Consider the following 57,671-nt stretch of genomic DNA (forward strand, 5'->3'; position numbering starts at 1 on the left):
CATCGACCGTCTGGAGAAGATGGGCGTCACCATTCCGGTGGTGCCGGGCATCATGCCTATCGTCAACTTCTCCAGCCTGGTGCGGTTCTCGGATATGTGCGGTGCGGAAATCCCCCGCTGGATCCGCAAGCAACTCGAAGCCTACGGCGACGACACCGACAGCATCCGCAAGTTCGGCGAAGAAGTGGTCACCGAAATGTGCGAAAAGCTGCTGAAAGCCGGGGCGCCCGGGCTGCACTTCTACACCCTGAACCAGGCTGAACCCAGTATCTCCATCTGGAAGAATCTGGGCATCAGCGACCGGGAGAAGATCGCTTTCTGATCTGCTCCCCGAAGCCCTCTGCACCTCTGCAGAGGGCTTTCGTTTTATCCTCCTGCCGCTATAACCAACTGATTTTCTGCAAATCCTCGTTTTCTGGTCTAACCTGTATCTGATGTATTCCCATCAACGCTCCCCGCAAGGCATGCGCTAAAAGCGGTTACCTGTGCGGATTGCCTTACCGGGCAAACGGAGCACAAAAAACAGAAAGGAGAACACATGAGCACGAAATGGCTGAAAACACTGGGCGCTGGCCTGGCATTGTCGGTTGCAGCGTCAACCGTTAGTGCAGAAACCCTCCGAGTGGTTACCGACCCCAGTTTTGTCCCCTTTGAAATGATGGACCAGGAAACCGGCGAGATGATCGGTTTCGACATGGATATCATCTCTGAGGTGGCCGAGCGCGCGGGCTTTGAGTACAACCTGCAGACCATGGATTTCAACGGCATTATCCCGGCCCTGCAAACCGGCAACGTGGATATCGCCATTGCCGGTATTACCATCACCGAAGAGCGCCAGCAGATTGTCGATTTCTCTGATCCCTACTACGACTCAGGGCTGCGGATTCTGGTGCGGGCAAATAACAGCGACGTCGACGAGCTTTCTGATCTTGAGGGCAAGAAAGTTGGCACCAAGATCGGCAGCACCAGTTACGACTTCCTGATGCAGAATCTGGAGAGCAATGGCGGTGTCACGCCGTACCCGGGCAGCTCCGATATGTATATGGCGCTGATGTCCCGTGCCATTGATGCAGTGTTCTACGATGCCCCCAACGTAGGCTACTTTGCCAGCACCCGTGGCGAAGGTCGGGTGAAAACCGTCGGCCAGCTTTATGAAGGCCAGCAGTACGGTATCGCCCTGAAAAAGGGTAGCAAGTGGGTTGGCCCGGTCAACGAAGCACTTGCCTCTATTAAGGGAGACGGCACCTACAAGACCATTTATGAAAAATGGTTTGGCCCCATGCCTGAAGACAAGTAACCCGCCATCCGTTCTGGTCAGGGCGTACAACGCCCTGACCGGTTCCTCCCAACTCAACGGAGACTCACACTGTGGAATTCCAGTTTCAGTTTGACTGGCAGGCAGCAATCAATGCCATTCCATTTCTGGCCAAAGGCATCCCCTACACTCTGATGATTTCCTTTGGTGGCCTGGCCATTGGCTTTGTGCTGGGCATCCTGTTCGGTTTGCTGAGCATCAACAAAAGCTGGTTCCTGCGCTGGCCAGCCATTGCCTACATCGAGATTTTTCGTGGCACGCCGATTCTGGTTCAGGTCCTGTTTATTTTCTACGGCCTGCCAGACCTGATCGGTGGGCCCATCGACCCACTCACCGCTGGCATTGCAGCCATCGCACTCAATTCCGGCGCTTATATTTCCGAAGTGGTGCGTGGTGGCGTGCAGTCCATCGACAAAGGCCAGACCGAAGCCGGCCTGTCGCTCGGTCTCTCAAGAACCCAGACCTTCTGGTCCATCATCTGGCCCCAGGCGTTCCGGCGCATGATTCCGCCACTGGGCAACCAGGGCATTGTCAGCATCAAAGACACGTCCCTGTTTTCTGTCATCGGCGTAGGTGAACTAGTCCGCCAGGGGCAGGTGTACATTGCCAACACGTTTACCGCGTTCGAGGTGTATTTCGTGGTGGCACTCATGTACCTGGCCATCACCTTAACTCTGTCCCTGCTCCTGCGTTTGCTTGAGCGCCGTGGCGTAGCGTCTGCCTGAAGGAACCCGAGAAATGACTCAGATTGTGAAAATGAAGGGCATGAACAAGCACTTCGGCAAACTGCATGTCCTCAAGGATATTGACCTGACCGTCGAGCAGGGAGAAGTGGTGGTGATTATCGGTGCCAGCGGCTCCGGCAAGTCCACTTTGATCCGCTGTGTGAACGGCCTTGAAGAGTATGAATCCGGCGTCCTGGAAGTAGATAACCAGAAACTCGCGCCCAAAGGTGGCAACCAGCAGGCATTGTCGGAAATACGCAAGGAAGTGGGCATGGTGTTCCAGCAGTTCAATCTGTTCCCTCACCTGACGGTACGAAAGAACATCATGCTGGCTCCCATAAAAGTCAAAAAGGCGTCCCAGGTAGTGGCCAACGCCACCGCAGAGCGCTTGCTGGACAGAGTGGGCATCGGCAACCAGGCCGACAAATACCCCAGCCAGTTGTCGGGTGGCCAGCAGCAACGGGTAGCCATCGCCCGGGCCCTGGCCATGGAACCTCGATTAATGCTGTTTGACGAACCTACCTCCGCGCTGGACCCGGAAATGATCGGAGAAGTGCTGGACGTTATGCGGGAACTGGCCAAGGAGGGGATGACCATGATGGTGGTTACCCACGAGATGGGATTTGCCCGGGAAGTGGCAGACCGGGTGATCTACATTCATGAGGGCCAGATTGTTGAGGAAGGCAGGCCCGACGATGTCTTCGACAATCCCCAGAACGAACGTACCCAGGCGTTTCTGTCACGGGTGCTGGCGCACTGACCGCCTCGCACCCGGTTCTTTTGGTCTCGGTAGTTGTCTAAGGCTTACCGAGGCCTGCAATCACGCTCTGGCCAGGCGGAACAGCAATTCCGGCGACAGCCGCTTGACCCAGAGCGCCGCCATTTCCTTGCCCTTGCCTACCGGGATTTCACGCTTTTTCGCTTGAAGCCCTTTGAAGATCACCTCAGCACATTCATTTACGTCCATGCCACCGGCAATGTCGGCATCTTCCTCACCATAGGCAGAGCCATCACCGGCCAAGGCATTACGGGAAATATCCGTGCGAATGAAGCCCGGCGTGATGGTGGAAACCTGAACACCCTCGCCTTCCACTTCCGCACGAAGGGCATCAAAAAAGCCCATAACCGCATGCTTGGCGGCGCAATATCCGGTTCTCATGGGAGCACCGACTTTGCCGGCCACACTCGAGGTGACCGCCAAGTGACCGGAACCGCGCTCCAGCATGTGGGGCAGTACGGCCTTGGTGAGTGCAATCTGGCCCATTACATCCACATCCATTAGTTTCTGATAGACCGACATATCGGTGTCTTTGCACAAAGAGCGTTGAGACACGCCGGCGTTGTTGACCAGAAGATCAATGGTCCCGAAAGTATCCAGAACCGTCTGTACCGCCGTGGGCAACGAGGCCCAGTCGGTGACATCCAACGGGAGCACAAGGACGTCATCAGCGACCAAACCAGCCTCTCGGCAACGGCTCGCAACTCGCTCCAGTTCACTTGCTCGCCGCGCAGATAACACCAGACGCGCACCATCTTTTGCATATCGCAGGGCGAGCGCTTCGCCAATGCCGGAGGAGGCTCCGGTAATCCAGACAGTTTGTGCAGACATAACCAGTGAGTCCTTGAGTTGTCGATTGTTGTTCTTGCCTAATCTGAACCTGAGACTACACCAGCCCTTGTTCCCTCGCCATAGCCATCGCAGCGTTAGGCCCCGTCCAGAGTGAAGGCAGGATTATCAGGGAAACCGGTATCGCGGTGAGCACAATAAACTGTTGAAGCACCCCGATCTGACCAGCACCCATATACAGAAGAATGGCGGCCATCAGCGCCATCGCGCCTCCCCAGAATACCCGAATCCAGGGGCTGGGCTCATCGTGACCCGCACCGACCATGGCGATGGCGTAACTCATGGAGTCGCCGGTAGTAGCAACAAAAATGGTGGTAAGCAAAAGAATTGCTGCGGCCATCCAGGTGCCGCCGGGCAACGCCTGAGCGACGGTCAGAGTGGCAACATCAAAGCGGAAACTGTTCAGCGCATCGGTGAGGTCAAAGGTGCCAGCCAACTGGTGATAGATACCGGAACCGCCCAACAGGGTGAACCAGATGGTTGTAGCGATCGGCGCCAGCAAGGCCACGGCAAGAATCATTTCCCGCACGGTCCGCCCACGGGAAATCCTTGCGACAAAAACGGCCATCAACGGTGTGTAGCCGATAAACCAGGCGAAGAAAAACACGGTCCACCATTTCATCCACCAGTCTGGCGCCGTTTGCGCAGTCATGGTGGCCATGGCGAAAAATGAAGTGACATATTCACCCATAGACTGGGTATAGGTGTTTGCCAGGAACAACGTCGGGCCAAAGATAAAAATGACCGCCGCAATGGCCAGCGCAAGCAACACGTTAAAACGGCTGAGCAACTGGATGCCTTTGTGTAGCCCGGTCATCGCGGACGTCATGTAAACGCCCGCCAGTACAATCAGCACGGTCAGCTGCGTGCCATAGCCGTCGGTCACGCCAAACAACTCGTGTAGACCAAAGCTCATTTGCGTGGCAAGAAAGCCTATCGGCCCAACGGTGCCCGCCACCACCGCAATCACACAAAACGCATCAACGATGCCGCCAAGGCGTCCCTGGATAACCTTCTCGCCAAACACCGGATACAACAATGTGCGGGGCTGCAGTGGCTTGCCCTGATCATAGTGGGCTCTGGTCAGAACCAGAGCTGTCAGCGAACCGAGCACCGCCCAGGCCAAAAAGCCCCAGTGAGTAAACGCCTGCGCCATGGCCGGTGCGACTGCCGCCGCAGTCCCCGCCTCGGTACTAAACGCCGGGGGCGTCACCACAAAATGATACACCGGCTCACCGGCGGCAAAGAACACGCCGCCACCGGCCAGCAAGGTACACATGATCATAGATAACCAGCGAAAGCGACCAATCTGGGGGCGGTCAAGGCCACCGACGCGCGCAGCCCCGGCGCGACTGAGCGCCGTTCCGATGGCAACGAAGAATGTCAGCAGCAGAAGTAACTGAAAAAAGGAACCCAGATACTTTGCTGTCCAGGTGAAACCGGCACCAATAACACTGGCCACAGATGCGCTGTTGACGATTGAGGCCCCGACAAAGAACAGGATAAAACCGATGGTAAGGATCAGAACCACCGGATCACTGTCGGCCAGGGCGCTGGATTTGTCCCGTATCTCGGGACCGGATGATGTCGCTTTCATGAGTGATGCCTCTCGAAGAAAAAGCCGCGCAGGCTACAGGAAAGTTCGTGATCTTGCACGAATCAGCTACAAAGTACGCGGCTATGGAGAAAAGGCATCACCAAGAAGGTCACAACAACTGCCGGGTAACCTCATACTCCCGCTCAATCTTTGCGTGGGAGTCCTCGGCCAGGAACTTGGCGACCTTTTTTCCCAGGAAAGGCACATCGCAGTGAACAGACAGATTCACGTAGTTGATGCAGCGATTACCATTGCCCAGCAAACGCATAATGCCCTTGATTCGAGCTGGCACCCCATCAATCCTTACCCGAAACTCGCAGTGCCACTCGCCATCGTCTTTCTTGAACCAGTGCTCTTCCTGGCGCACCCGGTTCCACTCCCGATGAAAGCTCGCCAGCATGCCCGGTACCGGGGCTGAGGCCATCATTTCCCGCTCAATGACCAGCTTGGCTGCAGCATCGTCCCGTTGCAGCTCAGCTACACGAAGGTTCCGGGAACCGAGCTTCTCGTTCTTTTCAATAATGTGATGCTCACTGAAGAACCGTTCGATGATGTGATCCAGCCCTACCTCATAGGGATGCTCCAGAGTCAGCTCCATAGTCGCCTCCTGTTGTGTTGAATTCATTGTTGCTTTAGCCGGCCATCCTCACATTGGCCGCCCGAGCGAGCGTTTCTGGCATGGAAGCCATCCGACTGGTTCACACGCCACCACTGTTCTGGGTCACACCCAGGCGCTGTTAACCGAGCGTTCCGGGAAGTATCATGGGCGGTCTCAAACAAAATGCCCCAGCCGGGACGACAGGAGAACACGATGCGCAATGCTGATCTGGTCGCACGGGACCTCAAATCCGTGTGGCACCCCTGCACCCAGATGAAAGACCACGAAAGCCTGCCGCTGATTCCCATCAAGCGCGGCGAAGGCGTGTGGTTGGAAGACTTCGAGAGCAACCGGTATATCGATGCGGTCAGTTCGTGGTGGGTGAACCTGTTCGGCCATGCCAACCCGCGCATCAACTCCGCTATCCAGGAACAGATTGGCCAGCTGGAACACGTGATTCTGGCGGGCTTTACCCATGAACCGGTGGTCAACCTGTCTGAACGCCTGATCGAAGTCACACCGGAAGGGCTCAGCAAGTGTTTCTACGCGGATAACGGTTCATCCGCCATCGAAGCCGCCCTGAAGATGAGCTACCACTACTGGAAAAACCTGGGCCAGCCCGGCAAGAAAAACTTCGTCAATCTCAGCAACAGCTACCACGGCGAAACCCTGGGCGCACTGGCACTCGGTGATGTGGCGCTCTATAAAGACACCTATCAGCCGCTGCTGATGGAGGTACTTACTGCCCCCTCCCCGGATGCCTACAACAAGGAACCGGGTGAAACCGACGAAGACTACGCCCTGCGCCAGTTCGAGGCCATGGAAAAACTGCTGGCCGAACGCCACGATGAAATCTGCGCTGTGGTGGTCGAGCCCCTGATCCAGTGCGCCGGCGGCATGCGCATGCATCACCCGATTTACCACACCAAACTGCGGGAAGCCTGCGACCGCTACAACGTACACCTGATTGCCGACGAGATCGCCGTGGGCTTTGGCCGCACCGGCACCCTGTTCGCCTGTGAACAATCCGGCATTACCCCGGATTTCATGTGCCTGTCCAAGGGCCTTACCGCTGGCTACCTGCCGTTGTCCGCCGTACTGACCACGGAAACGGTGTACAACGCCTTCTACGACGACTACGAAACCCTGCGCGCCTTCCTGCACAGCCACAGCTACACCGGCAACCCCATCGGCTGCGCCGTCGCCCTGGCCACCCTGGACATCTTCCGGGACGAAAACGTCATCGAGAACAACCGCCAACTGTCCCGCTGCATGGCCGAATCCGTCGCACACCTGGCCGACCACCCCAACGTCGGTGACATCCGCCAGCACGGCATGACACTGGCCATCGAAATGGTCAAAGACAAAGCCAGCAAAACCCCGTTCCCCTGGCAGGAACGCCGGGGCCTGAAAGTCTACCAGCATGCCCTCACCCGCCAGGCACTGCTGCGGCCGCTGGGCAACGTGGTGTACTTCATGCCCCCGTATGTCATCACCGAAGACCAGATCCGCCACCTGGCACAGGTAGCGACCGAAGGCATCGGCATCGCGGTAAAAGGCTGAGGGCGGCCCATGCGCATACCCAGGATATTCACAGACAGCCCGCTCCAGGCGGGCAGCCTCTGCGAGCTTGACGAAAACGCCGCCAACCACGTGGGCCGGGTACTGCGCATGCAGCCAGGCCAGGAGTTACGCCTGTTCAACGGCGACGGCCAGGACTACACCGCCACCATCACCCAGGCCGGCAAGAAAAACGTCCAGGTGGAAATAACTGGTGCTGAAACCAACAACACCGAATCTCCCCTGAACATCATCCTGGGCCAGACATTGTCCAAGGGCGACCGGATGGATTACGCGGTGCAGAAAGCGGTCGAAATGGGCGCCACCACCATCGTGCCCCTGACCACCGAACGCTCCGATGTAAAACTCAAAGGCGACCGGGAAGAAAAACGCCTGCGCCACTGGCAACAAGTCGCCATCAGCGCTGCCGAACAATGCGGCCGGGCACGGGTACCGAACCTATTGCCAGTAATGACCGTTGCCGAATGGCTACAATACAGCCAGACAGCCGACCTGCGACTGGTACTCCACCACCGCACCGAGCAGTCGTTGAACACCCTCACCAAGCCGGGCAGCGTTGCCCTGATGATCGGCCCGGAGGGTGGTTTGACCGCCGATGAAATTAACCTGGCAGAACAAAACGGCTTTCTGCCCGTGGCCCTTGGCCCCCGGGTTTTGCGCACCGAAACCGCACCGGTTGCGGCGATTGCGCTGTGCCAGTGGCTGTGGGGAGACATCGGCAGCTGAGGTTTGTGGCCCTGATTGGCAAACCTGCGGGCGTCGCAGTCATTGACAGATCTGGCGGCGGCTAACATTATCCTTGTCTGACAAAAAGCCTGAAGCCATTGCCGATGTTGGCGCAGCTGGTTGCGGAGAGGCTTTCCAAAACCCTGCGGAGCCATGGATGGCGGAGCGGAGCGTACAAGGACGTATTCACAGCGTGTTTTGGAAAGCCTCTCCGCAACCAGCTGCCGGGCACCAAGGACCAGGTAAAAATAAATAGATTCGCGAGCCCAGGATGACAGACCTACTTACCAATCCAGAGTTTTGGCAATACCTCAGCATCCCCGTGATAGCGGCCCTGATCGGCTGGAGCACCAACTGGCTCGCCATCAAAATGACCTTCTACCCCCTGGAATTCATTGGCAAACCACCACTCCTCGGCTGGCAAGGCATCATCCCCTCCAAAGCACGGAAAATGGCCGCCATCAGCGTCGATGCCACCATCTCCAAAATCGGCACGGTCCAGGAAATCTTCGACCAGATCGACCCCAAAGTCCTGGCCGCCCACATCATCTACACCGTCGACCCACGCATCGAAGAATACGTAGACGAACTCATGCTCCGGGAATACCCCACCTTCTGGGAAAACCTGCCAGCATCCGCCCGCAAAATGGTCTACGACAGGGTTCGAAAGTCCACACCACAACTGGTCGACAACCTGGTTGACGACATCTCAGACAACATCGAAGACCTGCTGGACATCAAAGGCATGGTCATCGAACGCCTGGCCCGGGACAAAAAACTGCTTAACCGCATTTTCCTTGAATGCGGCGACGTAGAGTTCCGTTTCATCATCAACTCGGGTCTCTACTTCGGTTTCCTGTTCGGCCTGATCCAGATGGCCGTCTGGTACTTTTACCCCGCCATCTGGGTACTGCCCCTGTTCGGCCTTCTGGTCGGTTGGGCCACCAACTGGATTGCCCTGAACGTGATCTTCCGACCGCTTCATGAACACAAAGTCGGCCCACTTCGGCTCCAGGGCCTGTTTCTCAAGCGCCAGCCGGAAGTTGCCGAGTCTTTCTGTCACATCGTGACCCATGAAATCCTCACCGTGGGCAACATAATCAACTCCATCCTTGAAGGCCCCAAGGGCGGGCGGGCCCGCAACATGGTCAAGAAACACATCAAACCCCTGGTGGATGAAACCGCCGGCATGGGCAAGGCGCTGACCCAGATGGCCTTCGGCCCCACCGGCTTTGCCACCCTGAAAAACCAGGTGGGCGAGAAAGCCATCCAGATCTCCCAGAGCTCCTTCAACAACCCGGTGTTCGAGCAGGACCGTGCCCGCGCAGTGGAATCGATCATGGTTGAGCGGATGATTGCGCTGTCATCGGAAGAGTTCCAGGACCTGCTACGCCCCTGTTTCCAGGAAGACGAAATCAAACTGATTCTGGTTGGGGCTTTCCTGGGCTTCGTCGCCGGTGTGTGCCAACTGGTATTCGTGTTTGGAGAAGCCTTCTTCTGAAGCCACACAAGGCTGTGCAGGGTTGCATAACGCCACTATACTGATCCGGTGAACGGTCACTTTTAAATACACGTTAAACCGGAGGCAATGGATGCCGGGCTTTTTTTCCTGGATATCAGGCTTGTTTGCGACGCCGCCGCCTGCCGCGGCGGCCACCGAGACACGCCTGTTTAACCCGGCGCAAAGTCACAGCTCCGAACAACAAGCGTCAGACGCCGTGGTTGTCAAACAACTGGAAGACCACCTGTTCTGTTGGCTGCTTGACGCTTCTCCAGCCATGCTTCGGTCCGAACCCGCCGGGGCAGAACAAATACTGGCCGAGCTGGAGCGCCGCCTGCGCTCCAGTGAAATGGAAGAGCTACCCCGCAGGCCCGGCAGCCTGCCCATGCTGATGCGGGCGCTGTCTAACGAAACGACCGACCGCAAGCAGATTACCGACATCATCCTGAGTGACCCGTCGCTCACAGACCAACTCCTTCAGGTAGCCAACAGCCCCTACTTCCGGCCCGGTGACAACACCATAGAGTCAGTGGATCAAGCGGTGTTTGTCTTAGGGCTGGATGGCATCCGTAACGTCATTTCAGCAGCCGTTATGCGCCCGATGATGGCCGCAAGAAACAGTCGGGAAGCCCTGTTTGCCCAGCGGGCCTGGCGCTGGGGGCTTACCTGCGCCAGATCCGCAGAATTGATTGCCCGCATTCACCGCGACGACACCAGTGCCCATTTCATGGTGGGACTGCTACCGGCACTTGCCTATATCACCATTCGTCGGGAACTGGGACGCATCTGCCGGACACAGAATACGGGCAGCGAGCCAGAGCAAGCAGTTCTGAGGATAGCCCTGATCCGCCATCAATGGACCGCCTGCCAGCTGCTGGCCAATGTCTGGAACCTGCCGCCGAAATATCATGCCTGGCTGCTCTCGGCAGAGCGCCCGGCGCCCAGGCAGGCACACTCAGCGCTCACCGATGGTTTGTTGTTGGGCACCCGTGAAGTGCTGCGCCATGCCCGCCAACGCAACCTGCCGGAAGACAAGCTGGCTCAGATCGTGCACCTGACACCGGAGCAGGTTACCCCTGTGCGCAAGGCCGTTGTCAGAATGCTGCAGGAAGGCAAAAGCTCAAAAGCCGACGCCTGACACCGTCGAAGCATCCTTGGCGCTGTCTTGGGAATCTTCCCCGCCAGCCAGCAACTCCGCAAAACTGACATCTTCCCGGTGGCCCACCAGATCTCTCAGCTGCACCGGCATGGCACTGCTTGGAAGGCGGTCAACAACCCGGTCCTCATCCCGGCGGATGGTCTGAAGGACGCTTCCAACCGTGATAAGGTGCAATGCCTTGCCGGGTACCAATTGATCACCATTACGCCCCGCCAGACTCAACAGGCCGGCGCGAATCAGCTTGTCACTGATGCTCCGTGTGACCTCCCCAGGTACACGCAGATCATATTCCAGCGCCTCTTGCTGCGGTGCTGGCTGCCCCAGGCTGAACGGCTTGGCCACCATCCACATCAACGCCAGGCCCACCCGCTCCTGCAACTCCGGAGCCAGCTGCACGTTCTGACGCTTGGCCACAGACCCCGGATTCTGCATGTAAAAGGCCAGGCTGGCGCCGAGCAGCAGGATCATCCAGTTCAGGTAGGTCCATATCAGCAGGATTATGCCCACCGCGAAGCCCGAATATATTGCCGCGTACTTGGTCGAATTGGCTACGAAGGACGCAAACAGCATACCCGCCGCCTGCCAGGAAACACCCGCCACCAGACCAGCAATAAACGCATAACGCAGCTTCACGCGGGTATTGGGGATGAACACATAGACAAACGTGAAGGCCCCCACCACCAGGAAAAACGGGGTAAAGCGGCTTACCATCACAATCAAAGAACCGAACGGCTCAATCTCCATGAACCGCTGCACCACGTTGGATGAAAAAATGGTGGCGGTCACACCAATGGCCGACACCATCAGCAGTGGGCCAACCATGATCACGCTCAGATAGTTGCTGAAGCGCTGGGCCATGGATCGCATCTCGGGCACGCGCCAGATCATGTTGAACGAACGTTCGATTTTCTGGACCAGCGAAATGACGGTGTACACCAGCAGTGCCAGACCAACAGAGCCCAACACGCCAACTCTCATGTTATCGACAAAACCCAGGATGCGCTCTGCAACCTCCATGCCCTGGGGGCCCATCGGCTCAAAAAACTGGTATAGCAAGGGCTCCATGCGCTGGTGCACACCCATCGCTTTAAGCACCGAAAAGCTCAGAGCCAGCAAGGGCACAATGCTTAGCAAGGTGGTGTAGACCAGGCTCATGGCGTGAAGGGTCAGCTGCCCGCTGATGACATCCCTAGCCACGGCATACACAGAACGCCCGGTTTTATAGAGCCAGGTCCAGGGCCACTTCTGGGGTGGATTGGGGTTGGCGAGAATCCACTTCTCCGCCGCCTGAAGCCGCTCTTTGGTTTGAATTGATGCCACGCAAGATCCTGCTTGTCAGTGTTTTCTACAGCTTATCAGCCGAAAGCCAGTAAACAAGGGGATTATAGTGGCGCCGCATCCTTGCCAGGCCGGCACGCTGGTGCCAACCGCTCGCAGCAATCCAGTCCCTGGTTAGTTGGCAACGTAGTGCCGGCGCGTCCATCCCCGCATTTCGTCCAGCCGCTGCAGGCGGACAGCTGCCTGGCTGAGGGTTGGGCGAATCGGCGCATCGCCTTCCAGCATGGCCGCAAAGCGGCGCGTCATCAGGTCCCAGAAGCGTTTCATTTCGGGAATATTGGGCATAATTTCGCCACCACGGGCCGACCGGAAGGTGTGATCGATAAATGGGTCCTGACTCAGCGTCTTCACCACCTCAAGGTGGGCGACCGCTCCCAGTGGTTTGTCATCATTGACTGCGTGAAGCCCCTCCTCCGTCAGCAGATAATCCTCAATAAATTGCCGGGCAAGATCCTGATTCGTGGAAACCGCACTGATTCCTGCAGCCAACACCCCCACGAACGGCCGGCCCACTGTGCCCTCCACTGTGGGCACATCGGCGATACCGACATCGATCCCGGAGGCCCTTAGCTCGCTCCAGGCCCAGGGACCATTGATGATCATGGCCACCTTTCCGGCCTTGAAGCCTTCCATCATGGTTCCATAGTCGGTATCCCGTGCCAGCACCCCCTGTTCCAACAGCCCGCGAATGCCGGCCACGGCGCGAATCGCACCGTCTGTGGCGACCCCCACATCAGACAGGTTGTATACGTAGTCATCAACACCAAAACTGTAGCCGCCGGAACCGGCAAAGATCGGCCAGGAAAAATAGACATTGCGATAATCCCAGCCGATGCCCTGGATATCCTTGCCGGCCAATTGTCGGTGTATCTCTGCCACCTGCTCCAGAGTGGTCGGCGGTTCCGACACCAGGTCCCGGTTGTAGAGCAGGCTCACCACCTCCATGGCGATAGGGTACCCGTAGACCCGTTCACCAACCGACACCGACTGCCAGGCAAATGGGGCAATCTCGTCACGGACAGCGCGGGAAGGTTCAATAGCCGCAAGGTGGCCTTCATTAATCCAGCTACCAAAACGGTCATGGGGCCAGATGATGATATCGGGCGCCTTGGCAGTGTAACCATAGTGATCATACTGGGTGGTGAGGTCATCTGGCGTTTCAACGGTCACGGGCACGCCGGTTGCGACCTCAAAGCGCTTGCCGACTTCGGCAAGCCCCTGATACCCCTTGTCGGAATTTATCCAGATCAGCAGTTCACCGCGTTCAAACGCCTGCACGGCATGGGATTGGAAAAACAGGCAGACCAACACTGCCAGAGTGGTTCGGATCATCGCGCATAGCCCTTTTGTTGTTATTCGGGTTTTGCGCCATAAAAGCAGATTGCGTCAACGATCGCGTCATACACCTGCCATATTCCAAGGGGTGAACGAGGGGGCGTAAGTTCTCCGCCCCCGGCAGGAACCTACCGTGCAAGATTGCCGGCAGTGATCTCCACAATCCGCTGACGGGCCTCGCGGCTCGCCCAGGCGGAGTGGGGAGTAAGAATCAGGTTCGGAATATCCTCCGCCAGCAATGGATTCCCGTTGCGTGGCGGCTCCTCAGTCAGCACATCAAACCCGGCCCCGGCGATCTGACCGTTGCGCAGGGCATTCGCCAACGCCGCTTCATCTACCAGACCTCCCCGGCTGGTGTTGATCAGCAGCGCTGTGGGCTTCATCAACCCCAGTTCCCGCTTACCAATCATATTCCGGGTGTCATCGGTCAGCAGGCAGTGCAGAGACAGTACGTCGGCCTGCGCCAACAGGTCGTCCAACGGAACCCGGGGATAGCCATCGACCTCTCCGGGCTGCTGCCCCGGCCGACAACCCAGCACAATGTTCATACCAAAAGCCTTTGCCCGTTCCGCCACGCCCTGGCCCAGGTCGCCATAGCCGACAATGCCCAGGGTTTTGCCCTCCAGCTCCATAATCGGGTAGTTCATCAGACAGAACATATCACTCTTACCCCAGGTGCCGTCACGGGCATCCCGGCTGTAATCCAACAAGCGGGTAGCCAGCGCCAGAATCAGCGCCATGGTGTGCTGGGCTACCGTGGAACGGCCATAGTTGGTCACGTTCATCACCGTGATCCCATGCTCCTTTGCGGCCGCCCGGTCAATGTTGTTCAGCCCCGTGGCCACCACCGCAATCGTCTTCAGCTCCGGGCAGGCGTCGAAGTGCTCCCTGCCCAGCACCACCTTGTTTACCAGCACCGTATCAAAACCCTGAATCCGCTCCACAACCTGCTCGGGCGCGGTTCGGTCATAACAGGTCAGGCCACCGGTCACCTGCTCTAGCGGCGACAGATCCACATCACTGCCAAGGGTTAGGGTATCCAGAAAGACCGCCTTCATACTTTTCTCCCAACTCATGATCGGCACAGATTAAGGTAGACTGGGTAAAACGAGCAAATTCAGGGAGGCAAACCATGGAACACGAATTCTGGCACGAACGTTGGGAAAAGAGCCAAATCGGCTTCCACGAAGGCACGGTAAACCAGTACCTGCACGATCACTGGCCGGAACTGGCCGGCCAGGGCACCGAAGCCGTGTTCGTGCCCCTGTGCGGCAAAGCCCATGACATGTGGTGGCTCCACGACCGTGGCCACCCCATCATCGGCGTGGAACTCAGCGACATCGCCTGCAAGGATTTCTTCGAAGAGGCCGGCGAAAAAGCCAAGGTCCATCCGGGCGAGCCTTTCACCACCTTCAAACACGACGACCTACAAATCTGGTGCGGCGACTTCTTTCAACTGGTGCCGGATGATCTCAAACACATCCGACTGGTCTACGACCGCGCAGCGCTCATCGCCCTGCCCCCGGAAATGCGCAAAGGCTATGTGGACCACCTGACCGCCATCATCCCGGACGGCACCAGAATCCTGCTGATCACCCTCGATTACGACAGCAACGAAATGCAAGGCCCTCCCTTCAACGTCAGCGACGAGGAAGTGTTCCAGCTGTATAGCGAGGACTACGAAGTTAACCACGTACTGAAGCGCGACATGGCCCACGACAACCCCTTCGCCAAAAGAAGAGGCCTGAGAAACGGCGCCGCAGAAAGCGTGTTTACACTAACGAAGAAGTAAAGGCCCACCGCAGTCCAAAGGCTGGGGCCCCCTCCGAAGCCCTGATCGACGTACACCGGGGCGGATTTTTTAGATCAAACTGAATGTCTGAGCAAAGCGAGTTTCAGTTTGATCTAAAAAATCCGCCCCGGTGTACGTCAGCCCTAAAATCCGATACGCCCCGTAACATAATTTAATGAACCTAAGGTGAACCCCACCTGTCCAACCCCCGAACTCTGAACTAAGCTCAGAATAAGCAGGCCGGAAAGCTCCGGATAACGTATACCTGTTTAACAGAACCATCCCATCAACCTATTAACCAGAGCACACCGCCCAGACCGGCGGCGTTTCAGCAACGGGGATATTGCGTGAGTTAAAGCGGTTTTATAACAAGCAAGAGCAAGCGAGGGGCCATCTATGAGCATTCTGCAGCACTTCAAAGACCGGTATGCATCCACTCAGGAGGAAGAATACTCCCTTGAGGAATACCTGGAGATCTGCAAAAAGGACCCAACAGCCTACAGCACCGCCGCCGAGCGAATGCTGATAGCCATCGGCGAGCCAGAACTGATCGACACCTCCCGTGACCCTCGCCTGTCACGCATATTTTCGAACAAAGTCATCAAGCGATACCCGGAATTCTCCGAGTTCTACGGCATGGAAGAAGCCGTGGAAAACATCGTGTCGTTCTTCCGCCACGCCGCCCAGGGCCTGGAAGAGAAGAAGCAGATCCTTTACCTGCTCGGCCCGGTGGGCGGCGGCAAATCCTCCCTGGCGGAAAAACTCAAGGCACTGATGCAGAAGGTGCCGTTCTATGCCATCAAGGGCTCGCCGGTCAACGAAAGCCCCCTGGGCCTGTTCGACCCGGACGAAGACGGCCCGATTCTGGAAGAAGAGTACGGCATTCCCGGCCGCTACCTGAAAAACATCATGTCGCCCTGGGCGGTAAAGCGACTGCACGAGTATGGTGGCGACATCAGCCAGTTCCGGGTGGTTAAACGCTACCCTTCGGTGCTCGACCAGATCGGGGTGTCCAAGACCGAACCCGGTGATGACAACAACCAGGATATTTCGGCGCTGGTGGGCAAGGTCAACATCCGTATGCTGGAAGACTTCTCCCAGGACGACCCGGACGCCTACAGCTTCAGCGGCGGCCTGTGCAAAGCCAACCAGGGCCTGATGGAATTTGTGGAGATGTTCAAGGCCCCCATCAAGGTGCTGCATCCGCTGCTGACCGCCACCCAGGAAGGCAACTACAACACCACCGAAGGTATGGGTTCCGTGCCCTTCGACGGCGTTATCCTGGCCCACTCCAACGAATCCGAGTGGCAGACCTTCCGCAACAACAAGCACAACGAAGCCTTCCTTGACCGGGTGTACATCGTCAAGGTGCCCTATTGTGTGCGGGTAACCGAAGAAATCGAGATCTACCGGAAGCTGCTGAAAAACAGCTCCCTGTCTGGCGCCCCCTGTGCCCCAGACACCCTCGACATGCTGGCCCAGTTCTCGGTGCTGTCGCGCATCAAGGAGCCGGAAAACTCCAGCATCTTCTCCAAGATGAAGGTGTACGACGGCCAGAGCATCAAAGACACCGACCCGAAAGCCAAGTCCATCCAGGAGTACCGGGACGCCGCCGGTGTGATGGAAGGCATGGATGGCTTGTCTACCCGCTTCGCGTTCAAGATTTTGTCAAAGGTATTCAACTTCGACACCACCGAAGTAGCGGCCAACCCGGTACACCTGCTGTACGTGCTGGAAAAACAGATCGAGCAGGAACAGTACCCGTCTGAGATCCAGGAAAAATACCTGCGGTTCATCAAGGAATACCTGGCACCCCACTATGTCCAGTTCATCGGCAAGGAAATCCAGACCGCCTATCTGGAAAGCTACAGCGAATACGGCCAGAACTTGTTCGACCGTTACGTGACCTACGCCGACCTGTGGATACAGGACCAGGAGTTCCGGGACCCGGAAACCGGGGAAATTCTGGACCGGGGCTCCATCAACGACGAGCTGGAAAAGATCGAGAAGCCTGCGGGCATCAGCAACCCGAAAGACTTCCGCAACGAAGTGGTCAACTTTGTGCTGCGGGCCCGGGCCAACAACCAGGGCCAGAATCCCAGCTGGCTCAGCTACGAGAAACTGCGCAGCGTGATCGAGAAGAAGATGTTCTCGAACACCGAAGACCTGCTGCCGGTGATTTCCTTCAACCCGAAAGCCAGCCAGGAAGACCAGAAGAAACACAAACAGTTTGTGGAACGCATGGTCGAACGTGGGTACACCGAGAAACAGGTCCGCTTGCTTGCCGAGTGGTATCTGCGTGTGCGTAAGTCCCATTAACGGCCAGCGGGAGCAGACCCATGGGTATGACCCACATAGTCGACCGGCGACTGAACGGTAAAAACAAAAGCGCAGTGAACCGGGAACGGTTCCTGCGCCGCTATCGCCATCACATCAAAAAAGCGGTGTCTGAAGCGGTCCAGAAACGTTCCATTACGGATATTGAACGGGGCGAGAAGGTCAGCATTCCGGCCCGGGATATACAGGAGCCCATCTTCCACCATGGTCCCGGTGGTCGGCGGGAAGTGGTACACCCGGGCAACCAGGAATGGGTAGCCGGCGACACCATTCCCAAACCCCCGGGCGGTGGCGGCAAAGGTCAGGGGCAAGGCCAAGCCAGCCCCGACGGTGAAGGCATGGATGAATTTGCCTTCCAGATCACCCAGGAGGAATTCCTGGAATTCCTGTTTGATGACCTGGAGTTACCCAACCTGGCCCGCAAGAAACTCAAGGATACCGAAGCCTTCAGTTACGTTCGCGCCGGGTTCACCAGCCAGGGTGTGCCCGCCAAACTGGATGTGGTGCGTTCCCTTCGGGGCGCCCATGCACGCCGGCTCGGCCTTGGCGGCGCCCGCAAGAAGAAAATCAAGGATCTGGAAAAGCAGCTGGAAGCCCTGAGAAGCGCGCCTGAAGATCTGGACCCGGCGTTCAGCCATGAGGACCAGATCAAGGTGCTGGAAGACGAAATTGCGCGCCTGAAAGCCAACGTCAAACGCATTCCGTTTATCGACGAGATCGACCTGCGTTACCGCCAGCACCAGAAGCAGCCCAAGCCCGCTACAAGCGCCGTGATGTTCTGTCTGATGGACGTGTCCGGTTCCATGACCCAGATGCACAAAGACATCGCCAAGCGCTTTTTCATCCTGCTGTATCTGTTCCTGAAGAAGAACTACAAGAAGATCGATGTGGTGTTTATCCGCCACCACACCAGTGCCAAGGAAGTGGACGAAGAAGAATTCTTCTACAGCCGGGAAACCGGCGGCACCATTGTTTCCAGCGCCCTGAAGCTGATGCACCGGATCATCGAAGCCCGATACTCGCCGGCGGAGTGGAACATCTACGCCGCCCAGGCATCGGATGGGGACAACTGGAACGATGATTCCCCGGTTTGCAGCAAGCTGCTGGCCAACAGCATTCTGCCGCTGGTGCAGTACTACTCTTACATCGAAATCACCCCCCAGGACCACCAGATGCTCTGGTACGAATACGAGAAGATCCTGGAACAGTTTCCCCAGAGTTTTGCCATGCAGCAAATTGCAGACCCTGGCGATATTTACCCGGTCTTCCGACAGTTGTTCGAGAGGAAAGCGGCATGAGCAGCCTGATTGATCGCCCGAACGCACCGGAGAGCGAACAACCCAAGGCAGGAACACCTATTTCCACCGGCTCGGAGTGGACCTTTGAGCTGATCCAGAAGTACGACGAAGAAATTGCCCAATGCGCCACCGAGTTCGGTCTGGACACCTACCCGAACCAGATTGAAGTGATTACCGCCGAGCAGATGATGGATGCCTACAGCTCTGTGGGCATGCCAGTGGGTTATCACCACTGGTCGTTCGGCAAGCAGTTCCTGCAAACCTCCAAGGGTTATCAGCGGGGCCAGATGGGCCTGGCCTACGAGATTGTGATCAACTCCAACCCCTGCATCGCCTACCTGATGGAGGAGAACACCCTGCCCATGCAGGCACTGGTGATTGCCCACGCCAGTTACGGCCACAACTCCTTCTTCAAGGGCAACTACCTGTTCCGCACCTGGACCGATGCCAGTGCCATCATCGATTACCTGGTGTTCGCCCGCAACTATGTCGCCGAATGCGAGGAACGCCATGGCGTGGATGCGGTGGAGGAGATCCTGGATTCCTGTCATGCCCTGATGAACTACGGGGTAGACCGATACAAACGCCCGGCACCCATTTCCGCGGCGGAAGAAGCCCAGCGTCAAAAAGAGCGGGAAGAATACCAGCAAAGGCGCATCAACGATCTGTGGCGAACCATCCCGAAACCGGACGAAGACGACGACCCGGTCAAGCGTAAACCCCGCTACCCGGAAGAGCCCCAGGAAAACCTGCTGTACTTCATTGAGAAGAACGCGCCACTGTTGGAAACCTGGCAGCGGGAACTGGTGCGGATTGTGCGCAAACTGGCACAGTACTTTTACCCTCAGCGCCAGACCCAGGTGATGAACGAAGGCTGGGCCACATTCTGGCACTACACCCTGTTGCACCGGATGTACGACAAGGGCCTGGTGAATGACGGCTTCATGCTGGAGTTCCTGCAAAGCCATTCCGCGGTGGTATACCAGCCCCCGTTCAACAGCCCCTGGTATTCCGGCACCAACCCTTACACGCTGGGTTTCTCCATTTTCACCGACCTGCGGCGGATCTGCGAGAACCCCACCGATGAAGACCGTGAATGGTTCCCCGACATCGCCGGCAAGGACTGGCTGGAAACCGTGCATTTCGCCATGCGCAACTTCAAGGACGAGAGTTTTATCCAGCAGTTCCTGTCGCCCAAGGTGATGCGCGATCTCAAACTCTTCGCGATCGAGAACGATGACCAGGAAGACCACTACACCGTGACCGCCATCCACGACGACCCGGGGTACCGGGTGCTGCGGGAGAAACTGGCGCGCCAGTACAACCTCAGTTACCGGGAGCCGAACATACAGGTGTGGAATGTGAATGTGCGGGGCGACCGTTCACTCACCCTGCGGCATATTCCCGTGGACCGGGTACCGCTTGGCAAGGAAACAGACGAAGTGCTGAAACACGCCCATCGGCTGTGGGGCTTTGATGTGCACCTGGAAAGCGTGGATGACGGCAAGGTGGTTGAGGAACATCACTGCCCACCCAGAGGCACTGAAGAAGAGTGACCACAATGGGCCACCCCTGAGATCACAAATCAGAAAGTCAATTCAATGCCCGCATAAAAAGTTCTTCCGGCGCCGGGTTCAAAGTAACCTCTGTCCTCGATGGGCCGGTTTGCGTTGGCATTAATGCGCACATTGCTGAAGTAATCCTCATCCAGCACATTGCGGACACCGGCGTAGAGATTGAGCGTCTGATTACCCAGGCGCACGGAGTCACCCGCGCGGGCACCGAGCAACCAGTAATCGCTTACCTTGGTCTGGTTGCTGTTCTCGGCATAAAAGCTACCAACGTACTGCCATTCCAGCGCTGCGAACCGGCCAGCCATACCCTGCCACTCCAGTTCAGACACCCAGAGCGTGCCGGGCAAGCCGGGGATCTCATTGCCATCAGCCTCATTGCCCTGTTCGTCAGTGAAGTCGCGCAACTCGTAGTCTGCCAGGGTCAGTGCTGTGGTCGCCCGCCAGGCATAGGAGATATCCCAGCCCAGGCCCAGTTCAACACCGTTGCGCCGTGTTTCGCCGGCATTTTCGTAGAAAGTACGGCCATCCAGTTCGTAGGGCAGGATTTCATCCTTAACCCGGATGGAGAATAGAGCCAGGTCATAGCTGAGCGCGTTGCCCCATAAACCACGAACACCAATCTCCCGGTTCAGCGCCTTTTGCGGTTCCACATCCGGGTTAAAGCCACCGGCACCAGAGGGGTTGGCAAACTCGGTAAAGGTGGGCGACTCGAACGCCGTGCCAACGGTGGCGTATACCTGATGCCGGGGCGCCAGGCGATAGCTCAGGCCAACCACGCCGCTGACTTCCCGGAACGTTCGGCTGCCGGAATCATCACCGTCCTCAAGCCGGTCATCATCGACCGACAGGCGCAGATGATCCCAGCGGGTCCCGAGTGAAAAATTCAACCGATCCGTCAGCGCCAGATCCCCTTGGGCGAATACAGCCACGTTTGTCGCGTTCTGGGTTTCTGCCTGGGTTTGCCCGGTAATCTCGCCCATGGGTGACACCTGGTAGCGCCGGCGGTCATCCGACTGCCGATGGACATCCGCGCCGGTTACCCAGGTCAAAGGTCGCCCGGCCAGCTCGGAACCTTGCTGGTACTGGGAACTGATTCCGTAAAAATGGCGGTCGTAGGCCACTCGACTCGCGCCGGGAAAAGGCAACTGCTGGGCGAAATCCCGATGACTGTAAAAGGTGTTCACGGTCACCTCACCGGGCAATACTGCGGCATCCTGATACTGCAGCCCCAGGGTTTGCTGATTCACCGTCTGGCCGCTGTCCAGCCGCTTGGCCATAAAGGTGGCCTGGTTTGGGTCTTCCTCTACCTGGGCCAGGGTCAAGCCGCCCGGGTCCTGGGCTTTCGGGTTATGCAAGGCGTTGAAGGTGGCGGTCAGCTCCCTCTCGGAATCCAGCTCATGGGAAAGTCGGGCGTTGAACAGGCCCTTTTCCGCCTCACTCTGCTCCCGGTGGCCGTTTACATTCATCCAGGACAGCGTTGCGATGGCACTGGTGTCGCCCCGTACGCCATTTCCCTGAATGGCGGCCTTACGGTAATCATCACTGCCGCCATCAAGGCGCAGCCGGGCACCGGGGGGCAAATCATCGCCACGGGCGGTGGTGATATCCAGCACGCCACCGGCCGCATTGCCATACTGCACCGAGGACGGGCCCCGAATAACCTCAATACGCTGGGCGGAATCCAGGTCAATGGCATCGATCTGCGACTGGCCATCCGGCAAGGTGTAGGGAATGCCATCCACCTGAATGCGGATACCGCGAATACCGAAGGGCGCGCGAGCCCCGAAACCCCGGGTCGACAGTCGCAGATTCTGGGCGAAGTTGTAACGGTTCTGGAAGAACAAGCCAGGCACGGTATTGAGGGATTCGTCCAGTTGCAGGCGCTGCTGGCCCTGGCGGATGGCGGGGGCATCGACTACCGATACGGCAGCCGGGGTCTGGTACAAATCCCGAACCAGACGCGGCGCTGAGACCTCCAATATCAGTTCTTCCTGCACTTCTTCATCAGAAGACTGCGCCTGAACCGGCGTGGCGACGGCCAGAGTGCTGCCTATCACCGCCACTGCGTATCGATTATTCTTCATCACGGTGCCTCCTCATTGCCTTCAACCCATGAGTTACGGGCAATGACAGGATTCGTATTGGAACCCAGTGCCCTCAACACTATTCCAATACAAAAAATACATGTATATAACTGTCACTTACTGCCGGGTTGTCAGAACTTTAGTACTACAACTTGAGACCTACGTTTTATCCAATGATGACCTGGGGATGACCTTGCGGCCATACACCGCCAACAAGAATCCGATCGGGAACATAAGCACGCCGTATACGGCAGCAGGAATGGACATGGCGCTGGATTCCAGCAGCGTCAGGGTAACCATCAGGCCAATGGTCGCGTTCTTGACGCCCAGCTCAACCGCCACGGCCAGTGACTCGCGCTGCGTCAGGCCCGCCGCGCGCCCGGCAATCAGGCCCAGAACAATGCCCACCAGATTGAGCATGATGGTTGAAGGACCGGCCTGCTTCAGCAAATCGCCAATCTGGTCACGAACACCGAACAGCAGGGCCACAATCAGAACCGCCAGCACCACGCCCCCGAAAATGCTGACCACACTCTCAGCTTTGCGCGCCACCTCAGGCTTGCGAGTGCGCACAATCATGCCAAGAGCCACCGGGAACAACACGATACCCACGAGCATGCCAATGGTCTTGCCGACCGGCAGTGAGATGTCCGCTGCCGTGCCCATGAAGTGCTGCAGGGCCATATTGGTAAAAAGCGGCAGGGTTATGATGGTGATCAGGCTGGCTACCACGGTCAGAACAATAGACAGGGCAATGTTGCCCCTGGCCAGCAAAACGAACAAGTTGGATGTGGTGCCGCCAGGGCAGGCCGCAATAATGACCAGCCCCACCGCAATGGCAGGCGACACCCCAAACAGATAGGCCAGTGCAAACGCAGCCAGTGGCATCAGAAAAATCTGGGCGATGGTGCCGACCACCATGCCGCGCGGGTAAACCGCCACCTGGCGAAAGTCCCGAACGGTCAGGGTCATCCCGATACCGATCATGATGATAAAGAGCGCCACCGGCAAACCTGCCGAGATCAGCGGGCTGGATTCCACGAAACCTCCGTCATTCTTTGTTATTCATTGTTTGCAGAGAGAAATTAGCACACTACCCGACAGATCGGCAGCGCCGGATGGCTACATTGTGTAACTGCAAAACCCCGTAAAAGCCAGAACTAAATGGGCGTTTTGATCGTGTGTTACGGCGGTAATCAGTATACTTGCATGTAACAATCAAAAAATGACTATGTGACGGAGATACACAAGGAATGAAACGTCTCGGAACACTGGACGCCTCATGGCTCGCGGTAGAATCTGAAGATACCCCCATGCACGTCGGTAATTTACAGATTTTCTCGCTACCGGAAGGCGCTACGGAGACTTTTCTGCGGGACATGGTGACCCGCATGAAGGAAGCAGGTGATGTCGCAGCCCCATGGGGATACAAGCTGGCCTGGTCCGGCTTTCTTGGGCGACTGGTGGCACCAGCCTGGAAAATCGACAAGGACATCGATCTCGATTACCACGTCAGACACTCAGCGCTGCCCCGTCCCGGCGGCGAGCGGGAGCTTGGCATTCTGGTGTCGCGCCTGCACTCCAACCCCCTGGACTTTTCCCGCCCGCTGTGGGAATGCCATGTCATCGAGGGGCTCGAAAACAACCGTTTTGCCCTGTACACCAAAATGCATCACTCGATGATTGATGGCATCAGCGGTGTACGCCTGATGCAACGGGTTCTTACCACAGATCCGGAACGCACCAACATGCCACCGCCCTGGACGGTACGGCCGGAGCGGCGCCGGGGCAGTAAAACCGATAAAGAAGCCAGCGTACCGGCGGCGGTGTCACAGGCGATGGATGCCCTGAAACTTCAGGCTGATATGGCCCCCAGACTCTGGCAGGCTGGCAACCGCCTGGTTCACTCGGTGCGGCACCCGGAAGACGGCCTGACGGCTCCCTTCACGGGCCCCGTCTCTTTGCTGAATCACCGGGTAACCGGCCAGCGCCGGTTCGCCACCCAGCACTATCAGCTGGATCGCCTGAAAGCGCTGGCGCACCAGTCCGGTGGTTCTCTGAACGATATCGTGCTGTATCTGTGCGGAACGGCATTGCGTCGGTTTTTGCTGGAGCAAGGCCAATTACCCGACACCCCCCTGACGGCCGGCATTCCGGTTAACATCCGCCCGGCAGATGACCAGGGTACAGGTACCCAGATCAGCTTCATGATTGCCTCTCTCGCTACCGATGAAGCCGACCCGCTGAACCGGCTTCAGCAGATCAAAACATCTACCCGACGGGCCAAGGAACATCTGCAAAAACTGCCGAAGAGCGCACTGACCCAATACACCATGCTGCTGATGTCACCCTATATCCTGCAGCTTATGTCTGGCCTGGGCGGGCGCATGCGGCCGGTGTTTAACGTGACGATTTCCAACGTCCCGGGGCCCGATAGAACGCTCTACTATGAAGGCGCGAAACTGGAAGCCATGTACCCGGTGTCTTTGATTGCCCACGGCGGGGCCCTGAACATTACCTGCCTGAGCTATGCCGGCTCACTGAACTTCGGTTACACCGGCTGCCGCGACACTCTACCCAGCATGCAGAAGCTGGCGGTGTACACCGGGGAAGCACTGGATGAGCTGGAAAGCCTGATTTTACCTCCCAAGCCACGCAAAACCAGGGCCAAAAAACCTGCGGCCAAGTAATCGAATCAGGCGCTGTCGCTGTTCCAGTTGGCAGCGCCGACAAACACCATCTGCAGGAAGCGGGTGGTGCGCTTACGCACCTGGCCGATCTGGTAATCGTCGTCTTCTGATATGCTAAGCAGGTCGGTCAGGCTGAAGGCCACGGTTCTCACTACCAGATCGCAGGTTACCTCCAGATCGGCGTCACTCAGATGCTCCATTAACCTGAGCCGGCGAAGGTCGTTGGCCAGCTCGCTGGCGAAGAAACGCATTTCACTGCGAATCCCCTCCTGTACCGCCCGACTTTCCCCCGCCAGGCCCTGAGCCATAAACAGGAAGAAACTTCGGTTGGCCTGGGCATGAGCCACGAAGATACCCACAGACTCTTCAATCAGCTTGTCCGCCTGCAACACATTGGCTCGCGCTTCCCGCATCATTCGGCGTAGCACCAGGCCCAGCTCATCCACCAGCTGCAAACCCAGATCGTCCATGCTCCGGAAATGCCTGTAAAAGGATGTAGGCACCACACCCGCCTGCCGGGTGACCTCCCGAATGCCCAGGCTGGCGAAATGCCGGCCTTTACCCACCAATGCCAGAGCCGCACTCATCAGCTTCTCGCGGGTTTCCCCTGGCTTGCGCCTTTGTTTGTCTGCCATTCCTCTTCCCGTACCGCTTAACCAGGTTCACAAGTGTACACATTAGACCGGAGAAAGAACCACCAGACTTGTCATTTCGAGCCAACCATCACGCCAGGTAATTGTTGAAAGTCAAACTTGTGTGTACAGTCGTACACATTAGTGAACACTTGTACACATGCAGTGGAACAAGTACCAACAAGTATGGAGAACCAATCATGCTGGCACGACTTTCAAACACCAAAGCACTTCACTGGCTTGGCCGGCAGTTACTGAACCGGGACAACCCGGCCGGCTATTTCGACCCGCTGGCCGAAGCCATCAACCCGATGTGGGTACAAGAGTACACACCGGCACGGGTAGAGAACATTATTAACGAAACAGCTGACACCAAAACCTTCGTTCTGAAGCCGGCAAAACGATGGGCCGGGTTCCAGGCAGGTCAGCATGTGAACATCTGTACCGATATAGAGGGTGTTCGCCGCACCCGCACCTTCAGTCTGTCCAGCTCTCCTTTATTGTGGCAGTCCGAGGGGCAGATCACTCTGACCATCAAACGCCTGCCCGGTGGGCTGGTCACCAACTGGATGCACGACGCCCTGCAACCGGGAGATGTGATTGGGCTTACAGAGGCGTTTGGGGAGTTCCTGATTCCGGAGCCGGCGCAACCCGTGCTGTTCATTGCCGGCGGTAGCGGCATCACCCCTATCCTGAGCCAGCTTCAGACCATGGCAGCAGAGGACTACCGGGCCCCCGTTACCCTGCTTTATTACGTGCGCACCCATAATGACGTGATCGCCCGGGAAGCACTGCAGGCCCTGGCAGCGCGCTGGCCTGCGCTGTCACTGACTATCATCGCAACCAATGAGAGCGACGAGCCTCGTTATCTGCGGGACAGCGACCTGGAGACCGTCGCGGGCATCAAGGCCAGAGAAGTATTCCTGTGCGGGCCCAAAGGCCTGATGGACCTGGCCACCGACCTTCTGGCCAAACGCGGCCTGAAGGAGAAGCAGATGCACAGTACCTTCTTTGCGCCCCCGGCACAGGCATCTCTGGATAGCGATCAACTGGGCGGTGAGGTGACCTTTTCCAACAGCAACCTGAAAGTGGGCTCAGAAGGCGATGCCAACCTGCTGGAAATCGCCGAAGCCGCAGGCCTGAAACCTCAGTACGGCTGTCGCATGGGCATTTGCCACCAGTGCAGCTGCCGCAAAACCAGCGGCATCGTGGTTAATCGACTTACCGGCAAGGTCTCCGGCCCGGGTGAAGAGCCTGTTCAACTTTGTGTTTCGGTTCCCCAAGGGCCTGTCGCCCTGGACGTATAACCCCATTCTTTTGTATTGCGGCGATTATTGCCGCAGGGAGTCATCGATATGAAAAAGCTTAACGAAGACCAACTGAACGAACTGCAGAAAGACCTGGACGCCATCCGTGACGAGGTCATTGCAGACCTGGGCGAGCGGGATGCCAAGTACATCCGCAAGATCATCCGCCTGCACCGTACCCTGGAAGTGGGCGGCCGGGTGATGATGCCCTTTGGCTTCATTCCACCCGTATTCGTGGCCGCTACCGCTACGCTGGGTATCGCAAAAATCATAGAGAACATGGAAATCGGCCATAACGTCATGCATGGCCAATACGACTGGATGAATGACCCGGCCCTTAACTCTCAAACCTATGAATGGGACACCGTTTGCACCAGCGATTCCTGGCGCCGGACCCACAACTACGAACATCACACCTACACCAATATCATTGGCAAAGATCGGGACTATGGCTATGCAGTGCTTCGCCTGAGTGATGACGTGAAATGGCACCCGGGCCACCTGTTGCAGTTCATCAACTACATTCTGCTGACCGTGCTGTTCCAGTGGGGCGTCGGGGTACACGAACTGGAGAGCGAGAAGATCCGCCGGGGTGAGTTGCGCTGGCGCGACAAGCTGCCGTTCCTGAAGGATTTTGCCCGTAAGGGCGGCCGCCAGGGATTCAAGGATTACGTATTCTTCCCGCTACTGACCCTGCCTGTCGCTCCTATCGTTCTGGCAGGCAACGTGGGTGCTAACCTGATTCGTAACATCTGGGCATCCACCGTTATCTTCTGCGGGCACTTCACCCAAGATGCGGAGACCTTTACCGAGGAAGAATGCGAGGGTGAAAGCAAAGGTCACTGGTATCTGCGCCAGCTCACCGGTTCATCCAACTTCACTGGCGGCAAGTGGCTGCATGTGTTGAGTGGGCACCTGAGCTACCAGATTGAACACCACGTGTTCCCCGACCTGCCGGCTCACCGTTACCCGGAGATTTCCGAGAAGGTTCAGGCAGTGTGCGAGAAATACGACATTCCGTACAACACCGGGAGCTTTGCCAAGCAGTATGGCACCGTCCTCAAACGTATCGGCAAATTCTCGCTGCCGGACGTGGTAAGAACCCGATTGGAAGGAAAGCGCGAGCTTCAGACGATCTGAAGCAAGCGCACCAGCTGTGGCCGGTGTTTATCCTGGATAACATCGGCCAGAGTGTATTTGTCGAGTGTTTCAAGGAATGCCTTCAAGGCTTCGGCAAACATGGCCTTCAGGCCGCACACCGGGGTGATCTTGCAGGTGTTCTTTGATGAAAAGCATTCAACAATGCTGAGGTCCTGCTCCGTTTCCCTGACAAGAACACCGATGTTGATCTCATTGGGCGCCATGTGCAGGCGCATACCACCTTTCTTGCCCCGAATGGTCTCGATGTAGCCTTTCTTGTTGAGCTGATGAACCACTTTCATCAGGTGATTCTTGGAAATTTCGTAGCTGTCTGCAATTTCCTGAATGGTGGCCAGACGATCACCCTGTTCAGCCAGATAAATCAGAACTCTCAAGGAATAATCTGTATAGCGGGTGATGTGCATTCATAACTCCATAAATATGACGGAAAACTTTAACAGGATGGCCTCGTGAGCAGATAACCTGCAACGCTCAGCAGGAACAGCCCCGAAACCGTCAATACAAATACCGTTGAACCTAGCCAGACCAACATGCTCCAGCTCAACGCCATCATGGCGCAGGCAAGAATCTTCGCCTTAACCGGAATGGCCCTGCGCTCATGCCACTGGGCAATTGCCGGGCCGAAAGTCGGGTGCTCTTCAAGCCACCGGGCAAACTCCGGAGACCCTTTACTGGCAAAGTAAGCCGCCAGTATGACAAACGGCGTGGTCGGCAACAGCGGAAGAACAACCCCGACGGCACCAATCGCTACAGACATATACGCAAGTATCCGGAAACCGGTTTTACCGGAAGGTGCTTTCATGGCACGGGTCTCGGAACGATTCATAACTGCATCTATTCTACCGTGAATCAGTGTACGGGTCTGCCCAACTTGCTCAGAAAGGCCAGACGGGCAACGTAGGCAATTTTCACCCCAACCGCGAATAACAGGGTTCCGATGTGGGCGGCAATCTGCACTGGCAGTGCCAAGGCATCGGCCAGCGGGTAAGCCAGCATCACCGTCAACAGCAACCCCAGGAACGACACCAGAACCGCGGTATTGGATATGACCAGCCATTTTTCAAAGCGTTCCATAACCCCCTCCACCTAATTACATTTATTGCACTTACATCTTTAAGGCTATATCGAACGACATCGAAAATCAAATTCGAAAAAATATCTATACAAATCAATTGCAAGAGCCAATTTAAAGACCTGAAACACAGAATCCTAGAACTTTATATTTGACATTCAACTTACATCTAAATGAAAATTCACTCCGATACATTTATCTATTATGCATGTTTAGGAGTGCGTAATCATGAATATGACTAACCTTCCACTCGGCCAGCTGGCCCGTGACATTCCTGGGGCCTCCGCCGTGCTGCATCGCCACAAGCTCGACTTTTGCTGTCATGGTGACGCCTCATTGATGGCGGCAGCCACGGCAAAAGGACTCGACCCGAACGCCATTGCCAGCCAGCTGATCGCCTTGCAAGCCCGGACTGACCAGGCTACGCCAGAAGACCAAACCAGTAACGAAGCGTTGATTGAGCACATTCTGACTCGCTTCCACGATGTACACCGTGAACAACTCCCTGAGTTGATTCGATTGGCTCAGCGCGTAGAGCGCGTTCACAGCAAGCACCCCCGCTGCCCTTCAGGGCTGGGCGCACACCTTGAAAACATGCAGAACGAGCTTGAATCGCACATGCAAAAAGAGGAACAGATCCTGTTTCCGATGATTGCCCGTGGAATCACTGGCATGGCCGCAGCCCCGGTTTCGGTCATGCGCAATGAACACGAGGACCATGGTGCCGCCCTGGCTGAAATCCACAGCCTCACCTTCAACCTGACCTTGCCAGAAGGTGCATGCAACACCTGGAGAGCGCTCTATCTGGGCCTGACCGAACTGGAGAATGACCTCATGGAACACATCCACCTGGAAAACAATGTGTTGTTCCACCGGGTTGATGGCTTGCTGGGGGGCGCGCAACGTGGCTGACTATCGAAAACTCTGGTGGATTCTGATCGCCATTCTGGCAATCACTTTTACACTGCTTGGTTACTTTGGTCGGGAGGTCTACCGAGAGGCTCCCCCCATACCCGACCAGGTGGTTTCTGCCGCTGGCGACCTTCTGATGACGGAAGAGAGCATTCTTGATGGCCAGACTGCCTGGCAGTCCATGGGCGGTATGCAAGTCGGATCTATCTGGGGGCATGGTGCCTATCAGGCGCCGGACTGGACTGCAGACTGGCTTCACCGCGAACTGGAAACCTGGCTGGAAATTGCCGCACAGGAGGAGTTCGGGCATGCCTGGCACAGCCTGAGCGGCCAACAACAGAACGCTCTGCAGTACGATCTGAAAACTGAATACCGGAACAACACCTATGATGACGCCACCGGTACCCTGCATCTCTCAGACCGGAGAACCCGCGCCATTGCCAAAACGGCCGACTACTACAGCCGGTTATTCAGCGATGCGCCAGAGCTACAATCCACCCGCGCAAGCTATGCGATGAAGGAGAACACACTGCCCAGCCCCGAGCGCCGGCAGCAAATGACTGAGTTCTTCTTCTGGACGGCCTGGGCTGCAGCAACCGAGCGCCCGGGAAGCAACGTCACCTACACCAACAACTGGCCACACGAACCGTTGATCGACAACAAGCCCAGTGGCGAGAATGTGGTCTGGTCAGTGATCAGCGTCATTCTCCTGATCGCCGGGGTAGGAGGCCTGATCTGGGCCTGGGCATTCTTGCGCAAACACGATGACGATGAACCTGCGGCGCCGCTTAAAGATCCCCTCAGTGCCCTTGCACTTACCCCCTCCCAAAGGGCACTGGGAAAGTATCTGCTGCTGGTCGTTGGCCTCTTCACCTTCCAGGTCATGCTGGGTGGGTTTACCGCACACTACACCGTCGAGGGTCAGGGCTTCTACGGAATCAACACGTCGGAATGGCTCCCGTACTCGCTGGTCCGCACCTGGCACATTCAGGCGGCGCTGTTCTGGATTGCGACCGGCTTCCTGGCAGCCGGACTGTTCCTTGCGCCCATCATCAACGGCGGCAAGGATCCGAAATTCCAGAAACTGGGTGTAGACGTGCTGTTCTGGGCACTGGTTGTGGTCGTTGGCGGCTCATTCATCGGTAACTTCCTGGCCATTGCCCAGATCATGCCCCCGCATCTGAGTTTCTGGCTGGGGCACCAGGGTTATGAGTTTGTCGACCTTGGACGTCTCTGGCAGATCGGCAAGTTCCTCGGCATCGTGTTCTGGCTGGTCTTGATGTTACGCGGCATTGTGCCGGCCCTTCGTCAACCCGGCGACAAGAACCTGCTGGCATTGCTCACCGCCTCGGTGGTTGCCATTGGCCTGTTCTACGGCGCTGGTTTCTTCTACGGAGAACGTACCCATATTTCCATCATGGAATACTGGCGCTGGTGGATTGTTCACCTTTGGGTAGAAGGCTTCTTTGAAGTATTCGCCACGGCCGCCCTGGCGTTCATCTTCTGCAGCATGGGACTGGTGTCCCGCACTATTGCAACGTCTGCCAGTCTGGCCTCCGCCAGCCTGTTCATGCTCGGTGGCGTACCAGGAACTTTCCATCACCTGTACTTCTCTGGCACCACAACACCGGTGATGGCGGTTGGTGCAACATTCAGCGCACTGGAAGTTGTGCCATTGGTTGTCCTTGGCTATGAAGCCTGGGAAAACTGGCGGCTGAAGACCCGCGCTCCATGGATGGAAAATATCCGCTGGCCACTGATGTTCTTCGTTGCTGTCGCGTTCTGGAATATGCTCGGCGCGGGTGTCCTGGGCTTCATGATCAACCCACCGATCGCCCTCTATTACATTCAGGGCCTGAACACGACGCCCACCCATGCCCACGCAGCGCTGTTTGGTGTCTACGGGTTCCTGGCCCTGGGCTTCACGCTGCTGATCCTGCGTTACATCAGGCCGAGCATTGTCTTTGACGAACGACTGATGAAGATCAGCTTCTGGTGGCTGAATATCGGGCTCGTCCTCATGCTGTTCACCAGTCTGTTGCCCATCGGCATCATCCAGTTCCTGGCAAGTGCCAGTGAAGGCCTCTGGTACGCCCGAAGCGAAGCCTTCCTGCAGAGCGATGTCCTGCAAACCCTTCGCTGGATCCGGACTATTGGCGATGTTGTGTTCATCGTTGGGGCGCTTGGGGTCACCTGGCAGGTGGTAAAAGGCATTTTCTTCCCCAATCTGGAGCCGGCGCCCTACCCTGATGATGAGGCCATCTCCGAGCGGGCATAGAGTGTATTGACCGTTTTCCCCGGGGCCTTTTCTGGCCCCTTTTTTTTGGTTCATACAGGGATTACCCCCCGAGAGGTATCGGATTGGGTTGGGATATCTGTGATACTTTGACTATCCTTTATACATATGACTCCAGACAGGGAAACCTGCCCATGCCGCAAGCCAAGCTGACCGACCGATTTGGCCGCACCGTCAATTACGTGCGCCTGTCGGTGACTGACCGCTGCGACTTCCGCTGTGTGTACTGCATGGCGGAGGACATGACCTTTCTGCCCCGCCAGCAGGTTCTGACGCTGGAGGAGATCGCCAGGCTGGCTCGCAACTTTGTTGCCCTGGGTACCGAGAAAATCCGCCTGACAGGCGGCGAACCCCTGGTCCGCAAAGACATCCTTGAGCTGGTCCGCGAAGTAGGCACCTATGGTTTGCGGGATTTTGCCATGACCACCAATGGCAGCCAGTTGCCGACCATGGCGGAGAAACTGCGTAAGGCGGGCCTGCACCGTCTCAATATCAGCCTGGATTCACTGGATTCTGAAAAATTCCGTTCCATTACCCGCACTGGCAATCTGCAGCAGGTGTTGGACGGCATTGATGCCGCCCGGGACGCCGGTTTCCGTGGCATCAAGCTGAACACGGTGGTGATGAAAGGCCGCAATGATGAAGAGATTCCAGAGCTGATTGAGTTTGCCCGGAAAAAGCAGGTGGATATCAGTTTTATCGAGGAGATGCCGCTGGGTGAGATTTCGGAGCATGACCGGGGACTTGCCTTGTGTACCAGCGAGGAGGTGCGGGATATCATCCGTCAGCGCCATGAGCTGATTCCGGTGGCCAAGGATTCTGGCGGGCCGGCACGTTACTATCAGATGCCGGACAGCGATTGTCGGGTCGGGTTCATTTCACCGCATTCCCATAACTTCTGTTCGACCTGTAACCGGGTTCGGGTGACGGTTGAGGGGCGGCTTTTGCTGTGCCTTGGCAATGAGCATTCGGTGGATTTGCGGCGGGTTCTGCGGGGCAATCCGGTGACGGATGACAAGCTTCAGCAGGCGATCATTGATGCGATGGATCTGAAGCCGGAGCGGCATCACTTTTCCAGTAATGGTGAGGTTCAGATTCTTCGGTTTATGAATATGACTGGCGGTTGATTGTTCCAGCCTGTTGATTCCTAGCCTTTTAGGTTTGGAACTGGAGCCAGTGGCGGTTGGCCTTCCAAAAAACGCTCCTTCGGCACTTCCTTGTGGCGCTTGGGCTCCGCCATCCATGGCTCCGCACATTTTTGGAAGGCCAACCGCCACCGGCTCTTTCTGACTCTCGTTGAATCGCACTAACCCCTTCATTCATCGCCAAAATCTTCTCACTCTCAGCATCTCAGTGCCCGTGGTGGTCGCTATGATTTACGGGTGTTGAGCGCCCTTCCTCTGCTTCGTTCTGATCATGCATATGATCCATCTCACCCATTTCCTCCATGCCGTGCATGCTCATACCTGCGTTAAGGTGCTCCAGGGTGATGTCGTCAAAGCTGAGAATTTCTCCCCCATAGGTCGCTGCAAAGTCGGTCGCTTCGGATTCTGTTTCAAACGAAGCCAAGGTCGGGCCCATGGCACCGGTGCGTTCTGAGCCGACGACGTACCAGGCTTCACGGGCGTCGATCAGGTGGGTGTCGTCCGGGTGGTCCCAGTGGGTTTCGGCCATGTTGTGGACGTAGAGGGTGTGGTCGCGGTTTTCGTTTTCCGGCTGTAGGAACCAGGCGAACATGTCTTTGGTGGAGCAGAACTTGCGGGTGTGCTGCTGGCGTTCGGTAAATGCCTGGCCTTTGGGCCCGGGGAAGTTGGTGATGACCATGCCGCATACGTGGCATTCGTCGCCGGAGTCAAAGTGAACGGGGTCGGGTTTGGCAGCGGTTTGTTGTTCGCCGTTGGAGCAACCCGCGAGGGTGATCGCCGTCAGGGCCGCTATAAGCCATTTGGTGAGCGGTGTGGGCATGGTTCTGTTCTCCGGTGGTATCAGATTTTTCGGTTTTTGAATAACAACAGGGCGCCAATCAGCGGCGTGGCACACCAGAGCGCCAGGCCCAGCCAGAGCCCTCCGGTGCCGATGGGCAGGTCTGAGCCCAGGCTGAGTACACCGCTCAGCTGGTTGCCATCACCGAAGGCCACGATGTTGAGCAAGCGGTAGATATCGGTGGGGTTCAGCATCAGCAACCAGGGCAGCAGCTCCGGGTTGAGCTTGCCCTCGCTGGCAACAAGGATGCCCAGCAGCATCAAGTCAAAGATCAGTACGAAGAAGAACCAGATGGCCAGGGCCAGGCCTGCGGCTACGGGTTTCTCGCTGACCCTAACGCTGACCAGGTACGCCAGGGCGATGAACCCCCACCCCAATAGAACGGTTGAGCCGATGAACCTGCCCATGGCGGCCGCCAGGGCGCCAACTGCGACATCATCTACCAGTACGGCGATGGCGATGGCCGCAACCCCGAACCCGATGAGTGTGGCCAGGGCCAGGGTCAGGCCGTGGCCAAGGAATTTGCCGAGCAGGAGCTGGTTTTTACTGAGTGGGTAGGTCATCAGCAGCAGAAGTGTGCCGCCCTCTTCTTCACCCACAATAGCGTCGTAGGCAAGCAACAGGGCAATCAGCGGTATCAGGAAAATGCCAAGGCTGGCCAGGCTGGCAATGGTGGCCGGCGTGGAGGCGTAACCGACCTGCCCGGACGCCGCCGCACCAAACCAGGCAATGCCCAGAGCGAGGGTGGCGAACACCAGGCTGATCGCCACCAGCCAACGATTGCGAAAGCTGTCGCTAAGTTCCTTGCGGGCAATGGTCCAGATAGCATTCATTGGCCACCTCCCCGATGGGCCAGGCCACCCGAGCCGATGAAGTGAACGTAGATATCTTCGAGGCTGGGCTGGTGTATTCCCAGGTCCGCCACTTCTCCGGAGTTCATCAATGCGTGTATCAACGCCATTTTTTCCTTCGGTCTCACGTCCACTTGCAGACGGCCGTTGTTGCTTTTCATGAGTAGCCCGGCGTTGGGGCGTGCGCCGTCAATCGCTTTCTCCAGCGCCATCATGGTAGTGGCCGGCTCCAGGCTGAGGGTGACCGGCATGTTGGCCTGGCGGCGTAGTGCCGGCAGGTCACCGGCGGCTTTCAGGGCGCCGTCGGTGAGGATGGCGGCGCGGTCAATGTAGGGTTCGACACCGGGCAGGACGTGGGAGCACAACACAATGCCCGTGCCGTCATCCCGCAGGCGCCGCAGCAACCGGTACAAGTCGGCCGTTGCCACCGGGTCCAGACCAACCGTGGGTTCGTCCAGCATCAGTAGCTTCGGCTTGCCGAGCAGCGCCTGGGCCAGGCCAAGGCGCTGGCGCATGCCCTTGGAGTAGGTTTTGGTGCGGGCATCCATGGCATCGCCCAAGCCAACCTGCTCCAGCAGCTCTGGCACCTGCTTCAGGCTGGCACCTTTGAGCCGGGCAAAATGGCTGAGGATTTCCCGCCCAGTCAGCTGCGGGTAGAACATCACGTTCTCCGGCAGATAGCCTATGTGTTGGCTTACGTGGGGATCACCGGCTTCGCCACCCAACACAGAAACCTTGCCCTGGGTCGGTTTCATCAAACCCAGAATGAGTTTGATCGAAGTGGTTTTACCCGCCCCGTTATGGCCAAACAGTCCGAGAATTTCCCCCGGCTCCAGCCGCAAGTCCACGCCATGGAGCACCGTCGCCTTATCATAGCGGTGGCTCACATTGTCCAGTCGAAAGCAGTTCATCGGATCTCCGATTGCAGGTGTTCGGGAATTCGCATCAACGGTTTGGGATCACTCACCCCGGCAGACTTCACCACCGGAAACGCATCCTGCACCCAACGCAGGGTGTCCACCGCCGGGCTGAACATCAGCACCCGCGCCTCCGGGTACTTCCACAACAAGCGGTCCACGTTGTCATTAGGCTCGTAGGGCACATCGCCAATGCCATCCTGGTTACGATCCCAGCCCAGATAATCACTCCAGAAATTCCCCCGCCCATCCTTCGCCCAGGACTGGGTACGCGTGGCCACATACTTCACCTGCCGCTCGTTGTTCACAAAGGCATTATCAAACACCTCGTTCTGCTCGGAACCGGCGGTCAGATGAATGCCGATATTGCTGTTGCCGAAGTAGTTACCCTCGAAGGTGTTGTACAACGAGTTATAGATGAACACCGCCTTGCCCTCGCCTCCGGAAATCATCACCCCACCGGTTTGCCCCTGAGACACCCCGGTCACCACATTGCCTTTGAGGGTGGAATTGGTGATGAAATTCATCAGAATCCCGTAATTCTCATCATTCTCCGACCGGTTATTCACCACCGTCAGATACTTGCTCTGCATCAACGCATACCCCGTGCGAGTGCCACGGGTCACATTGCCTTCCAGCAGGTTGTGCATGGAGTACATGTAGTGAATGCCATAACGCAGATCCGACATCACGTTATTGCGAATCTTGTTGTTATTCGCCGTCTCGATATAAATCGCATCCCGGGTCTGGCGAATGTCATTTCCCTCAATCAACGCCCCGGTGGTATTGAACAGATGAATCCCGTTGCCCCGATCCTGGGACCGAAGGTTTGTATCCCCCCGTATCTCGTTATTCCGGACAACCACATCCGGCGTCGCATCCAACCACACCCCAAACGCCGGCCCCTGAAGCCGGTTATCCGCAACAACCGCCCCCTTAGCCTCCCGAGCCACAAAAATCCCCGCATCCAACTCATTCAGATCCTGCCCCCAGTTACGCACCACACAACCGGAAAACGACACCCCCTCCGCCAGAATCTCCACGCCGTGCCCTGCCCCACCGGCATCAATCACCGAATCGTCAGCACAGGACACAGAAACGCCGGGCACCCGGATAACCAATGGCGGAAGCTGCTCGGAAGGAAGCTCGAACGATGCGCCTGGCTCCAGGGCATCCAGCTGATCTTGCAGGTTGGCACTTGCGGTCAGCGAAATCAGAGCGACTGACAGGGCCACCCCATAACGCAAAAGTTGATACATCAAATGCTCTCTAGGTTGATAAGTAACCCGTGGACGTCGCGACCTGAGACAGAACCACGGGAAATTCATAGCGCCTTCGGCCGCCCCGAGGACAGCACGGTATCCGGCAATCCAAGTGGAGAGACCTTTCCAAAACTGTGCGGAGCCAAGGATGGCGGAGCCCAAGCGTCACATGGATGTGCCGAAGGAGCGTGTTTTGGAAAGGTCTCTCCACTTGGGTTGCTACTCCCAACCAACAGGCTGGGGCCCCAAAAAAGGGACCCCGAACCAAGGTCAGAAGCTATCAGGCCTTCTCGACCAACATGCGACCACCCATCTCCATATGCAGCGCATGGCAGAACCAGTTGCAGTAGTACCAGTAAACCCCAGGCTTACCCGCCGTAAAGGTCACTGATGCCGTCTGCTGAGGACTGATCTCCATACTCACACCATGGTTCACCATACAGAACCCGTGAGTCACATCCTCAATGGAATCCAGATTGGTCACAACCACCGTAACCTCATCGCCCTCCTTCACCTTGAACTCCAGCAACCCGAACTGCGGCGCAACCGAAGTCATGTAAACCCGAACCTTGTTGCCATCACGGATCACCTTGCTGTCAGACTCAAGATTAACCCCGTCCTTCTCCGCCATCGCACGAGTAGCGGCAAAGTAAGGATCATTCCGTTCCCAGATCTTCTTGGTCCGGATCTGGTCACGGCGTACCAGGATACAATCGTGTGGCTCGGCGTACGCGGGGCCATCGTGAACCAGCTTCATCTCCTCGCCGGAAATATCGATCAATTGATCGTTCTCGGCGTGCAGCGGGCCTACCGGCAGGAAGCGGTCCTTGGAGAACTTCGACAACACCACCAGCCATTTTCCATCCGCATCGCGTGATTCGGTCAGCGACGCGTGGTTGTGGCCCGGCTGATAGTGAACGTCCAGCTTCTGGCGGATGTAGTTCACGTCTTCGCCATTGTAGTGCTTGATCGCATCCGCGATGTTCCACTTGGCCACCTGACTGTCGATAAACAGCGTGGTGTAGGCATTGCCACGGCCGTCGAACGTGGTGTGCAGAGGCCCAAGACCCAGCTCCGGCTCCGCAACAATCGGATCGCGGTCACCGATCTTGTCATCAAACAGGTCATCGAGCTTGTCGATGGCAATGATGGACACTGTCGGAGACAGTTTGCCGTTGGCAATGAAGTACTTGCCATCCGGCGAAGTGTTCAGACCGTGCGGGTTCTTCGGCACCGGAATGTAACGGGTAACGGTGGAACCCTTACGGCCGTCAACGACGGGTACGTCGGAGTCACCGATGGTTTTGAAGTTACCGGCCTTGACGGCAGCTTCAATACGCTCCACGTTGAACACCACCACCCAGTCACGGTCGTTTCGCATGGTGCCGGCCAGGTCTACGGCTTTCTCGGAGTTGTAGCAGGTTGAGGCCGCATATTTACCGGTGTAGTCGGCGTCGGTGTTATCCAGGTTGCCGTCCACAACGACCTGCCAGGCGACCTCCATGGTTTCAGCGTCAACCGCAGTAAACATGGTGTAGCTGTTCTCAAGGCTGTAATCGCTGCCATCGTTCGGTTGTGGAATGACAAACTCGGCATTACAGAACACGTAGTTCGTGCGCGGCACCTTTTGAAGACGCAAACCGTGAATCGCCTGAACATTGGGGATGTGGGTAACCTTGTCGGTTTTGAACACATCCAGTCGAATACGGGCAATACGACTGTTGGCCTTGTCGTTAATGAACAGGTATTTGCCGTCGTAACGGCCGTCTTCCATGGACACGTGCGGGTGGTGGCAATCGCCGTTTGGATACAGCTTGTCCCGGCCCAGAATGTCCTTGCTCTCGTCGGTGATGCCCCAGCCGGTGGCGGAATCAATGTTGAACACCGGAATCCGCATCAGCTCACGCATGGACGGAACACCCAGAACACGCACCTCACCCTGGTGACCACCGCTCCAGAAGCCGTAGTACTCGTCCAGCTCACCGGGTTCGATATGAATCTTGTTCTTGGCTTCCCTGGCCGCTGCGGCGAACGATTCGCGGGTCATCATGGTGGCACCCAGGCCGGTTGCACCAGCCACGCCGGCCAGGGCGGCTGCTCCCATGAAGCGGCGACGGCTCAGACCACTCTCCGGCGCATCCGGCGTACCCTTGCTCAGATCATCTTGCTTACTCATAGCTCCAACTCCGTTATTGGTTATGGCGGTTTTAGCTTCTCATGGCTTTTTACAGGTACTGCTCAGTTCACCTGAACCACGGGGATTTCCTCCGGGTGGCCCGGTGCGTTGTGACCACGGCGTTTGCCCCGGCGCTTGACGATCAGAGGCGGACACTTGTGGTCATCGAAATAGGTCATCTGGCAATCCAGGCAGTAGTGGCATTCCATGTAATTGATGTGCCCGTCCGGGTGGATGGCCTGCACCTCACATTCGTGGTCGCAGAGGCGGCAGGGGTTACCGCACTCCTTGCGGCGCTTGAGCCAGTCGAACACCCGCAGCTTGGAAGGCAGAGCCAGGGCTGCTCCAAGCGGGCACAAGTAGCGGCAGAACACCTTCCGAGTGAACAGATTGACCACCAGCAACAACAGGGCGTAAGTGACGAAGGGCCAGGTGCGATCGAAGCGGAGCGTAATGGCGGTTTTGAAGGGTTCCACCTCCGCCATTCTTTCTGCGGTGGCAAGGGATTCCAGGGAAACGCCGAACAGGACCAGCAAGATGATGTACTTGATGGCCCAGAGCCGTTCATGCACGGCAAACGGCACGGTGTACTGGGGCACCTTCAGTTTGCGGGCAATTTCGTTGGTCAGTTCCTGCAGGGCGCCGAACGGGCACAGCCAGCCGCAGTAAACCGCACGCCCCCAGAGCAATACGATGCCGGCCACCACCGACCAGAGAATGAACAGCATGGGATCAATCAGGAAGGTTTCCCAGCGGAAGCCGCTGATCAGGCTGTTTACAAAGGTCAGCACGTTGACAATCGACAACTGCCCGAGGGCATACCAGCCAATAAAGAACAGGGTGTAGGTCAGGAATGCATGGCGAATCCAGCGCATCATCCGCGGCTTTTGTACCAACCAGTCCTGGAAGAACAGGATGAACAGCAGCACCGCAATACCAAAACCAACCACGATGATCTGGAACTGCTTCTGATACCAGACCTGAACCCACATGGGTTGCTCTTCCAACCACTCTTCCTGGGTAAGCTCGGGTTCCGCACGGGTGTAATACTTGTCAGGCAGTTGGTATTCCAGGGGGAACACCGCAAATTCGCTGTCCAGAGGGCCGGTCTGGCGCTTTACTGTCAGCTCCAGGGACCAGGGTTCGCCCGGGTCAAAGTTGTATTGCTGGCGAATGATGAAAATGGCCATTTCCGGCAGGCGCGGCATATCGCCCAGGTAAACATCGCTCAGGCGATAGTAGTCCAGATCCCGGAAGTTGAAGGTGTCTCCGAACTGGCGGATCTGCAAGCGATCAAAGATACCGCCACGCACATAACCTGAACCACGGAAGGAGTAGGACCCGGTGGCCAGCACCGCAATGGCATGCTCGCCTTCCTTCAACTCAGACATCAACCACTCATATTGGCGATCACCCAGCAGGTTACGACCAATGGACGGCGCATCCAGGTAGGCGGCGTACAAGTCGATCAGGGGTTCATCCCGCTGATCCACGGGCGCGGTTTCGACGCCCTCGGCGGGGCTGCCAACAAAGACATCATCCACCTGGCCCCGGGTCAGCAGCATCCGGCGGATTGAGCCATCGCCGGTTAATTCTGTCCAGGAACGTTGCCGGAAGCTGCCCTTGTTCACTTCAGCCTTGGGGGGCCGCTTGCCAACCCCAACGCCTTTAACCAGACCCAGCTCACCGCCAACTCGATGCGCCGTGCGCATAATGACTTCGTTGATGACCATGACCGTGACGGTGGCACCGGATAAACCATCTACTGCCACCCTACGTTCAGACGATTTCCCCCCAACGGTTACTCGCTGGTCAGCTTTCAGGCCGGCGTATTGGTCAGTGAACTCATGCATCTTGGCTTCAGGAATCCCGATCAGGAGGATCGGTTCATCGTGATGGATCACCCGTGCGCCTTTGATCTCGCCTTCCGTATCCAGCACCACCATGGCATTCAAAGGCTTACCGGAGTATGCCGGGGTTTGCACGAAATCGAGGGTCTGGTAGGCGTAACCCACCAGTTCATCGCCAGCATAGAGTTGCTGGATGGCCCGGTTGTCTTCCCGGGGCTCATAGCGCGTGACCGACGGAATGGCGACCTGGATCACCTGCCGGCCGGCAACCGGCTCATATTCGCTCAATGAGGTAGCGTTGGCGGATGAGACAAGAGTCATCAACGCAAGCAATACCAGACCTAATCCCTTAAACACTCAAACCCCCAATCCTGATGGAATACAACAAGGGTGGATGACAATTGATAAAAATCACATACCTCTTTTTGGATACGCCAAAGGCGTAACCGCCGGAGATCAGCCCAGGCTCACCGCCTGGCCGGCTTTATCAAGGGGCAGGTAATTGCCGACGTTACCCACACGGATGCTTTCAACCATCATGGTCATGGGTTGCTGGGCTTCATCGCTGGAGGGTTCTATGCCGCCACGGCCAGACATGGCCGCCACGAAAACCATATCCCAGTCCTGGCCGGTGGTTCGGGACTCTTCAGCCAACACAGTGAAGTCTGGTGCTTCCCCAGGGGTTTTATCCACGCAGATTACCGGGGTCAGCGCCCCACCCTCACCACGTTGGAAGGCGGCCCGCTCGGCGGCGGATGCATCATCCGGCAGCTCGGCTTTGCAGAACACAAACAGGAATCGCTGGGGCTCATGTTGGTTCTGGCTGGCCTTAACAAGGTCCTGGTAACTGCTGATCATATAAATGCCCCTGACTTGGCTAAGTTTGAAAAAAGGGCCCGGAGGACCCGAAAACTACTGACTGATTTCGATCAGTCGTTGAGGGTCGGAAATAAACAGTCTGCTACGATTCACCCGGACCAGGCCGTTGGACTTGAGGTCGGCCAGAATTCGGGAGAAGGTTTCCGGCTGCATAGCGAGGCGCGAGGCCACCAGGCATTTGGGAAGGGGCAGTTCAACTTCGCCCCCTTCCAGGGCGCCATTAGGCAGCAGGTCGATCAGGTAGCGGATCAGGCGGTCACGGGCGTTCTGGACGGTCATGATTTCCAGGTCGTGGAACCGTGTGACGGCGCGCATGGCGTAATGGCGAAGCGCGGCCTGGGCGTACTCCGGGTGCCGGTCAAGCAGTTCCTGATAGGCTTTAACCGGGATCATCAGCACTTCGCTGGATTTGAGCGCTTCGGCGTAGCAGGCGTACCTTGGCGGATCGGCGTAGATCATGACTTCAGCGAAGCAGTCGCCGGGGGCGATGCTGTCAAGGGTTCTGTCGATGCCGGAGGAGTCGAGGCGGTAGAGTCTGAGGCGGCCGCTGATCACGAAGAAGAAGTGGTGCGCTGGCATGTCCTGGCGGTAGAGCATCTGGTGGTGGCCGAGACGCAGGCGCCGGGACTGCTGGATGAGGTAGTCCAGGTCGTGGGCTTTGAGGCTGCGGAACAGGGCGTGGCTGCGTAGTGCTTCCAGGCCGTCTTCTTCATCAAGCGGTTTGTTGATGGCGACGAGTACGGGTTTGGTGTATCGGCTTTCGGCGCTTTGGGTGACGGCCATTGGGGTATCCTCTCTGCATATTCATGCATTCAATATCTTGTTTTAAATAGTAGAGGGATAGTGGTGAAAAATCGCTCCCCCGATGGGGGTATAAGGCGGGTTCTTGTTGAGTAGTTGACTTAACTCAATTATTCGCTTTGCTAACCAAGCTGGAAATCAGATCATGGAGTTTGGCCAGCAGTTGTAGACCCTTCCAAAACACGCTGTGAATACATCCCTGTACGCTCTGCTCCGCCATCCCTGGCTTCGCAAGGTTTTGGAAGGGTCTACAACTGCCGGCCTTCGCACTCCGGAGTAATATTCCTATTTATTGCATCAACGGCGAATCCGGCAGCTCCAGGTCGACGCCTTCTATGCCGGTTTCAACGGCCAGGACTTGCAGGTACTGGCGGAAGGCGCGGCGGGTGACACTTTCGCTCAGGTATTGGCGAATCTGGGGTTTGACGTGTTCGTACGGGAGCTGTTCGCCGTCGATTCTTTGGTCTACCCGGACGATGTGCCAGCCGTAGCGGGTTTCGATGAGTTCGGGATTCAAACCTTCGGTGAGGCTAAGGACCGGGCGTTCGAATTCTTCGACGGTCTGGCCTTTGCTGATCTGGCCGAGGCTGCCGCCCTGGTGGCGGGATTCGCAGGCGGAGTATTGTTTGGCCAGTTGGTTGAACTGTGAGCGGCCGTCCAGGAGGGCAGTCAGGAGTTGTCGGCCGGCTTCTTCCTGGCGCATGCGTTCTTCGATGTCGTCCGGGGCGGCAGCCAGGAGTATGTGGCTGACGGCCATGATGGTGGGGCTGCAGAATCGGCCGGGGTTGGCGGCGTAGAAGCGTTCGCAGTCCTGTTCATCGGGGTCCGGGACGTTGAGTTCGAGTTCCAGTACCCGGGCGATGCGGTCTTCTTCGTCTTCGATGTTGTCCAGGTTCAGGCGGCTGGCCTGTTGCAGGAGTAACTCGCGGATGACGAGGCTTTTGGCGGCTTCGTGCCAGGCTTCGGCCAGTTCTTCGGCGGGGTGGTGCTGCATTTCCCGGGCGATGTCGTCTTCGTGGATCAGCGTGTCACCCACATACACCGGAGGGAACTGGTTTCTGGGTTTGCCGGCTTCGCCGACGGGGATTATTTGCATGTAGCTTCTCCAAAAAGATGCTTTGCCACGGACGGCACGGACATTCACGGACAAAGACGAACAGGAACTTGTATAAAATCATTCCTGTCCGTGTGAGTCCGAGCCGTCCGTGGCTGCTTCAGATTCAGGCGCGCTTGCGAACCACCTGGTACTTCCGTCCGAAATACTCCACTGGCACGCTGAGCATGTGTACCAGTCGGGTGAACGGGAAGAGTACGAAGAGGGTCAGGCCCAGGAAGATGTGCATCTTGAAAATCCAGTGAGCGTCAGCAACATACACGGCCACGCCGCCCTGGAAGGTCAAAACGCCCTGAGCCCAGGCGGAGAACTTGAGCATCTGGGAGCCGTCCAGGTGACCCATGGTGGGGATAATGGTCAGCAAGCCCAAAGTAACCTGTACCACGAGGATGCAGATAACCAGGTTGTCGGCCATAGTGCTGCTGGCACGTACTCTGGGATCAGTCAGTCGGCGGTAGGCGAGCATGGCGCCGCCGATCAGGCACATGACGCCGGCGATGCCGCCGACCACCACGGCCATGACCTGTTTCTGGCCTGGGGTCATCAGCCATTCATAGGCCCATTTCGGCGCCAGCAGGCCAACCAGGTGGCCGAAGAAGATCACCAGGATACCCACATGGAACAGCACGCTGGCCAGTACCATGTTTTTCTTTCTCAGCATCTGGCTGGAATGAGCTTTCCAGGTGAACTGACCGTGGTCATAACGCGCCCAGGTGCCGATGAACAGGACCGCCAGGGCGATGTACGGGTATACCCCGAAAACCAGTGTGTGTAGATAGGACATTGTCATTTCCTCCTGCGCTTACGCGCGCCCTGCCTGACGGGGGGTAGCGTCCGTCATCAGCTGATCACTCAGGTGAATGGTCTGGGTCTGTTCCAGCTCGCGGCGGCGTTGTCCAACCACGCCACCGGTGCTGCAGGAGCTGCCCTGGTCATCCACAAATTTCACCATTTCTTCTTCCCAGACCTTGTCCAGGGCTTCCGGCGTGTCGTCGCGCTCTTCCGAGGCAACGATCTGGGCCAGTTCCTGGCGGTTGGTCTTGCGGCCGGACAGCACCAGCAGCGAATCCATCACCACGTGGTAGACGCTTTCACGCTGGTACAACCGCTCGCCGAGCAGGCCGAGGATGTGATGGATGTCTTCCAGCCAGTTCCTGATTTCGTCCCATGGCCGGGTAGACAGGTATTCCAGGAACAGCGGCAGGTAGTCCGGCAGTTCCCGGGCATCAATCTCCAGGCCATTGGCCCGGTATTGTTCCATCAGGTCTACCATGGCCTGGCCGCGGTCGCGGGATTCGCCATGAACATGCTCGAACAGCAGCAGGGAGGTGGCCCGGCCCCGGTCGAAGGTGCCTACGTAGGATTCCTGAAGGTCCATCAGGTCGCCGTCGCACAGGCGGTCGATGCAGGTCAGCAGCTGTTCTTTGTTCTGCCGGGGCAGCCGGCTGTCCTCCAGGACAGCGGCTACCAGGGCGTCTTTGGATTGCTGCAGTTCGTCGGTGGGGTACTCGAGTACCCGCGCCAGTACTTTCAGAAGTTGCATAACTTGCTCCTCAATCCTGCAGCTGTTTCGGGTCAACCTGCTTTACGGTCGCCAGCTTGCTGACCATGCTGGTGGTCTGCTTCTTGCCACCGAACAGGCTGAACTCGCTGTCACCACCGTTGCAGCCGTCGCCGAAGCTGAAGCCACAACCACCACGCTCGCCGTAGGCGTCCGCATCCGGGAAGGCTTCCTTGGCCAGCTCGCGATGGCTGGTCGGAATCACGAAGCGGTCCTCGTAGTTGGCGATGGCCAGGTAGCGGTACATTTCGTCCGCCTGGGCCTTGGTCAGCCCGGCTTCCTCCAGGGCGCGCAGGTCTTCCTTGCCTTCCACGGTCTCGGCACGCTTGTACAAACGCATGGCCATGATCCGCTTCAGAGCGCGAACGATGGGCTTCTCGTCACCGGCGGTCAGCAGGTTCGCCAGGTACTTGACCGGAATCCGCAGGCTTTCGATCTTCGGCAGTACGCCGTCGAACTCGACCTTGCCGGCTTCCGCCGCAGACTGGATCGGGCTGAGCGGCGGCACGTACCACACCATGGGCAGGGTGCGGTATTCCGGGTGCAGCGGCAGGGCCAGTTTCCAGTCGACGGCCATCTTGTAGACCGGGCTCTGCTGGGCGGCTTCGATGACGTTCATCGGGATGCCGTCTTTCTTCGCCTGCTCGATCACTTTCGGGTCGAACGGGTCCAGGAAGATTTCCAGCTGCTTTTCATACAGCTCGTGCTCGCCCGGGGCGCTGGCCACTTCTTCAATGCGGTCTGCGTCGTACAGCAGCACACCGAGGTAGCGGATACGGCCTACACAGGTCTCGGAGCAGACGGTCGGAAGACCGGCTTCGATACGCGGGTAGCAGAAAATACACTTCTCGGACTTGCCGGTTTTCCAGTTGAAGTAGATCTTCTTGTACGGGCAGCCGGAGACACACATCCGCCAGCCGCGGCACTTGTCCTGGTCGATCAGTACAATGCCGTCCTCTTCGCGCTTGTAGATGGCACCGCTCGGGCAGCTGGCCACACACGCCGGGTTCAGGCAGTGCTCGCACAGGCGCGGCAGGTACATCATGAAAGTGTTTTCGAACTGGCCATAGATGTCTGCCTGCACCTGATCAAAGTTCTTGTCTTTGCGGCGTTTGGCAAACTCGGTGCCCAGAATTTCTTCCCAGTTCGGGCCCCATTCGATTTTCTTCATGCGCTCGCCAGAGATCAGCGACCGGGGCCGGGCGACCGGCTGGTGCTTCACATCACCGGCGGTGTGCAGGTGCTGGTAGTCGTAGTCAAACGGTTCGTAGTAGTCATCGATTTCCGGCAGGTCCGGGTTGGCGAAGATGTTCGCCAGTACCCGGAACTTGCCACCGATGCGGGGGCGGATTTTGCCGGAGCTGTCGCGCATCCAGCCGCCCTTCCATTTGTCCTGGTTCTCCCACTCTTTCGGGTAGCCAATACCGGGCTTGGTTTCGACGTTGTTGAACCAGGCGTATTCCATGCCTTCACGGCTTGTCCATACGTTTTTGCAGGTGACGGAACAGGTGTGGCAACCAATGCACTTGTCCAGGTTCAGCACCATGCCGACTTGGGAACGGATTTTCATTTTACTGCCTCCTGAGCATAGTCATTGCCTTCACCGTCGAGCCAGTCCACGTTCTTCATCTTGCGGACCACCACGAACTCGTCCCGGTTGGAACCTACGGTGCCGTAGTAGTTGAAGCCGTAGGAATACTGGGCATAGCCACCGATCATATGGGTCGGTTTCGGGCACACACGGGTGACCGAGTTATGGATGCCGCCCCGGGTACCGGTAATTTCAGAGCCCGGTACGTTCACGTTGCGTTCCTGGGCGTGGTACATCATCACCATGCCAGGCATCACCCGCTGGCTGACCACCGCCCGGGCCGCAATGGCACCGTTACTGTTGAACAGCTCGATCCAGTCGTTGTCTTCAACCCCGATGTCTTTGGCATCGTCTTCACTCATCCACACGATGGGGCCACCGCGGGAGAGGGTCAGCATCAACAGGTTGTCGCTGTAGGTACTGTGAATACCCCACTTCTGGTGCGGCGTGATCCAGTTCAACGCTTTCTCCGGGTTACCGTTGCTGCGCTGATCCTGCATGCTCTCAATCGCCTTGGTGTTGATGGGCGGGCGATACACCAGCAGGCTTTCACCGAAGGCGCGCATCCACTCGTGGTCCTGGTAGAACTGCTGGCGGCCGGTCAGGGTGCGCCAGGGAATCAGCTCGTGCACGTTGGTGTAGCCAGCGTTGTAGGACACATGCTCGTCTTCCAGACCAGACCAGGTCGGGCTGGAGATGATCTTGCGCGGTTGCGCCACGATGTCCCGGAAGCGGATTTTCTCCTCTTCCTTGTTCTTCGCCAGATGGGTGTGGTCCAGGCCGGTCATTTCAGACAGTGCGGCCCACGCCTTCACGGCAACCTGGCCGTTGGTTTCCGGCGCCAGGGTCAGAATCACTTCCGCGGCATCAATGGCGCTTTCAATCTTCGGACGACCCGCGTTGGCACCGTCCAGATGGGTGTAGTTCAACTCCTTCAGGAAGTTGACCTCCTTCTCGGTGTTCCAGTTGATGCCCTTGCCACCGTTACCCAACTTGTCCATCAGCGGGCCAAGCGAGGTGAAGCGTGCGTACGTGTTCGGGTAATCCCGCTCAACGGTGATGAAGTTGGGCGCGGTTTTACCGGGAATCAGGTCGCATTCACCTTTTTTCCAGTCCTTCACATCGAACGGCTGGCCCAGTTCCGCCGGCGCATCGTGCAGCAGCGGCAGGGTCACCACGTCTTTCTCGACACCCAGGTGGCCCTCAGCCGCCTTGGAGAAGGATTTGGCAATGCCCTTGTAGATTTCCCAGTCACTGCGCGCTTCCCAGGCCGGATCAGTGGCGGCGGTCAGCGGATGGATGAACGGGTGCATGTCTGAGGTGTTCAGGTCATTCTTCTCGTACCAGGTAGCGGTCGGCAGAACGATGTCTGAATACAGGCAGGTGGTGGACATGCGGAAGTCCAGGGTCACCAGCAGGTCGAGCTTGCCCTGCGGGGCTTCGTCGCGCCACTTGACCTCTTGCGGCTTGGCACCGCCTTCCACGCCCAGGTCTTTGCCTTGCAGGCCGTTTTTGGTGCCCAACAAGTACTTGAGCATGTACTCATGGCCCTTGCCGGACGAGCCCAGCAGGTTGGAGCGCCAGATGAACAGGTTGCGCGGGCAGTTCTCCGGCGCTTCCGGATCCTCACTGGCGAAGGCCAGGGAGCCGTCCTTCATGGACTTGGCCACATAATCGGAGACGTCCATGCCAGCCTTCTCGGCTTCCGCCGCAATACCCAGCGGGTTGCGGTTGAGCTGGGGCGCAGAGGGCAACCAGCCCATGCGCTCCGCGCGCACGTTGTAGTCGATCAGGCTGCCACTGAATTTGGACTTGTCCGCCAGCGGCGACAGGATTTCGTCGACACCCAGTTTCTCGTAACGCCACTGGCCGGAATGGGCGTAGAAGAAGGAGGTAGAATTCATGTGGCGTGGCGGGCGCTGCCAGTCCAGGCCAAACGCCAACGGCTGCCAGCCAGTCTGCGGGCGCAGTTTTTCCTGGCCAACGTAGTGGGCCCAGCCACCGCCGCTCTGGCCGATACAACCACACATGATCAGCATGTTGATCAGGCCACGGTAGTTCATGTCCATGTGGTACCAGTGGTTCATACCGGCACCCACGATGACCATGGAACGGCCCTTGGTCTTGTCGGCATTATCCGCAAACTCACGGGCAATGCGGATCACTTTCTCGGCGGGTACGCCGGTGATCTTTTCCTGCCAGGCCGGAGTGTAGGGCTTCACTTCGTCATAGGAAGTGGCGCCGTCATCATCGCCCAGGCCACGGCTGATGCCGTAGTTGGCGACCATCAGGTCGTAAACAGTGACCACACGGCCTTCGGAGCCGTCAGCCAGCTTGACCTTGCGGGTGCCCAGCTTGTGCTTGAGGATGTCCTTGATTTCCACGTGCTTGAAGTGGTCGTGCTCAATACCACCGAAGTACGGGAAGGCAACGTCCACAACGTCGTCGTGTTTCTCGACCATGGACAGCTGAAGGTTTACATCGGAGCCCTTGGCGGTCTGCTTCAGATTCCACTTGCCCTTCTCGCCCCAGCGGTAACCGATGGAGCCATTCGGTGCAGTCAGCTCGCCGGTGCTCTCGTCAATGGCGATGGTTTTCCATTCCGGGTTGTTTTCTTCACCCAGTCCGTCCACCAGATCACTGGCCCGCAGGAAGCGGCCCGGCACATAGCTGCCGTCGTCTTTTTCATCCAGCATGACCAGGTACGGCATGTCGGTGTAACGGCGCACGTAGTCGGTGAAGTATTCACTGGGCTTGTCGACGTGGAACTCTTTCAGGATCACGTGACCCATGGCCATGCCCAAAGCAGCGTCGGTTCCCTGCTTGGGGTTCAACCACTCATCAGACAGCTTGGAGACTTCCGCGTAGTCCGGGGTGATGGCAACGGTCTTGGTGCCCTTGTAGCGCACTTCGGTAAAGAAGTGGGCGTCCGGGGTACGGGTCTGGGGCACGTTGGAACCCCAGGCGATGATGTAGCCGGAGTTGTACCAGTCAGCAGATTCCGGCACGTCGGTTTGCTCACCCCAGGTTTGCGGGGAAGCCGGCGGCAGGTCGCAGTACCAGTCGTAGAAGCTCATGCACACGCCACCGATCATCGACAGGTAGCGGCTGCCGGCGGCGTAGGACACCATGGACATGGCAGGAATCGGCGAGAAGCCAATGATGCGGTCCGGGCCGAACTTCTTGGCGGTGTAGACGTTGGAGGCAGCAATCAGCTCGTTGACTTCGTCCCAATTGGAACGAATGAAACCACCCATACCACGGCGGGGCTTGTACTCGGCGGTTTTCTTGGGGTCTTCAACAATGGACGCCCAGGCTTGCACCGGGTCGTTGAACTGAATTCGGGCCGCACGCCAGAGCTTCATCAGGCTCTTGCGCATCAGTGGGTACTTCAGGCGGTTAGCGCTGTACATGTACCAGGAATAGCTGGCACCCCGGGGGCAGCCACGGGGTTCATGGTTGGGCAGATCCGGGCGGGTACGGGGGTAGTCGGTCTGCTGGGTTTCCCAGGTGACCAGGCCGTTCTTGACGTAGATCTTCCAGCTGCAGGAGCCAGTGCAGTTTACGCCGTGGGTGGAACGCACAACCTTGTCGTGCTGCCAGCGCTGGCGGTAGCTGTCTTCCCACTCGCGACTGACTTCATGGGTTTCGCCGTGGCCGCCCGCGAACGGCTCGCGCTTCTTCCTGAAGTAATTCAGTTTGTCGATTAAATGACTCATGGTCTCTCTCTCCGTCTGCCGGATCGTTGCTCCGATTTGAGACCATTGTGTGTGAGAAAAACCGCGAAATCTGCGTGGTTACTACCACATAACCCGGCTGTACCACCGAGGTGGTAGCAGGGCTATATCCCTGGGTGGAGAAGGGTTCTTCGCTCCTCACGACGGGTGTCGCGAGCGAACATCAGAAGGCTGCTGCTGAGCAACAGGAAGAGAATCATGAACACCGCTGTTCGAACACCCAGCCACTGGTTAACCGCGCCAAACAGGACCGGTAGAACAAACGCAACGGAACAGGCAGAAACCAGCAGAAAGCCTGCGAACAAGGCGGCCTCGGCACGATTGGCCAGTATCACCATTCGTTGCAGGCTCCCCATGGCACTCCCCATGGCGACACCCAGCACCACAATCAAACTACCTTCAATCATCAGAGGCAGGGCAAATTCCACAGTGATGATCTCATCTACCCCCCTGACAAATAACGTCATTGGCGGGTAAGACAACACAGCCAGCGCCACCAGGCACAACACCAGTGACCGCGTGGCCACCCTGGCACTGCCAAACCGGTCAGCCAGGCCACCACCCAGAATCTGCGCAAGGGCACCGGGAATAACGAACCACTGAGCCTGGCGTGCGCCCGCGTCCAGGGACAAGCCAAACTGTGCCGACAGGAAATCCGGCAACCAGAGCGCCAAGGCAAAGAAGCTTCCGGCCACCACACCAAAGTAGGCAGTGAGCGGGAGCGAGCGACCACGTCTGAGTATTCGAACCACCTGCCCGACAGACCAGGGCCTGTCCGCACCGGATTCCCTGGATTCCGGATCGGTCAACATCACCAGAAGGGCAATCACCAGCAGCAATACAATCAGGTAGGCCAGGGGCACTCCCTGCCAGGAAAACGCATCGTGAAACAACGGTACCAGGTAATAGCTGAAGCCAGCCCCAGTGACTCCCGCACCAAAAACGCCAAGAACCAGCCCCAACCGTTTCGGCTTGCAGTGACTAACCACAAACTGCAGGCCGGCACTGTAGAATCCACCGGCCAGCCCCAGCCCGCCGGCAACCAGCAGGTAACCATAGAAACTTTCGACTAGCAGGAGTAACCCCATACACAGTGCCAACCCTGCCAGGCAGGCGAGCATCACGGCGCGGGCACCGTAACGCTGGGCGGCCAACCCGGCCGGAATTGCCAATACAGCACTGACGGCCATGGGCGCGGCCAGCAATATGCCGAACTGAAGACTGCTCAAGGCAAGATCGGCCCTGAGGTGCACTCCCGCCACGGCAAACAGCGTCCAGCATCCTGCCGCAACAACAAAGCCTGTCACTGCCAGCGGCAGAATCACCACCAGCGATGCCAGCTTGTCATCGTCCTGCTCCAGTCGGGTTTGCATCCTGTCACCTCGAATTAACCAACCTTTAGTGTCGGCTTTTGCTCTCCAAAGGGTCAAAGGCTATGATGGAGGACTATCCATTGGGGTAATTGACTATCCTCAAGGAGGTATCGGAACCGCAGTTCCTCGGTCATAATCTGGCCTGGAAAGGCACCTTTCGAACTCCCTAACAGACAACAACCCATGACATCCAGAAGTCCGCTAGTAAACCGACTCGCTGTGGTGATCGGCGCCATTGTGCTGACCGCTATCGTCAGCATGTCTACAACCCTGGCGGTTTCCAACAGCATTGAAGGCAATGCCACGGCCATCAACCTGGCCGGGGCGCTGCGGATGGGCGCCTTCCAGTTAATTGCCCGTTCTGCCACCGAAGATTACGAAAATGGACGGGCTACCTCAGGCGCACGCATCAATGATTATGAGCGCCGCCTTGAGGACACCGCCATCCTTCGCTCGGTTCCCGGCGCAGACGACCATCCTCTGGCACGACAGTACCGTCAGATGCTGGCGGCATGGCAGGACGAACTCAAACCTGCCCTTGAGCAACATGAAGTAGGCACACCCATCACCCCGGCTATGGTTCAGGCTGTGGAGGACTACATCCAGGAAGTTGACCGCCTGGTGACTATGCTGGAACAGCGCACAGAAGCACGTGTTGATCTGCTGCACCTGATTCAGATCATCAGCATGGTGTTCTCGGTGCTGATCGTGATCGCCCTGTTCTACGACCTGAAAAACCGGATCCTTCGCCCCCTGCGAAAACTCGTGGCCATCGCCGGCGCCGTTGGCGAGAAAGATTTCTCCCGGAAAGCCGACCTGAAAGGTGCAGACGAGCTGGCACAACTGGGCCAGGCCTTCGACCAGATGACCAGCGAACTGGCCCTGACCTACTACGAACTGGAAGCCAAGGCCCGGCAGAAAACTGAAGAGCTGGAAGTCAGCCACCAGGCCCTGCAGGTGATGCATTCGGCCAGCAGAGACCTGTTTGCCAACCATGATCTGTGTAACGGTGCCATTCCCATGCTGCAGGAACTGGAACTGCTGCTGGGCATTGGCCCTATCCGCCTGTTCCTGCACGACAAGGAATCCGCAGAGCCTGTCGAGGCTATTACCACAGCCACGGACAAACGGCCGTTCTACTGTCGCGACCATCACTGCAATGCCTGCCTGGTGACCCCCGAGGTCTACGATGAAATGCCATTGGAGAACAACGACGGTCGCCGTTTATTACTGCCCATCCGCACCCCCGGCCAGTTACTTGGCACCCTGGAGGTGTGGTACCCGGCAGCCAAAGGGTTGTCCGCCACCTCTCGCCGGCTGCTGGAGACTCTGACCGACCAGCTGGCAACGGCCATTTTCCTGGAACGGCAAATAACCGAGGAGCAGCAACTGACCCTGGCCGAAGAACGCACGGTGATCGCCCGGGAGCTGCACGATTCACTGGCCCAGTCGTTGTCTTACCTCAAGATGCAGGTAACCCGGCTGCGCAGGCTCAATATCACGGGCGACCAGAAACCCGTTCACGATGACATTCTGGATGAGCTCAGTACCGGCCTGAACAGCGCCTACCGCCAACTACGAGAGCTACTGGCCACGTTCCGCCTGAAACTGGACACACCAGACCTGGCCACGGCCTTGCGCAAGACCATCGACGAGTTTTCCGAGAGACTGGGCCACCCGGTGGAGTTTGTATACAACCTGCCCCCGCAGACGCTGTCGCCAAACGAGGAAATCCATACCCTGCAGATTATCCGCGAAGGTCTGGCAAATGCCGTCAAGCATGCCGACGCCACGGTCATTTCCGTTAAGGTGCTGTTCGAGTCTCCGCAGGTTCGGGCAAGTATTCGCGACAACGGCAAGGGCCTGCCTGGAGGCGACCAGCCGGTTAACCATTACGGCCTGGTGATCATGCAGGACCGCGCCCGGACACTCGGAGGCAAGGTAAAGGTGGACAACCGGGACGAAGGCGGAGTGGAAGTAACATTAACATTCGTACCCAAAAGCCGTAACCTGATTCCTACCGAATCTTCACCGGCCTGACCCAAACACCAACATCAACGAGAGAAACCATGGCTGAGACACCCGCAAGCATACTGCTGATTGACGACCATCCCCTGCTGCGACAGGGCATCAAGCAGTTGATCGGCATGGAAGACGACATGGAAGTGATCGGCGAGGCAAGCAACGCCGCCGACGGCATCAAGCTGGCCCTGGAAACCGAGCCGGATTTGATCCTGATGGACCTGAACATGCCGGAGATGGACGGCATTGAAGCTCTCAAACACCTGCGGGACCAGAACATCAGCTCGCGTATTGTCATGTTTACCGTGTCTGACCAGGAAGACGACGTGGTTGCCGCCCTGCGTGCCGGCGCCGATGGCTACCTGCTGAAAGACATGGAGCCAGAAGATATGATCGCCCAGTTACACCAGGCGGCTGTTGGCAAAATGGTCATCAGTGACCGGCTAACAACGTTGCTGGCCGAGGCCCTGCGTTCCAACAAACCGCAGCAGTCATCCCGGCCGGACTTCGACAGCCTGACGCCGCGGGAAAAAGACATTTTGCGCCTGATCGCCGAGGGCCTCTCCAACAAGATGATCGGCCGCAAGCTGGACATCAGCGACGGCACGGTAAAAGTGCACGTAAAACACCTGCTCAAGAAACTCAACCTGCGCTCGCGGGTTGAAGTGGCCGTTTGGGCGGTGGAAGAAGGTCTCCACAAGGGCTGAGTTAAATCAAGTCGCCGCTGGCGGCCTTTTGATACTCTGGGCGGGTTGTCGTCCTGCCCGGAGTTGAACATGGCCTTTTCGCTACCGCCCATCGCGTCTTTGCACAGCCCGTTACTGGAGCAATCCATCGCGGTACTGAAAGAATACCTGCCCTCCCCGACACCGCTGCTGGACACCATCGACCGCAACGTCCCCGTCAGCTTAAAACAACTGGTTGCCGAAGCCCCGCTGAACCGGCTGTTTGCAGAAGCGCTGGCTGAGGGCGAATTCGATGATTTTGAAGGCCGCACAATTCGGCTGGAGGTCAATGGAGGTCAACCAGGCATTACCATCGGTTTCTGGGCCGGCCGGCTTCGCGTTGTGGAAGGCCCAGGCGAAGCGACCATTCGGGGGTCCCTGGCAGCTTTCAAGACTCTGGCAGAGCGCCGGCAAGACCCGGACCAGCTGTTTTTCCAGCGGCGCCTGGTGATTGAAGGGGACACCGAGCTGGGGCTGGCTTTGAAGAATCTTCTGGATAGTCTGGAGTGGAATTTGTCTCCGCGCCGCCTACTGTTTCTCGAATCAGTCTGAGTCAGCGGGCTATTGACGTGCAATTAACATGCGCATAAAATTGGCGCATTGATCTGTGCAAGGACTGAACCATGCAATCTGCCCAAGCTACCAAATCCATACGAAAGCCAACGAACCTATCGCTAGATAGCGCCCTACTCAAAGAGGCGAAAGCTCTGGGAATCAATGTTTCACGATCAGCAGAAGCAGGGATCGCGGAGGCTGTGAAGCTTCATAAACAGCAGAAGTGGTTGAAAGAAAATGCCACAGCCCTCGCAAGCTCTAATGCATACGTTGAAGCTAACGGCTTGCCCCTTGCACAGCACCGGCAGTTCTGATGGCCCGTTTCGATATCTTTGAAAATAAGGATGGAGCTGGCTATCTGCTGGATGTTCAGTCAGATCTTCTCAGTGGCTTGAACACCCGAATTGTTGTGCCACTGTTGCCCAAATCCTCGGCACCTTCTCCTGCCCAGAGGCTGAATCCTGTATTTAACATTGAGGGCCAGGAGGTCGTCATGGCGACTCAGTATATGGCTGCTGTGCCTGAAGGCGAATTGCGTTTTGGCGCTGGCAGCCTTGCAGGGCAACAAGATGAAATTTCTGCGGCGTTGGACATGCTGTTTTTAGGGTTTTGAGACAGGAACTTCATGTTTTCAGTGGTTACAGGCCGTCATAAGGCCACACCGGCACACATCACGAAACAACCAAATCCATCCCCGGCTTGCCATACCAATACCCATTACACGGCGGCGCTTCCACCAGCTGCAGCGGGTCGGTGGCTGGCACTTCCCCCCGGCGTACCTGGTCAAAGCGTTTGACCACCTCATCCATGCCCTGATGCTCCGGGCTCAGGCGCACGGTGCTTACCCCCATTCGTTCCATATCCGGCAGCTCCCGCATCAGGTCATAGCGGGAGCCAGACAGGGTGGAGATGCCGTTCAGACGGAACAACTCCTGGCTTTCCCGGGAGCGCAGCTCCATGCCATCCGGATGCTCCAGGCAACGGAACTCGCAGTTGTCTTTGGGCAGGTTGTAATGGCGGGCGGTGAAGCAACGGGACGACCAGGCCAGCGGCAGGAAGCCCCAGGAGAATACCTCGGCGGGCAGATCCAGGCCTTCGGCCTTCAACTCCCTGATCAGCTGTTCCAGGGTTTCCTTACCAAGCTCCACCGGCAGGTTCCAGCCTTGCAGTCCCTGTCTGGCCAGGATTTTCAGGGTGGCGGTGTTGTAGATGTTCATGGAGGGGCCGGTCACAAACGGAATGTTGTTGCGGATGGCCACCTGCAGGGCGCTCTGGTCGTTTGCCTCCACACGGAATTCATCCTGTTCGCAGAACCGGCGCAGGCGGCGCAGGTCGGCTTCGGATTCGATCAGCGTGAGGGTAGAAAGCACCACGTTCTTGCCGCAGGCTTTCAGGTCGCGGGCCAGGTCAAGCCAGTCATCCGGCTTCAGTTCCCGGCGACGGGAACAGACCACCTCGCCAAGATAAATGGTCTCTACCGGCCATTCAGCGGCCTTGGCGTAGAAGTCGAACACGGACTGCTTGGACCAGAACCACAGAATCGGGCCAAGGGATAGTTTCATCATAATCAGCTGAACCTTATTTCCACTTGCGGTGATAGGCGCCAATGGTGGTCAG

51 protein-coding genes (2 of these 51 only partly in view) are annotated in these 57,671 nt (G+C 57.5%); 23 read left to right on the forward strand and 28 right to left on the reverse strand.

Going from position 1 to position 57,671, the window contains the following annotated elements; genetic code table 11:
• The 4 genes from metF to RVM24_RS11880 form a co-directional block, all read left to right on the forward strand.
• On the forward strand, nt 1–322 hold the end of the coding sequence (gene metF / locus RVM24_RS11865) for a methylenetetrahydrofolate reductase [NAD(P)H] (protein WP_061332605.1). 548 nt of this gene lie to the left of the window's left edge; the window shows 322 of its 870 coding nt (coding positions 549–870); the start codon falls outside the window, past its left edge; the stop codon is at nt 320–322.
• 216 nt (nt 323–538) lie between these two features.
• Nucleotides 539–1,297, forward strand: a complete 759-nt coding sequence (locus RVM24_RS11870; RefSeq protein ID WP_431474038.1) for a transporter substrate-binding domain-containing protein — start codon at nt 539–541, stop codon at nt 1,295–1,297.
• Between the two features lie 71 nt (nt 1,298–1,368).
• Nucleotides 1,369–2,040: an amino acid ABC transporter permease gene (locus tag RVM24_RS11875; protein ID WP_431474039.1), complete on the forward strand. Its 672-nt coding sequence runs from the start codon at nt 1,369–1,371 to the stop codon at nt 2,038–2,040.
• 13 nt (nt 2,041–2,053) lie between these two features.
• Complete coding sequence (locus RVM24_RS11880; protein WP_431474040.1) at nt 2,054–2,800, forward strand: amino acid ABC transporter ATP-binding protein; 747 nt, start codon at nt 2,054–2,056, stop codon at nt 2,798–2,800.
• Between the two features lie 60 nt (nt 2,801–2,860).
• Here RVM24_RS11880 and RVM24_RS11885 read toward each other — a convergent pair whose 3' ends face one another.
• The 3 genes from RVM24_RS11885 to RVM24_RS11895 all read right to left on the reverse strand — a co-directional run bounded on the left by RVM24_RS11885 (nt 2,861) and on the right by RVM24_RS11895 (nt 5,862).
• Nucleotides 2,861–3,649 carry an SDR family oxidoreductase gene (locus RVM24_RS11885; RefSeq protein WP_431474041.1) on the reverse strand — a complete coding sequence of 263 codons (789 nt, stop codon included), beginning with the start codon at nt 3,647–3,649 and terminating at the stop codon, nt 2,861–2,863.
• A gap of 55 nt (nt 3,650–3,704) precedes the next feature.
• Nucleotides 3,705–5,264, reverse strand: coding sequence for a BCCT family transporter (locus RVM24_RS11890; protein WP_431474042.1), 1,560 nt, complete (start codon nt 5,262–5,264; stop codon nt 3,705–3,707).
• Nucleotides 5,265–5,373: 109 nt separating this feature from the next.
• A complete protein-coding gene (locus RVM24_RS11895) occupies nt 5,374–5,862 on the reverse strand; it encodes a DUF2505 domain-containing protein (protein WP_106694771.1) in 489 nt (162 codons plus the stop codon).
• A gap of 213 nt (nt 5,863–6,075) precedes the next feature.
• Here RVM24_RS11895 and RVM24_RS11900 point away from each other — a divergent pair, with 213 nt between their 5' ends.
• The 4 genes from RVM24_RS11900 (at nt 6,076) to RVM24_RS11915 (ending at nt 10,808) form a co-directional block, all read left to right on the forward strand.
• Nucleotides 6,076–7,425: an adenosylmethionine--8-amino-7-oxononanoate transaminase gene (locus RVM24_RS11900; protein ID WP_230713812.1), complete on the forward strand. Its 1,350-nt coding sequence runs from the start codon at nt 6,076–6,078 to the stop codon at nt 7,423–7,425.
• Nucleotides 7,426–7,434: 9 nt separating this feature from the next.
• Nucleotides 7,435–8,169 (forward strand): 16S rRNA (uracil(1498)-N(3))-methyltransferase, encoded by a 735-nt coding sequence (locus tag RVM24_RS11905; protein WP_286921938.1) that lies wholly within the window; start codon nt 7,435–7,437, stop codon nt 8,167–8,169.
• Nucleotides 8,170–8,440: 271 nt separating this feature from the next.
• Nucleotides 8,441–9,670, forward strand: coding sequence for a DUF445 domain-containing protein (locus RVM24_RS11910; protein WP_072678147.1), 1,230 nt, complete (start codon nt 8,441–8,443; stop codon nt 9,668–9,670).
• 91 nt (nt 9,671–9,761) lie between these two features.
• The gene (locus RVM24_RS11915; protein ID WP_431474043.1) at nt 9,762–10,808 is read left to right on the forward strand and encodes an HDOD domain-containing protein; all 1,047 of its coding nucleotides are present in this window, start codon (nt 9,762–9,764) and stop codon (nt 10,806–10,808) included.
• Here the strand turns inward: RVM24_RS11915 and RVM24_RS11920 are convergent.
• The 3 genes from RVM24_RS11920 to RVM24_RS11930 form a co-directional block, all read right to left on the reverse strand.
• Complete coding sequence (locus tag RVM24_RS11920) at nt 10,791–12,149, reverse strand: YihY/virulence factor BrkB family protein (RefSeq protein ID WP_106694767.1); 1,359 nt, start codon at nt 12,147–12,149, stop codon at nt 10,791–10,793. The two genes, RVM24_RS11915 and RVM24_RS11920, sit on opposite strands and share 18 nt — an antisense overlap.
• A 132-nt stretch (nt 12,150–12,281) precedes the next feature.
• Nucleotides 12,282–13,499 carry a maltose/maltodextrin ABC transporter substrate-binding protein MalE gene (gene malE / locus RVM24_RS11925; RefSeq protein WP_431474044.1) on the reverse strand — a complete coding sequence of 406 codons (1,218 nt, stop codon included), beginning with the start codon at nt 13,497–13,499 and terminating at the stop codon, nt 12,282–12,284.
• Nucleotides 13,500–13,630: 131 nt separating this feature from the next.
• Nucleotides 13,631–14,560, reverse strand: a complete 930-nt coding sequence (locus tag RVM24_RS11930; RefSeq protein WP_431474045.1) for a D-2-hydroxyacid dehydrogenase — start codon at nt 14,558–14,560, stop codon at nt 13,631–13,633.
• Between the two features lie 74 nt (nt 14,561–14,634).
• Between RVM24_RS11930 and tmpT the strand changes: the two genes are divergently transcribed.
• The 4 genes from tmpT to RVM24_RS11950 all read left to right on the forward strand — a co-directional run bounded on the left by tmpT (nt 14,635) and on the right by RVM24_RS11950 (nt 20,485).
• Nucleotides 14,635–15,294 (forward strand): thiopurine S-methyltransferase, encoded by a 660-nt coding sequence (gene tmpT, locus RVM24_RS11935; protein WP_072676465.1) that lies wholly within the window; start codon nt 14,635–14,637, stop codon nt 15,292–15,294.
• A 396-nt stretch (nt 15,295–15,690) separates the two neighbouring features.
• A complete protein-coding gene (locus RVM24_RS11940; protein WP_431474046.1) occupies nt 15,691–17,613 on the forward strand; it encodes a PrkA family serine protein kinase in 1,923 nt (640 codons plus the stop codon).
• A 26-nt stretch (nt 17,614–17,639) separates the two neighbouring features.
• On the forward strand, nt 17,640–18,929 hold the full coding sequence (locus tag RVM24_RS11945; RefSeq protein ID WP_228704032.1) for a YeaH/YhbH family protein: 1,290 nt from the start codon (nt 17,640–17,642) through the stop codon (nt 18,927–18,929).
• The gene (locus RVM24_RS11950) at nt 18,926–20,485 is read left to right on the forward strand and encodes a SpoVR family protein (RefSeq protein ID WP_431474047.1); all 1,560 of its coding nucleotides are present in this window, start codon (nt 18,926–18,928) and stop codon (nt 20,483–20,485) included. Before RVM24_RS11945 ends, RVM24_RS11950 begins: the two co-directional genes overlap by 4 nt.
• 29 nt (nt 20,486–20,514) lie before the next feature.
• On the opposite strand, the gene RVM24_RS11955 is transcribed toward RVM24_RS11950, so the two are convergent.
• Nucleotides 20,515–22,587 (reverse strand): TonB-dependent receptor family protein, encoded by a 2,073-nt coding sequence (locus RVM24_RS11955; RefSeq protein ID WP_431474048.1) that lies wholly within the window; start codon nt 22,585–22,587, stop codon nt 20,515–20,517.
• A gap of 159 nt (nt 22,588–22,746) precedes the next feature.
• Nucleotides 22,747–23,628: a bile acid:sodium symporter family protein gene (locus RVM24_RS11960; RefSeq protein ID WP_431474049.1), complete on the reverse strand. Its 882-nt coding sequence runs from the start codon at nt 23,626–23,628 to the stop codon at nt 22,747–22,749.
• A 212-nt stretch (nt 23,629–23,840) separates the two neighbouring features.
• Here RVM24_RS11960 and RVM24_RS11965 point away from each other — a divergent pair, with 212 nt between their 5' ends.
• On the forward strand, nt 23,841–25,277 hold the full coding sequence (locus RVM24_RS11965) for a WS/DGAT/MGAT family O-acyltransferase (protein ID WP_138435273.1): 1,437 nt from the start codon (nt 23,841–23,843) through the stop codon (nt 25,275–25,277).
• Nucleotides 25,278–25,282: 5 nt separating this feature from the next.
• Here the strand turns inward: RVM24_RS11965 and RVM24_RS11970 are convergent, their stop codons facing one another.
• On the reverse strand, nt 25,283–25,912 hold the full coding sequence (locus tag RVM24_RS11970; RefSeq protein ID WP_138435272.1) for a TetR family transcriptional regulator: 630 nt from the start codon (nt 25,910–25,912) through the stop codon (nt 25,283–25,285).
• Nucleotides 25,913–26,109: 197 nt separating this feature from the next.
• On the opposite strand from RVM24_RS11970, the gene RVM24_RS11975 reads away from it, so the two are divergent.
• A complete protein-coding gene (locus tag RVM24_RS11975) occupies nt 26,110–27,216 on the forward strand; it encodes a ferredoxin reductase (RefSeq protein WP_286251498.1) in 1,107 nt (368 codons plus the stop codon).
• A 48-nt stretch (nt 27,217–27,264) separates the two neighbouring features.
• Complete coding sequence (locus RVM24_RS11980) at nt 27,265–28,356, forward strand: fatty acid desaturase family protein (protein ID WP_431474050.1); 1,092 nt, start codon at nt 27,265–27,267, stop codon at nt 28,354–28,356.
• On the opposite strand, the gene RVM24_RS11985 is transcribed toward RVM24_RS11980, so the two are convergent.
• The 3 genes from RVM24_RS11985 to RVM24_RS11995 are packed head-to-tail and all read right to left on the reverse strand — an operon-like array spanning nt 28,344 to nt 29,451.
• Nucleotides 28,344–28,781, reverse strand: coding sequence for an RrF2 family transcriptional regulator (locus RVM24_RS11985; protein WP_431474051.1), 438 nt, complete (start codon nt 28,779–28,781; stop codon nt 28,344–28,346). The two genes, RVM24_RS11980 and RVM24_RS11985, sit on opposite strands and share 13 nt — an antisense overlap.
• Nucleotides 28,782–28,810: 29 nt before the next feature.
• Nucleotides 28,811–29,203, reverse strand: coding sequence for a YbaN family protein (locus RVM24_RS11990; RefSeq protein ID WP_244178247.1), 393 nt, complete (start codon nt 29,201–29,203; stop codon nt 28,811–28,813).
• Nucleotides 29,204–29,226: 23 nt separating this feature from the next.
• The gene (locus RVM24_RS11995) at nt 29,227–29,451 is read right to left on the reverse strand and encodes a hypothetical protein (RefSeq protein ID WP_106694753.1); all 225 of its coding nucleotides are present in this window, start codon (nt 29,449–29,451) and stop codon (nt 29,227–29,229) included.
• Nucleotides 29,452–29,677: 226 nt separating this feature from the next.
• Here RVM24_RS11995 and ytfE point away from each other — a divergent pair, with 226 nt between their 5' ends.
• The 3 genes from ytfE to moaA all read left to right on the forward strand — a co-directional run bounded on the left by ytfE (nt 29,678) and on the right by moaA (nt 33,784).
• Nucleotides 29,678–30,361, forward strand: coding sequence for an iron-sulfur cluster repair protein YtfE (gene ytfE / locus RVM24_RS12000; RefSeq protein WP_431474052.1), 684 nt, complete (start codon nt 29,678–29,680; stop codon nt 30,359–30,361).
• On the forward strand, nt 30,354–32,639 hold the full coding sequence (locus tag RVM24_RS12005) for a nitric-oxide reductase large subunit (protein ID WP_431474053.1): 2,286 nt from the start codon (nt 30,354–30,356) through the stop codon (nt 32,637–32,639). The genes ytfE and RVM24_RS12005 overlap by 8 nt, the downstream gene beginning before the upstream one ends.
• A 152-nt stretch (nt 32,640–32,791) precedes the next feature.
• Complete coding sequence (gene moaA / locus RVM24_RS12010) at nt 32,792–33,784, forward strand: GTP 3',8-cyclase MoaA (protein ID WP_431474054.1); 993 nt, start codon at nt 32,792–32,794, stop codon at nt 33,782–33,784.
• 223 nt (nt 33,785–34,007) lie between these two features.
• On the opposite strand, the gene RVM24_RS12015 is transcribed toward moaA, so the two are convergent.
• From RVM24_RS12015 to RVM24_RS12080, 14 genes are all read right to left on the reverse strand, one after another.
• Nucleotides 34,008–34,622, reverse strand: coding sequence for a nitrous oxide reductase accessory protein NosL (locus RVM24_RS12015; protein ID WP_431474055.1), 615 nt, complete (start codon nt 34,620–34,622; stop codon nt 34,008–34,010).
• A 20-nt stretch (nt 34,623–34,642) separates the two neighbouring features.
• Nucleotides 34,643–35,473, reverse strand: coding sequence for an ABC transporter permease (locus RVM24_RS12020; RefSeq protein ID WP_058092703.1), 831 nt, complete (start codon nt 35,471–35,473; stop codon nt 34,643–34,645).
• Nucleotides 35,470–36,402, reverse strand: a complete 933-nt coding sequence (locus RVM24_RS12025) for an ABC transporter ATP-binding protein (protein ID WP_138435265.1) — start codon at nt 36,400–36,402, stop codon at nt 35,470–35,472. Before RVM24_RS12025 ends, RVM24_RS12020 begins: the two co-directional genes overlap by 4 nt.
• Nucleotides 36,399–37,667, reverse strand: coding sequence for a nitrous oxide reductase family maturation protein NosD (locus tag RVM24_RS12030; protein WP_431474056.1), 1,269 nt, complete (start codon nt 37,665–37,667; stop codon nt 36,399–36,401). The genes RVM24_RS12025 and RVM24_RS12030 overlap by 4 nt, the downstream gene beginning before the upstream one ends.
• A gap of 283 nt (nt 37,668–37,950) precedes the next feature.
• Nucleotides 37,951–39,846 (reverse strand): TAT-dependent nitrous-oxide reductase, encoded by a 1,896-nt coding sequence (gene nosZ, locus RVM24_RS12035; protein ID WP_431474057.1) that lies wholly within the window; start codon nt 39,844–39,846, stop codon nt 37,951–37,953.
• Between the two features lie 62 nt (nt 39,847–39,908).
• A complete protein-coding gene (gene nosR / locus RVM24_RS12040; protein ID WP_431475403.1) occupies nt 39,909–42,017 on the reverse strand; it encodes a transcriptional regulator NosR in 2,109 nt (702 codons plus the stop codon).
• A 135-nt stretch (nt 42,018–42,152) separates the two neighbouring features.
• On the reverse strand, nt 42,153–42,554 hold the full coding sequence (locus RVM24_RS12045) for a ribonucleotide reductase subunit alpha (protein ID WP_319634280.1): 402 nt from the start codon (nt 42,552–42,554) through the stop codon (nt 42,153–42,155).
• A 54-nt stretch (nt 42,555–42,608) separates the two neighbouring features.
• On the reverse strand, nt 42,609–43,358 hold the full coding sequence (locus RVM24_RS12050; RefSeq protein WP_431474058.1) for a Crp/Fnr family transcriptional regulator: 750 nt from the start codon (nt 43,356–43,358) through the stop codon (nt 42,609–42,611).
• Between the two features lie 307 nt (nt 43,359–43,665).
• Nucleotides 43,666–44,472: a peptidylprolyl isomerase gene (locus tag RVM24_RS12055; protein ID WP_431474059.1), complete on the reverse strand. Its 807-nt coding sequence runs from the start codon at nt 44,470–44,472 to the stop codon at nt 43,666–43,668.
• 124 nt (nt 44,473–44,596) lie between these two features.
• Nucleotides 44,597–45,274, reverse strand: a complete 678-nt coding sequence (gene narI, locus RVM24_RS12060; protein WP_431474060.1) for a respiratory nitrate reductase subunit gamma — start codon at nt 45,272–45,274, stop codon at nt 44,597–44,599.
• 18 nt (nt 45,275–45,292) lie between these two features.
• On the reverse strand, nt 45,293–46,033 hold the full coding sequence (narJ, locus tag RVM24_RS12065) for a nitrate reductase molybdenum cofactor assembly chaperone (protein ID WP_138435261.1): 741 nt from the start codon (nt 46,031–46,033) through the stop codon (nt 45,293–45,295).
• 10 nt (nt 46,034–46,043) lie between these two features.
• Nucleotides 46,044–47,621 (reverse strand): nitrate reductase subunit beta, encoded by a 1,578-nt coding sequence (gene narH / locus RVM24_RS12070; protein WP_138435260.1) that lies wholly within the window; start codon nt 47,619–47,621, stop codon nt 46,044–46,046.
• Nucleotides 47,618–51,361, reverse strand: a complete 3,744-nt coding sequence (locus tag RVM24_RS12075; protein ID WP_431474061.1) for a nitrate reductase subunit alpha — start codon at nt 51,359–51,361, stop codon at nt 47,618–47,620. The genes narH and RVM24_RS12075 overlap by 4 nt, the downstream gene beginning before the upstream one ends.
• Nucleotides 51,362–51,483: 122 nt before the next feature.
• On the reverse strand, nt 51,484–52,752 hold the full coding sequence (locus RVM24_RS12080; protein WP_431474062.1) for an MFS transporter: 1,269 nt from the start codon (nt 52,750–52,752) through the stop codon (nt 51,484–51,486).
• A gap of 183 nt (nt 52,753–52,935) precedes the next feature.
• Between RVM24_RS12080 and RVM24_RS12085 the strand changes: the two genes are divergently transcribed.
• The 5 genes from RVM24_RS12085 to RVM24_RS12105 all read left to right on the forward strand — a co-directional run bounded on the left by RVM24_RS12085 (nt 52,936) and on the right by RVM24_RS12105 (nt 56,667).
• Entirely contained in the window at nt 52,936–54,792 is a 1,857-nt protein-coding gene (locus RVM24_RS12085; protein ID WP_431474063.1) for a histidine kinase, read from the forward strand.
• A gap of 29 nt (nt 54,793–54,821) precedes the next feature.
• Nucleotides 54,822–55,481 (forward strand): two-component system response regulator NarL, encoded by a 660-nt coding sequence (gene narL / locus RVM24_RS12090; protein WP_431474064.1) that lies wholly within the window; start codon nt 54,822–54,824, stop codon nt 55,479–55,481.
• A 69-nt stretch (nt 55,482–55,550) separates the two neighbouring features.
• Nucleotides 55,551–56,051, forward strand: coding sequence for a ubiquinone anaerobic biosynthesis accessory factor UbiT (ubiT, locus tag RVM24_RS12095; RefSeq protein WP_431474065.1), 501 nt, complete (start codon nt 55,551–55,553; stop codon nt 56,049–56,051).
• 71 nt (nt 56,052–56,122) lie between these two features.
• The gene (locus RVM24_RS12100; protein ID WP_431474066.1) at nt 56,123–56,368 is read left to right on the forward strand and encodes a type II toxin-antitoxin system CcdA family antitoxin; all 246 of its coding nucleotides are present in this window, start codon (nt 56,123–56,125) and stop codon (nt 56,366–56,368) included.
• Nucleotides 56,368–56,667, forward strand: a complete 300-nt coding sequence (locus RVM24_RS12105; protein WP_431474067.1) for a CcdB family protein — start codon at nt 56,368–56,370, stop codon at nt 56,665–56,667. Before RVM24_RS12100 ends, RVM24_RS12105 begins: the two co-directional genes overlap by 1 nt.
• A gap of 58 nt (nt 56,668–56,725) precedes the next feature.
• Here RVM24_RS12105 and RVM24_RS12110 read toward each other — a convergent pair whose 3' ends face one another.
• On the reverse strand, nt 56,726–57,619 hold the full coding sequence (locus RVM24_RS12110; RefSeq protein ID WP_431474068.1) for a U32 family peptidase: 894 nt from the start codon (nt 57,617–57,619) through the stop codon (nt 56,726–56,728).
• A gap of 13 nt (nt 57,620–57,632) precedes the next feature.
• A protein-coding gene (gene ubiU, locus RVM24_RS12115; protein WP_431474069.1) for a ubiquinone anaerobic biosynthesis protein UbiU crosses the window boundary here: on the reverse strand, nt 57,633–57,671 show its final stretch. The gene runs 957 nt beyond the window's last position; the window shows 39 of its 996 coding nt (coding positions 958–996); its start codon lies off the right edge, out of view; the stop codon is at nt 57,633–57,635.

Origin of the sequence: Marinobacter sp. KM021 (assembly GCF_050707965.1) — a bacterium.
In the GTDB taxonomy this organism is placed as follows: domain Bacteria; phylum Pseudomonadota; class Gammaproteobacteria; order Pseudomonadales; family Oleiphilaceae; genus Marinobacter; species Marinobacter shengliensis.

What these genes read in the sequence shown, in the direction of transcription:
- RVM24_RS11870 (WP_431474038.1), top strand. Translation starts at nt 539, where the DNA reads ATGAGCACGAAATGGCTGAAAACACTGGGCGCTGGCCTGGCATTGTCG.
- RVM24_RS11880 (WP_431474040.1), top strand. Translation starts at nt 2,054, where the DNA reads ATGACTCAGATTGTGAAAATGAAGGGCATGAACAAGCACTTCGGCAAA.
- RVM24_RS11885 (WP_431474041.1), bottom strand. Translation starts at nt 3,649, where the DNA reads ATGTCTGCACAAACTGTCTGGATTACCGGAGCCTCCTCCGGCATTGGC.
- RVM24_RS11890 (WP_431474042.1), bottom strand. Translation starts at nt 5,264, where the DNA reads ATGAAAGCGACATCATCCGGTCCCGAGATACGGGACAAATCCAGCGCC.
- RVM24_RS11895 (WP_106694771.1), bottom strand. Translation starts at nt 5,862, where the DNA reads ATGGAGCTGACTCTGGAGCATCCCTATGAGGTAGGGCTGGATCACATC.
- RVM24_RS11900 (WP_230713812.1), top strand. Translation starts at nt 6,076, where the DNA reads ATGCGCAATGCTGATCTGGTCGCACGGGACCTCAAATCCGTGTGGCAC.
- RVM24_RS11905 (WP_286921938.1), top strand. Translation starts at nt 7,435, where the DNA reads ATGCGCATACCCAGGATATTCACAGACAGCCCGCTCCAGGCGGGCAGC.
- RVM24_RS11910 (WP_072678147.1), top strand. Translation starts at nt 8,441, where the DNA reads ATGACAGACCTACTTACCAATCCAGAGTTTTGGCAATACCTCAGCATC.
- RVM24_RS11915 (WP_431474043.1), top strand. Translation starts at nt 9,762, where the DNA reads ATGCCGGGCTTTTTTTCCTGGATATCAGGCTTGTTTGCGACGCCGCCG.
- malE (WP_431474044.1), bottom strand. Translation starts at nt 13,499, where the DNA reads ATGATCCGAACCACTCTGGCAGTGTTGGTCTGCCTGTTTTTCCAATCC.
- RVM24_RS11930 (WP_431474045.1), bottom strand. Translation starts at nt 14,560, where the DNA reads ATGAAGGCGGTCTTTCTGGATACCCTAACCCTTGGCAGTGATGTGGAT.
- tmpT (WP_072676465.1), top strand. Translation starts at nt 14,635, where the DNA reads ATGGAACACGAATTCTGGCACGAACGTTGGGAAAAGAGCCAAATCGGC.
- RVM24_RS11940 (WP_431474046.1), top strand. Translation starts at nt 15,691, where the DNA reads ATGAGCATTCTGCAGCACTTCAAAGACCGGTATGCATCCACTCAGGAG.
- RVM24_RS11945 (WP_228704032.1), top strand. Translation starts at nt 17,640, where the DNA reads ATGACCCACATAGTCGACCGGCGACTGAACGGTAAAAACAAAAGCGCA.
- RVM24_RS11950 (WP_431474047.1), top strand. Translation starts at nt 18,926, where the DNA reads ATGAGCAGCCTGATTGATCGCCCGAACGCACCGGAGAGCGAACAACCC.
- RVM24_RS11955 (WP_431474048.1), bottom strand. Translation starts at nt 22,587, where the DNA reads ATGAAGAATAATCGATACGCAGTGGCGGTGATAGGCAGCACTCTGGCC.
- RVM24_RS11965 (WP_138435273.1), top strand. Translation starts at nt 23,841, where the DNA reads ATGAAACGTCTCGGAACACTGGACGCCTCATGGCTCGCGGTAGAATCT.
- RVM24_RS11970 (WP_138435272.1), bottom strand. Translation starts at nt 25,912, where the DNA reads ATGGCAGACAAACAAAGGCGCAAGCCAGGGGAAACCCGCGAGAAGCTG.
- RVM24_RS11975 (WP_286251498.1), top strand. Translation starts at nt 26,110, where the DNA reads ATGCTGGCACGACTTTCAAACACCAAAGCACTTCACTGGCTTGGCCGG.
- RVM24_RS11980 (WP_431474050.1), top strand. Translation starts at nt 27,265, where the DNA reads ATGAAAAAGCTTAACGAAGACCAACTGAACGAACTGCAGAAAGACCTG.
- RVM24_RS11985 (WP_431474051.1), bottom strand. Translation starts at nt 28,781, where the DNA reads ATGCACATCACCCGCTATACAGATTATTCCTTGAGAGTTCTGATTTAT.
- RVM24_RS11990 (WP_244178247.1), bottom strand. Translation starts at nt 29,203, where the DNA reads ATGAATCGTTCCGAGACCCGTGCCATGAAAGCACCTTCCGGTAAAACC.
- RVM24_RS11995 (WP_106694753.1), bottom strand. Translation starts at nt 29,451, where the DNA reads ATGGAACGCTTTGAAAAATGGCTGGTCATATCCAATACCGCGGTTCTG.
- ytfE (WP_431474052.1), top strand. Translation starts at nt 29,678, where the DNA reads ATGAATATGACTAACCTTCCACTCGGCCAGCTGGCCCGTGACATTCCT.
- moaA (WP_431474054.1), top strand. Translation starts at nt 32,792, where the DNA reads ATGCCGCAAGCCAAGCTGACCGACCGATTTGGCCGCACCGTCAATTAC.
- RVM24_RS12015 (WP_431474055.1), bottom strand. Translation starts at nt 34,622, where the DNA reads ATGCCCACACCGCTCACCAAATGGCTTATAGCGGCCCTGACGGCGATC.
- RVM24_RS12020 (WP_058092703.1), bottom strand. Translation starts at nt 35,473, where the DNA reads ATGAATGCTATCTGGACCATTGCCCGCAAGGAACTTAGCGACAGCTTT.
- RVM24_RS12025 (WP_138435265.1), bottom strand. Translation starts at nt 36,402, where the DNA reads ATGAACTGCTTTCGACTGGACAATGTGAGCCACCGCTATGATAAGGCG.
- RVM24_RS12030 (WP_431474056.1), bottom strand. Translation starts at nt 37,667, where the DNA reads ATGTATCAACTTTTGCGTTATGGGGTGGCCCTGTCAGTCGCTCTGATT.
- nosZ (WP_431474057.1), bottom strand. Translation starts at nt 39,846, where the DNA reads ATGAGTAAGCAAGATGATCTGAGCAAGGGTACGCCGGATGCGCCGGAG.
- nosR (WP_431475403.1), bottom strand. Translation starts at nt 42,017, where the DNA reads ATGACTCTTGTCTCATCCGCCAACGCTACCTCATTGAGCGAATATGAG.
- RVM24_RS12045 (WP_319634280.1), bottom strand. Translation starts at nt 42,554, where the DNA reads ATGATCAGCAGTTACCAGGACCTTGTTAAGGCCAGCCAGAACCAACAT.
- RVM24_RS12050 (WP_431474058.1), bottom strand. Translation starts at nt 43,358, where the DNA reads ATGGCCGTCACCCAAAGCGCCGAAAGCCGATACACCAAACCCGTACTC.
- RVM24_RS12055 (WP_431474059.1), bottom strand. Translation starts at nt 44,472, where the DNA reads ATGCAAATAATCCCCGTCGGCGAAGCCGGCAAACCCAGAAACCAGTTC.
- narI (WP_431474060.1), bottom strand. Translation starts at nt 45,274, where the DNA reads ATGTCCTATCTACACACACTGGTTTTCGGGGTATACCCGTACATCGCC.
- narJ (WP_138435261.1), bottom strand. Translation starts at nt 46,033, where the DNA reads ATGCAACTTCTGAAAGTACTGGCGCGGGTACTCGAGTACCCCACCGAC.
- narH (WP_138435260.1), bottom strand. Translation starts at nt 47,621, where the DNA reads ATGAAAATCCGTTCCCAAGTCGGCATGGTGCTGAACCTGGACAAGTGC.
- RVM24_RS12075 (WP_431474061.1), bottom strand. Translation starts at nt 51,361, where the DNA reads ATGAGTCATTTAATCGACAAACTGAATTACTTCAGGAAGAAGCGCGAG.
- RVM24_RS12080 (WP_431474062.1), bottom strand. Translation starts at nt 52,752, where the DNA reads ATGCAAACCCGACTGGAGCAGGACGATGACAAGCTGGCATCGCTGGTG.
- RVM24_RS12085 (WP_431474063.1), top strand. Translation starts at nt 52,936, where the DNA reads ATGACATCCAGAAGTCCGCTAGTAAACCGACTCGCTGTGGTGATCGGC.
- narL (WP_431474064.1), top strand. Translation starts at nt 54,822, where the DNA reads ATGGCTGAGACACCCGCAAGCATACTGCTGATTGACGACCATCCCCTG.
- ubiT (WP_431474065.1), top strand. Translation starts at nt 55,551, where the DNA reads ATGGCCTTTTCGCTACCGCCCATCGCGTCTTTGCACAGCCCGTTACTG.
- RVM24_RS12100 (WP_431474066.1), top strand. Translation starts at nt 56,123, where the DNA reads ATGCAATCTGCCCAAGCTACCAAATCCATACGAAAGCCAACGAACCTA.
- RVM24_RS12105 (WP_431474067.1), top strand. Translation starts at nt 56,368, where the DNA reads ATGGCCCGTTTCGATATCTTTGAAAATAAGGATGGAGCTGGCTATCTG.
- RVM24_RS12110 (WP_431474068.1), bottom strand. Translation starts at nt 57,619, where the DNA reads ATGATGAAACTATCCCTTGGCCCGATTCTGTGGTTCTGGTCCAAGCAG.